Annotated in this window: 43 protein-coding genes, 2 tRNA genes and 2 pseudogenes (1 of these 47 running past the window's edge); 41 read left to right on the forward strand and 6 right to left on the reverse strand. The window is 42.8% G+C overall.

The features are described 5' to 3' along the window. Positions 1-61, forward strand: a pseudogene (locus LIZ66_RS19995) (DUF6783 domain-containing protein); the annotation flags it as partial. A 36-nt stretch (positions 62-97) separates the two neighbouring features. Here the strand turns inward: LIZ66_RS19995 and LIZ66_RS10600 are convergent. Together LIZ66_RS10600 and LIZ66_RS10605 are read right to left on the reverse strand one after the other, a co-directional pair. Further along, positions 98-841, reverse strand: coding sequence for a response regulator transcription factor (locus tag LIZ66_RS10600; protein WP_173769864.1), 744 nt, complete (start codon positions 839-841; stop codon positions 98-100). A 21-nt stretch (positions 842-862) separates the two neighbouring features. After that, positions 863-2,692 (reverse strand): sensor histidine kinase, encoded by a 1,830-nt coding sequence (locus LIZ66_RS10605; RefSeq protein ID WP_173773194.1) that lies wholly within the window; start codon positions 2,690-2,692, stop codon positions 863-865. Between the two features lie 354 nt (positions 2,693-3,046). On the opposite strand from LIZ66_RS10605, the gene LIZ66_RS10610 reads away from it, so the two are divergent. The 11 genes from LIZ66_RS10610 (at position 3,047) to LIZ66_RS10660 (ending at position 16,364) form a co-directional block, all read left to right on the forward strand. After that, positions 3,047-4,363, forward strand: a complete 1,317-nt coding sequence (locus LIZ66_RS10610; protein WP_118577574.1) for an ABC transporter substrate-binding protein — start codon at positions 3,047-3,049, stop codon at positions 4,361-4,363. 120 nt (positions 4,364-4,483) lie between these two features. Further along, positions 4,484-5,365 carry a carbohydrate ABC transporter permease gene (locus tag LIZ66_RS10615; protein ID WP_226815705.1) on the forward strand — a complete coding sequence of 294 codons (882 nt, stop codon included), beginning with the start codon at positions 4,484-4,486 and terminating at the stop codon, positions 5,363-5,365. Then, positions 5,362-6,183, forward strand: coding sequence for a carbohydrate ABC transporter permease (locus LIZ66_RS10620; protein ID WP_173734771.1), 822 nt, complete (start codon positions 5,362-5,364; stop codon positions 6,181-6,183). Before LIZ66_RS10615 ends, LIZ66_RS10620 begins: the two co-directional genes overlap by 4 nt. 181 nt (positions 6,184-6,364) lie before the next feature. Continuing rightward, positions 6,365-6,556, forward strand: a complete 192-nt coding sequence (locus tag LIZ66_RS10625) for a hypothetical protein (RefSeq protein WP_173718073.1) — start codon at positions 6,365-6,367, stop codon at positions 6,554-6,556. Next, positions 6,537-7,838: an alpha/beta hydrolase-fold protein gene (locus LIZ66_RS10630; protein WP_173734770.1), complete on the forward strand. Its 1,302-nt coding sequence runs from the start codon at positions 6,537-6,539 to the stop codon at positions 7,836-7,838. The genes LIZ66_RS10625 and LIZ66_RS10630 overlap by 20 nt, the downstream gene beginning before the upstream one ends. Before the next feature lie 195 nt (positions 7,839-8,033). Next, positions 8,034-10,529: a glycoside hydrolase family 2 TIM barrel-domain containing protein gene (locus LIZ66_RS10635; protein WP_227200821.1), complete on the forward strand. Its 2,496-nt coding sequence runs from the start codon at positions 8,034-8,036 to the stop codon at positions 10,527-10,529. Between the two features lie 182 nt (positions 10,530-10,711). Next, positions 10,712-13,840 carry a glycoside hydrolase family 3 C-terminal domain-containing protein gene (locus tag LIZ66_RS10640; protein WP_195982729.1) on the forward strand — a complete coding sequence of 1,043 codons (3,129 nt, stop codon included), beginning with the start codon at positions 10,712-10,714 and terminating at the stop codon, positions 13,838-13,840. Position 13,841: 1 nt separating this feature from the next. Beyond that, positions 13,842-14,264 carry a hypothetical protein gene (locus tag LIZ66_RS10645; protein WP_173715761.1) on the forward strand — a complete coding sequence of 141 codons (423 nt, stop codon included), beginning with the start codon at positions 13,842-13,844 and terminating at the stop codon, positions 14,262-14,264. A 107-nt stretch (positions 14,265-14,371) separates the two neighbouring features. Next, positions 14,372-15,082 (forward strand): LytR/AlgR family response regulator transcription factor, encoded by a 711-nt coding sequence (locus tag LIZ66_RS10650; RefSeq protein ID WP_118577566.1) that lies wholly within the window; start codon positions 14,372-14,374, stop codon positions 15,080-15,082. A gap of 274 nt (positions 15,083-15,356) precedes the next feature. Beyond that, positions 15,357-15,884, forward strand: a complete 528-nt coding sequence (locus tag LIZ66_RS10655) for a hypothetical protein (protein ID WP_227200820.1) — start codon at positions 15,357-15,359, stop codon at positions 15,882-15,884. Between the two features lie 63 nt (positions 15,885-15,947). Beyond that, positions 15,948-16,364 carry an ATP-binding protein gene (locus LIZ66_RS10660; RefSeq protein WP_195409245.1) on the forward strand — a complete coding sequence of 139 codons (417 nt, stop codon included), beginning with the start codon at positions 15,948-15,950 and terminating at the stop codon, positions 16,362-16,364. Between the two features lie 214 nt (positions 16,365-16,578). On the opposite strand, the gene LIZ66_RS10665 is transcribed toward LIZ66_RS10660, so the two are convergent. Beyond that, entirely contained in the window at positions 16,579-17,604 is a 1,026-nt protein-coding gene (locus LIZ66_RS10665; RefSeq protein WP_118577564.1) for a LacI family DNA-binding transcriptional regulator, read from the reverse strand. A 253-nt stretch (positions 17,605-17,857) separates the two neighbouring features. Between LIZ66_RS10665 and LIZ66_RS10670 the strand changes: the two are divergent. The 8 genes and pseudogenes from LIZ66_RS10670 to LIZ66_RS10705 all read left to right on the forward strand — a co-directional run bounded on the left by LIZ66_RS10670 (position 17,858) and on the right by LIZ66_RS10705 (position 27,650). Continuing rightward, positions 17,858-18,795: pseudogene (locus LIZ66_RS10670) on the forward strand (ABC transporter permease). A 12-nt stretch (positions 18,796-18,807) separates the two neighbouring features. Beyond that, positions 18,808-19,701 (forward strand): carbohydrate ABC transporter permease, encoded by an 894-nt coding sequence (locus LIZ66_RS10675; RefSeq protein ID WP_148461557.1) that lies wholly within the window; start codon positions 18,808-18,810, stop codon positions 19,699-19,701. Positions 19,702-19,722: 21 nt separating this feature from the next. Continuing rightward, positions 19,723-21,402 carry a type 2 periplasmic-binding domain-containing protein gene (locus LIZ66_RS10680; RefSeq protein ID WP_173715763.1) on the forward strand — a complete coding sequence of 560 codons (1,680 nt, stop codon included), beginning with the start codon at positions 19,723-19,725 and terminating at the stop codon, positions 21,400-21,402. Between the two features lie 45 nt (positions 21,403-21,447). Next, positions 21,448-22,932 carry a glycoside hydrolase family 32 protein gene (locus tag LIZ66_RS10685; protein ID WP_195982731.1) on the forward strand — a complete coding sequence of 495 codons (1,485 nt, stop codon included), beginning with the start codon at positions 21,448-21,450 and terminating at the stop codon, positions 22,930-22,932. A 59-nt stretch (positions 22,933-22,991) separates the two neighbouring features. Beyond that, positions 22,992-23,945: a carbohydrate kinase family protein gene (locus LIZ66_RS10690; RefSeq protein ID WP_118577559.1), complete on the forward strand. Its 954-nt coding sequence runs from the start codon at positions 22,992-22,994 to the stop codon at positions 23,943-23,945. A 161-nt stretch (positions 23,946-24,106) separates the two neighbouring features. After that, on the forward strand, positions 24,107-25,096 hold the full coding sequence (locus tag LIZ66_RS10695) for a nucleotidyltransferase family protein (protein WP_227200819.1): 990 nt from the start codon (positions 24,107-24,109) through the stop codon (positions 25,094-25,096). 25 nt (positions 25,097-25,121) lie between these two features. Next, the gene (locus LIZ66_RS10700; protein ID WP_195982732.1) at positions 25,122-26,132 is read left to right on the forward strand and encodes an alpha/beta hydrolase family protein; all 1,011 of its coding nucleotides are present in this window, start codon (positions 25,122-25,124) and stop codon (positions 26,130-26,132) included. Positions 26,133-26,531: 399 nt separating this feature from the next. Next, the gene (locus LIZ66_RS10705; RefSeq protein WP_227200818.1) at positions 26,532-27,650 is read left to right on the forward strand and encodes a hypothetical protein; all 1,119 of its coding nucleotides are present in this window, start codon (positions 26,532-26,534) and stop codon (positions 27,648-27,650) included. 177 nt (positions 27,651-27,827) lie between these two features. Here the strand turns inward: LIZ66_RS10705 and LIZ66_RS10710 are convergent, their stop codons facing one another. Next, positions 27,828-28,295, reverse strand: coding sequence for a DUF2798 domain-containing protein (locus LIZ66_RS10710; RefSeq protein WP_118577555.1), 468 nt, complete (start codon positions 28,293-28,295; stop codon positions 27,828-27,830). 317 nt (positions 28,296-28,612) lie between these two features. Here LIZ66_RS10710 and LIZ66_RS10715 point away from each other — a divergent pair. From LIZ66_RS10715 to LIZ66_RS10745, 7 genes are all read left to right on the forward strand, one after another. Then, positions 28,613-28,697 (forward strand) — tRNA-Tyr (locus LIZ66_RS10715). A gap of 4 nt (positions 28,698-28,701) precedes the next feature. After that, a tRNA-Arg gene (locus LIZ66_RS10720) sits at positions 28,702-28,775 on the forward strand. Positions 28,776-29,012: 237 nt separating this feature from the next. Beyond that, positions 29,013-30,464, forward strand: a complete 1,452-nt coding sequence (locus tag LIZ66_RS10725; RefSeq protein ID WP_227200817.1) for a family 43 glycosylhydrolase — start codon at positions 29,013-29,015, stop codon at positions 30,462-30,464. A gap of 110 nt (positions 30,465-30,574) precedes the next feature. Beyond that, a complete protein-coding gene (locus LIZ66_RS10730) occupies positions 30,575-32,146 on the forward strand; it encodes an MFS transporter (RefSeq protein WP_227200816.1) in 1,572 nt (523 codons plus the stop codon). Positions 32,147-32,336: 190 nt separating this feature from the next. Beyond that, positions 32,337-33,047 carry a LytR/AlgR family response regulator transcription factor gene (locus LIZ66_RS10735; RefSeq protein ID WP_173769723.1) on the forward strand — a complete coding sequence of 237 codons (711 nt, stop codon included), beginning with the start codon at positions 32,337-32,339 and terminating at the stop codon, positions 33,045-33,047. After that, entirely contained in the window at positions 33,044-34,372 is a 1,329-nt protein-coding gene (locus LIZ66_RS10740; RefSeq protein WP_118577553.1) for an ATP-binding protein, read from the forward strand. The genes LIZ66_RS10735 and LIZ66_RS10740 overlap by 4 nt, the downstream gene beginning before the upstream one ends. 22 nt (positions 34,373-34,394) lie before the next feature. Continuing rightward, the gene (locus LIZ66_RS10745) at positions 34,395-35,978 is read left to right on the forward strand and encodes an alpha-L-rhamnosidase-related protein (protein WP_195379913.1); all 1,584 of its coding nucleotides are present in this window, start codon (positions 34,395-34,397) and stop codon (positions 35,976-35,978) included. 158 nt (positions 35,979-36,136) lie between these two features. On the opposite strand, the gene LIZ66_RS10750 is transcribed toward LIZ66_RS10745, so the two are convergent. Further along, positions 36,137-36,640 (reverse strand): hypothetical protein, encoded by a 504-nt coding sequence (locus tag LIZ66_RS10750; RefSeq protein WP_118577551.1) that lies wholly within the window; start codon positions 36,638-36,640, stop codon positions 36,137-36,139. Between the two features lie 167 nt (positions 36,641-36,807). Beyond that, positions 36,808-37,212 carry a hypothetical protein gene (locus LIZ66_RS10755; RefSeq protein WP_173715770.1) on the reverse strand — a complete coding sequence of 135 codons (405 nt, stop codon included), beginning with the start codon at positions 37,210-37,212 and terminating at the stop codon, positions 36,808-36,810. A gap of 273 nt (positions 37,213-37,485) precedes the next feature. Here LIZ66_RS10755 and LIZ66_RS10760 point away from each other — a divergent pair, with 273 nt between their 5' ends. The 14 genes from LIZ66_RS10760 to LIZ66_RS10825 all read left to right on the forward strand — a co-directional run. Then, positions 37,486-39,426 (forward strand): polysaccharide deacetylase family protein, encoded by a 1,941-nt coding sequence (locus LIZ66_RS10760; protein WP_306797088.1) that lies wholly within the window; start codon positions 37,486-37,488, stop codon positions 39,424-39,426. A 135-nt stretch (positions 39,427-39,561) separates the two neighbouring features. Beyond that, a complete protein-coding gene (gene tig, locus LIZ66_RS10765; protein ID WP_195477250.1) occupies positions 39,562-40,917 on the forward strand; it encodes a trigger factor in 1,356 nt (451 codons plus the stop codon). A gap of 56 nt (positions 40,918-40,973) precedes the next feature. Further along, the gene (nagA, locus tag LIZ66_RS10770; RefSeq protein WP_227200815.1) at positions 40,974-42,077 is read left to right on the forward strand and encodes an N-acetylglucosamine-6-phosphate deacetylase; all 1,104 of its coding nucleotides are present in this window, start codon (positions 40,974-40,976) and stop codon (positions 42,075-42,077) included. A gap of 60 nt (positions 42,078-42,137) precedes the next feature. Then, a complete protein-coding gene (locus tag LIZ66_RS10775; protein WP_173719230.1) occupies positions 42,138-43,454 on the forward strand; it encodes a polysaccharide deacetylase family protein in 1,317 nt (438 codons plus the stop codon). Positions 43,455-43,720: 266 nt separating this feature from the next. Next, positions 43,721-45,604 carry a 1,4-alpha-glucan branching protein GlgB gene (gene glgB / locus LIZ66_RS10780; protein ID WP_227200814.1) on the forward strand — a complete coding sequence of 628 codons (1,884 nt, stop codon included), beginning with the start codon at positions 43,721-43,723 and terminating at the stop codon, positions 45,602-45,604. A 232-nt stretch (positions 45,605-45,836) separates the two neighbouring features. Next, positions 45,837-46,070, forward strand: coding sequence for a polya polymerase (locus tag LIZ66_RS10785; RefSeq protein ID WP_118577545.1), 234 nt, complete (start codon positions 45,837-45,839; stop codon positions 46,068-46,070). Positions 46,071-46,163: 93 nt separating this feature from the next. Beyond that, a complete protein-coding gene (locus LIZ66_RS10790) occupies positions 46,164-47,258 on the forward strand; it encodes a CobW family GTP-binding protein (RefSeq protein WP_227200813.1) in 1,095 nt (364 codons plus the stop codon). A gap of 113 nt (positions 47,259-47,371) precedes the next feature. Beyond that, the gene (locus LIZ66_RS10795; protein WP_148461569.1) at positions 47,372-48,322 is read left to right on the forward strand and encodes a TIGR03943 family putative permease subunit; all 951 of its coding nucleotides are present in this window, start codon (positions 47,372-47,374) and stop codon (positions 48,320-48,322) included. Between the two features lie 113 nt (positions 48,323-48,435). Next, positions 48,436-49,014, forward strand: a complete 579-nt coding sequence (gene pth / locus LIZ66_RS10800) for an aminoacyl-tRNA hydrolase (protein ID WP_173734766.1) — start codon at positions 48,436-48,438, stop codon at positions 49,012-49,014. Between the two features lie 152 nt (positions 49,015-49,166). Next, positions 49,167-52,505: a transcription-repair coupling factor gene (gene mfd / locus LIZ66_RS10805; RefSeq protein ID WP_173772129.1), complete on the forward strand. Its 3,339-nt coding sequence runs from the start codon at positions 49,167-49,169 to the stop codon at positions 52,503-52,505. Positions 52,506-52,741: 236 nt separating this feature from the next. Further along, entirely contained in the window at positions 52,742-54,076 is a 1,335-nt protein-coding gene (locus LIZ66_RS10810; protein WP_173734764.1) for an FKBP-type peptidylprolyl isomerase, read from the forward strand. 240 nt (positions 54,077-54,316) lie between these two features. Further along, the gene (locus LIZ66_RS10815; RefSeq protein WP_118583704.1) at positions 54,317-55,318 is read left to right on the forward strand and encodes an asparaginase; all 1,002 of its coding nucleotides are present in this window, start codon (positions 54,317-54,319) and stop codon (positions 55,316-55,318) included. A 179-nt stretch (positions 55,319-55,497) separates the two neighbouring features. Beyond that, positions 55,498-56,655: a DUF4317 domain-containing protein gene (locus LIZ66_RS10820; RefSeq protein ID WP_118583706.1), complete on the forward strand. Its 1,158-nt coding sequence runs from the start codon at positions 55,498-55,500 to the stop codon at positions 56,653-56,655. A 328-nt stretch (positions 56,656-56,983) separates the two neighbouring features. Next, positions 56,984-57,671: the 5' portion of a hypothetical protein gene (locus LIZ66_RS10825; protein WP_173715776.1), read on the forward strand. 68 nt of this gene lie beyond the right edge of the window; 688 of the gene's 756 nt are visible here — the first part of the coding sequence; the start codon lies at positions 56,984-56,986; the stop codon falls past the right edge of the window.

The following is a 57,671-nucleotide window of genomic DNA, read 5'->3' on the forward strand; positions in this document are numbered from 1 at the left end:
AAATTGTGACGCACATCTTGCAGAAAGCCTTTTTCAAACACGCTCTAGAGCGTGTCAGAAGGCCGGCAGGGAACAATCCCTGCCGGTCTTCAAAGCTTTACCCCCGGAATTCCAACGGGCTTTTACCTGTATGTTTCTTAAAAATTCTGCTGAAATATCCCTGATCATGATAGCCGCACATTTCCCCGATCTGTTTCACGGACAGACCAGGCTCATGGACCAGAAGACGCTGGGCGTGGCTCATGCGCAGGGTGATCAGATATTTGGACGGGGTACAACCGTAGACCTGGCAGAAAATTTTGGTCAGGTAGCTGGGACTGTAGTTCATGTTATCTGCGATCAGGTTCAGATTAATGTCCTCGCTGTAGTTTTTTACAATGAAATCTTTCAGTAATGTGGCGATCTGAGTTGGTGTCATGGCAGCAGTCCGGGCATTAAACACCTCTTCGTAATCATTTCCGGCAATCTGAAATTCCTGTTTGATCTTGGAGAGAGCTTCTTTAAGCTCCTCTGAATCAACTGGCTTCAGCAGATAATCAGAAACCTTTAAAGTGATGGCCTTTTTTGCATATTCGAAATCTGAAAATCCACTGGTGATAATAAATTTAGTAAATGGAAACTGCTCCCTTACTTTTGTGAGCAGGGTGATTCCATCCATCACAGGCATACGGATATCCGTAATTACAAGATCAGGGCTGAGCTTTTCTACCAGAGCCAGAGCCTGATCGCCTGTTTGTGCAGTTCCTGCCACCAGAAAATCCGGATCCGCTTTCTGGATTTTCTGGACAAGATTTGTGAGCAGAAGTTCTTCATCCTCCGCAACGATGACAGTGTACGTCATACTGTTTTGATTCCTCCTTGCTTATTCACTTATGCAGTCAGTTTCATCTGCTGATTTAGCTGTCTTGGAAAAATACCGTCCAATAGACACGATTCCGTGCCCATCAGCGGTATTTCCATATCTGAAAATAATGTCTCCTTTACAGAATATTTTCCATCTGAGATACACATTTATAGTTCCCAGCCCATTTATTTTTAGTTCCGGAAGTCCCGGATTCTGAATGGCTTTCATAATGTTGGCAGTGATCCTCTCTTTGGCTTCCTCTGTAAAGCCAGGACCGGAATCCGTTACTTCAATCTGCCAGCTTCCTTCCGTGACCACGCTGGTGATCGAAATGTTCCATGGCGGTGCACAGTTCGAACCATAGCGAATGGCATTTTCCACAATAGGCTGGATGATCAGCTTGGGGACTGGTTGGGAAAGAAGGCTTTCATCTACATGGATGCTGTAATTCAGGCTGGACTGATAACGGACCTTCATACAATACAGATATTTCTGTACATAATCCAGTTCATCCTTTAAAGTGACCGTTGTCTCTGTGGTATTGGTAATATAACGCATGATCCGGGAAAGATTCCGGCACATTTTTACCACGGTCTCAGAATCTCCGTTCTCTGCCAGAACTATAATGCTGGACAAGGTATTGTAGTAAAAATGAGGATTGATCTGTGTCTGCAAAGCCATGCTTCTGGCTTTCATTTCCTGCTCCTTAGCTTGATTCAGCTGCTCCATGGAATCCTTCAGATTGTCGCTCATCAGCTGAAAGGCCTGGTAGAGCTCTTCCAGTTCATTAACGGAAACCGGATATGCAGTTACCTTTTCCTGTCCAAGTGTATCAAGCTCCATGCGCTGAATAATATGCTTCAGATGCTTTACCGGTTTTACGACTGAACGGGAAAGCCGGTAGGAAATAAAGATGGAGATTGTCAGAAACAGCGCAACAATTGCCGCAAGAATACGAAGCAGATTGTAAACCGGAGCCAGAACTACAGATTCCGGCTGAATTGTAAGATAGGTATAGCCGGTATAAGAGGATACGGCCTCTGCTGCATACTCTGTTTTTCCTGTAAGAGGACTGATAAAAGTGAGGGCTGAATCATCTCCCTTGGTAAGTTCATAGTAGGGCTGAAGTGCTGCTTTGTATTCCTGGGAAATATCGTAGGGATAGATCAGATCGCCATTGCTGTCAAAAACATAGATGCTGGCAGCATCTTCATGGTTCTTTTTTTTATAAGTGATGATACTTTTAAAAACAGATTTGCACTGCTTGGCTGTTTCAATCACACCCACGCCACGTTTATATTGATTATTAAAGGATCGGTACAGGGAAATAAACCACTGGTCATAGGTGGCTGTTTTTGTATATTCTCTGGTACAGTAGGGTGGAGTAAGGACTTTTTTTCCCTCCAGTTCACGGGCGACCTCAATCCACTCATCCTTTGAGCCATCCGTCTTTTTGACTATAGTTGAGATGCCGGCTTCCAGAACATATCCGGAAAAATCATAGAGATTTACCTGATCTGCCTTCAGCTCGGTTCCGGAAAGGGAAATAAACAAATCAGACATGGCAGAAAGCATGTTGCTGGAAATATTTAAGTTGAAGGAATTGTCCAGAATGGTTTTTGACTGATTGCTGTAGTTAATGTTTACAGATACTGCATCCAGATTGCGGATCGCGGAATCTACCTGAGTCTGAAAGCTGGAATTGAGAGTGTTCATGGCACTGATCTGACTTTGCTTGAGCTGTCTGGAAACAAAAGCATAGAAAAAAACAGCAAAAGAAAAAAGAATCAGGCAGGCCAGACTGATATAGGCAAAAAAAAGCTTGGATTGTAAACTGCGTGATTTCATCTGGCGATACCTCCTGTAATTGTTTTGCCCGCGCTGCTGACTATATTATGAAAGCAGATGCAGAAATCCATGTGTGAAACATTAAAAATCAGTATATCATATTTGTTTAAAAAGTACAAATAAATGCTCGAAAACAGAGAAAATATATATAAGAATTTCGGGTGACTTTTCGAAGAAACATAAGCTTATGTGAAAAAAGTATAATATGTGGTGAAAAAAGTACAAATTGAAAGTAAGAATATCCATGGATTAAAAAGCATCTGGCTGATAAAATAATATCATCAAAAGAACAGAGGAATCAGCGGAGATTCCTGAATGAGGTAAATGCCATTTTATTAAAAGGAGGATATGTAAATGAAAAGAAAGAGTTTTGTGGCAGTGGCTTGTGCAGCAGCAATGATCGCGTCCATGACAAGCGGACTTACCGTATTTGCAGAGGAGACTGCAGATTTTTCCGGTGAGGAACTGAGTATTCTGGTATCAGCAGGCTGGATGGATAACAGATATGATGCAACAATCGAGCGTTTTGAAGATACTTATGGTGTAACAGTTGACCTTCAGACTATTCCGGCTGACCAGTATTCTGACCTGCTTCAGTCCAAACTGGCTACTGATTCCTGCGCAGATATTTTCTGGATTCAGTCTAACCCATTTGCAATCGAGTCTACAATCGTTGATCCAGAGAAATACTGTATTGATTTCACAGGAGCTTCCTGGGAAGATCTTATGCCGGAAGCAAGAAAAACATCCTGTGTATACAATGATAAATTATACGGACTTCAGATCTGGCACAATTCACCAGAATATGTAATGGTTTATAACAAAACATTGTTCGAAGAGAATGGTTGGGAGATACCATCTACTTATGCAGAGCTGAAAGACCTTTGCGCTAAGATCGCAGAACAGGGAATTACTCCATGGTTTATGCCAGGTGCAGATGGATGGCAGCATCAGCTGGCATTCTTCCAGATCGGTGGTGTTTACGAAGAAGCTACACCAGGACTTTACGATGCTTTGAATACAAATCAGGCTACATTTGCTGACAATGAGAAAATGCTTGAGGTTCTGAACGAGTTCAAAGAGCTTTCCGATGCAGGATATTTCGGAGAGGACTGGATTGGAACTGACAGCACCAACCTGACAAATGAATTTGGCGACAGAAACATTGCAATGGCTATGGCAAACTCCAGTTACATTCAGCAGATCAAAGATGACACAGGCACAGAGGATGAGTTTGGTATGTTCCTGATCCCACTTGGCGATAACACCTGGTATCCGACCAACCCGGCTGGACCTACCATGTTTGGTTACAAGGGAACAGAGCATGAGGATCTTGTAAAAGAATTCTTCAATTTTGTTACAACCACAGAGAGTCTTCAGGAAATCCTTGACAACTCTCCTGCATACACAAACGTTGATATGAACGATGATGCAATTGAGCAACACTGGCTGCCAGAGGAAGAAGAGTTCCTTGCAACAGTAGATGACAGTAAGAAGAGCGTATCTGTTCTGCAGACCGGCACAAAATATACAAACGATTACTGGATGCAGTTTGGTCAGGATATGGTTGCATTCTGCCAGGGCGAAATGGAAGCAAATGACGTTCTTGCAAATATGGACACCAACCGTGCAGAGGCTGCCAAGACAGTTGGCGATGCAAACTGGAACTAAATAAAGTTTTCCGGTAAGAAATTGACATAATTATTTAAGCATAAGATATTTAATAAGGGTATATCTTCAGTGCGAAGGAGTGATTCCTTCGCACTGTTTGATAGAGGGGAGGTATCGCCTTTGAATAAGAAGAAAATTTATCCACAGTGGTTTCTGATACTGCCGCTGGCTTTGTACATTATCTTTTTCCTGCTTCCCAGTATAATGGGTGTTGCATATTCATTCACAGACTGGAATTCAAGAAGTGTATTAAATGGTGTCCATTTTGTGGAACTGGACAATTTTAAAGAGATTTTTACATCAAATAAGGATTACTTAAGCGGTATTGGAAATACATTAAAATTTACCATTATTTCCAATATTGTGAAGCTGATCCCGGCACTTCTGATTGCCATCATGCTTCAGGAAGGACTGAAGGGAAAAGGACTTTACAGAACCTTACTGTATCTGCCGTCCATTCTTCCATTTGTTATTATCGGTCTTGTTTTTAAGTCTATCTTAAACTATAACAACGGTCTTCTTAATGCAATCCTGGATGCACTGCATCTTGGTATCCTGAAACAGAAATGGCTTTCGGATCTTGGGGTTGTGTGGAAATCCATTTATGGTGTGGATGCATGGAGAGGTATTGGTTATGTAATGACGATTTTCCTCGCCGGATTGAATACCATTCCGAGATCCTACTATGAAGCAGCGGAGATCGACGGAGCAAACTTCTGGCAGAGACTTCGCTATGTGACACTTCCAATGCTCAGCGGCGCCATCATGATCAACCTGGTATTTGGTATTACCTATGGCCTGAAGGTATTTGATATCGTTTACGTTCTGACAAATGGTGGCCCTGGACATGCAACAGAGGTTCTTACCACTTACGCATTCCAGCTTTATTCCAGAGGCCAGTACGGTATGTCTTCTGCTTTGAACAGTATTCTGCTTCTGATCACGGCAATTGCTGGTGTTGTAATTGTTAAAACTTTAGGAAAACAGGAGGTACAGCAATGACAAAGAAAAAAGTTCAGAATCTGCTGAAACATCTGGTCTGCATCCTGCTGTGCCTGACCGTTATCCTGCCTTTTTATATGGTAGTTATAAACTCTTTCAAGAGTAAAGGCGAGGCTTCCCGAATGAGTCTTGCCCTTCCGAAAGAATGGTTGTTTTCCAATTACACCGAGGTTATCGACAAAGGAAATCTGCTCCAGGGATTTTCAAACAGTTTACTTTACGCACTGGTTGCAACCACTCTTGGTGTTGTGCTCTGTGCAATGGCTGCCTTTGTAATGTGCCGTAAGCGTACCAGATTAAATGTATTTTTATATTATTTCGTACTTTGCGGACTGTTTTTCCCGGTTAACTATGTAACATTGGTGAGAGTATTAAGCACTCTTCATCTGAACGATACACGACAGGGAATTATTATGGTGTTTACCAGCGCCATGATTCCGTTCTGTGTATTCACCATCCGCAACTTTGTGGTTTCTGTTCCTGTGGAACTGGACGAGGCAGCAGTTATTGATGGCGCAGGTCCTATCAGCCTGTTTTTCAAGATCATCATGCCGCTTCTGAAGCCTACTATGGTAACCTGTTTTATCCTGCAGTTTATGGGTGTGTGGAGCGATTTCCTGACTCCGTTGTATCTGTCAAGCAAGAGCAAAATGTTCCCGATGACCATGGCAGTTTATCAGTTCTTTGGAAAGAATAAAAGCTATTGGAATTATATTTTTGCGGATATTGTGCTTACCTGTATTCCAGTTGTGATCGTGTATATGATTGGCCAGAAATATATTGTGGGCGGTATGACTTCCGGTGCGGTGAAAGAGTGATCTGGGGTGCGCAGTGCGACCGCGGCAATCTATAATTGAAATTCCTTCTAAAAACGGGAATGGTTCTTTAAATTTTAGAATTTATAGAGCTGTTCCCGGTATTTTTTTGCCCAAAAGATGTCTGTATTTGCCAGAATGCTGAAAAATAAGAAGAAATCTGTTATCTTCATTTGAGGGGAAAATGATTGTGCACGGCGTGGTTGCTGTTCACAGGGAAGATTCGGCGAAGCGTGTTTCTGTGAACGGAGTGAACAGTAACGCAGTTGGCGGTTTCTGGGCTGCAAATTGCGGATTTTGCAGGAAATGTTTTGCGAAATGTGATAATGTATTTGAAGAAAATGTAGGAGTGAGAAATGATGAAACAGAAAATTGAGAAGACAGCAGATGAAAAAATGTGGAACCGGATCAGCCGGATTCCCGCAGTTATTCTGGTGTTACTTTCCGGAATTGATATTGTCCGGTTTGCAATTCTGGGAGATAAGACAGCATTTATTACATTCAGTATGATTGCGGTGACTTTTATGCTGGTGGCGTATATGGCATGGAAAAGCAAAATGCCTTTTCTGTATCTGGTGATTGCAGCGGCAGCTTTTGTTTTGTATTTTAATACTAATTTTTCTACCAGCACTTATTACTTTAACTGGTTGTTTCTGGTAGAGAGTATTATTGCGGCGCTGGGAGGAATCCTGGGAATCGCAGTAATGATCGGGAAAAAAATCCCTGTGGGGCGTGTGGCAGTTTTGCCGCTTTTGGCAGCTGTTTTAATTCTGGCAGGTTTCCTAGGATTTTGGAAAGTAAGGTATGAGGCAGGGCATGAGGCGCAGGGACAGGCCCGGGATGAGCTGTGGGCAGTTCCGGCGAAATATGATGCGGAAGAATCAGAACAGGCGGGAACTGTGGAAGAAGTAGTGTACGATACCAAGGCATATGCTACTGATGAGCGGGACGTGAAAAAGACAGCTTATGTATATCTGCCTTATGGCTACAGCGAGGAGAAAGAGTACAATATTCTGTATCTGATGCATGGAACAGGTGATGATGAAAAATACTGGCTGAAAACAAATCCGTATAACAAAACTATGCTGGATAATATGATTGCAGATGGAGATATTGAGCCTTTGATTGTGGTGACACCGACTTTTTATGTGGAAGATGACTGTGCAGATGATCTGGATCAGCTGACCTATTCTTTTGCAAAGGAGCTGCGAAATGATCTGATGCCTGAGATTGAATCCGTTTATTCTACATATGCAAAATCGGCAGATGATGAGGGATTCGCAGAGAGCCGGGATCACAGAGCATTTGCCGGTTTGTCAAGAGGGGCGGTAACGATGTATCATTCTGCGTTGTGTCAGAGTCTGGATTATTTTTCATGGTTCGGGGCATTCAGCGGAAGCAGGACAGACAGGACTGCATTTGAAGATACCATTCAGACAGGCGATTTTGCAGAACTGCCAATTCATTATTTATATGTGGCAAGCGGCAACTTCGACTTCGCCCTGCCTGGACAGGTTCAGGATTACCAGGCTCTGCTGGATATAGAACCCAGATTGCGGTCTGGTGTAAATACCTGTTTTGATGTATTTCCAATGCGGTATCATTCTATGGGAAACTGGCATCTGGCGTTGTATAATTTTTTACAGAAGATTTTTTAGCGGGAAACACGTTGCTGTGAATTGGGAGAACAGCAATCCGCTTTTTTCACAGTTTACGTGTGTTTTCGGGCAGGTTGCGATTAAAATATGGCAGCCTGCTTTTTATTTGGTAAAATACGGGTAGAAAATAGCGACTGAGATATAGTTGGGAATTTTAAATTAAACGAAAATTATAGAAAATTTCAGGAGGAAATCATGAAGCAGTCATTTAACGAAAACTGGGTATGCTACAGAACCGGAGAGAAAGAAAAGGCATTTGCAGTGACTCTTCCGCATGATGCCATGCAGCTGGATGAGAGAAGCGAGACAAGTGCCGGCGGTGTGAATATAGGATGGTATGAGGCGCAGGATTACACTTACGAGAAAACATTTATCCTTCCAGAGAAAGCGAAGGACGAGAAAGTGATACTGGAATTTGAGGGCGTTTACCGTAAGGCAACTGTATATCTCAACGGCGAAAAAGTGGCTTATCATTCTTATGGATATATCGGATTCTATGTAGATGCCACCAAGTATGTAAAATTCGGGGAAGAGAATGTGATCCGCGTGGAAGTGATCAACCACGATCAGCCAAACAGCCGCTGGTATTCCGGTACCGGAATTTACCGTCCGGTGTGGCTGTATACAGTGCCGAAAAACCATCTGAGATTTGACAGTGTGAAGATCACTACACTGGATTATAAGGAGCCGAAGATCCGCGTGGAGGCATGGCCGAATGCTGCCGGCGAGGTGAAAGTGGAGATTCTGGAGAAACAGATTGTTACCAGAAAAGCTGTGGCTGGCGAAAGTGCAGGCCAGACAGACGAGACCATAGAGCCGTGTATTGACGAAAATGCAGTACAACCAACTGTTCAAAATTCTGACAAAGCATCAGATAAGATCATCGCCTTGGAAATTCTCCAGGCAGATGGTAAATTTTCCAGAGAAATTGCTCTTCCGGGAGCAAACCTTTGGAGCCCGGAAGCACCGAATCTTTACACCTGCCGCGTAACCTTCGGCGAGGATATTCAGGAAGAAACCTTTGGAATCCGTGTAGTAAGCTGTACTCCGGAAGAGGGCTTCTGTATCAACGGAAAACGTGTCCTGTTAAAAGGTGGCTGTATCCATCACGATAGCGGTCTTCTTGGTGCATGTGCGTATGAATTTGCAGAACGCCGTAAAATCCGCATTCTTCTGGACGCTGGCTATAATGCAATCCGTTCTGCACATAACCCATGCTCCAAAGCACTTCTTCGTGCCTGTGACGAAATGGGAATGCTTGTAATGGACGAATATATTGATGGCTGGTATATCCATAAAACAAAGTATGACTATGCAGATGAGATTCTGGAAAACTACAGAAAAGACTTAAAAGATATGGTGGATAAGGACTATAATCATCCATCTGTGATCATGTATTCTACAGGAAATGAAGTGTCTGAGACTGCGCAGAAAAAGGGAATTTCCCTTACAAAATCCCTTACAGACAGACTTCATGAGCTGGATTCCACCCGTCCTGTAAGCTGCGGAATCAATATCTTTTTTAACTTCTTAAGCTCTATGGGATTTGGTGTTTACAGCGATAAAAAAGCAGACGAAGCTGCTGAGAATGCCAAGAAGAAAAAGGCTGTGGGAAGTGAATTTTATAACACGGTAGCCGGAATTTTTGGTGCCGGATTTATGAAAACAGGAGCAACTCTTTATCCATGTGATGTGAAAACAAGAGATGCATATGCCAATATGGATGTTGCAGGATATAACTATGGAATCAAGCGTTACCATCATGATTTAAAGAAGTATCCCAAGCGAATTATTCTTGGAAGTGAAACCTTCTGTGCAGATGCGTACAGATTTATGCAGGAAGCAAAACGTGATAAGCGTATCATTGGTGATTTCGTCTGGGCTGCTCAGGATTATCTGGGTGAGGTTGGAATCGGCGCATGGGAATATAAGGATTATGCACCTCGTTTTGATGGCGGCTGTGGCTGGGTAAGTGCCGGATCAGGCCGGATTGATCTCACAGGAAAGCCTCTTGGCGAGATGGCATATACCAGAGTTGCCTTTGAACTGGAGGATCTGGCAATTGCAGTTATGCCGGTTGATCACACAAAGGATGCCCATTCCCCATCTGCATGGAAAATGACCAATGCCATGGAAAGCTGGTCCTGGGAGGGCTGTGACGGGAATGCTGCAAAAGTAGAAGTTTACACCCGTGCAGATCATGTGAAGCTGTATATAAACGGTAAGTGTGTAGGCACTAAGAAGCCGAAAAATGACTGCAAGGTATTCTTTGATACAACCTATCAGAATGGAGAAATCAAGGCTGTTGCCTATGATGCAAATGACAATATAATTGCAGAAAGGACACTGACAACAGCTGGAAAAGAGACGATTCTTGTAGCAGAACCAGAGCTTACCCGCGTGAATGCAGACACCGATCTTTGCTATGTGAGAATGCGCTATACAGACGAAAATGGTCAGACAAAACCGCTGGTAAGAGGTCGAATCCAGCTTACAGTAGAAGGTGGCGAGCTTCTGGCATTTGGAAGCGCTTGCCCATATTATCCGGAAAGCTACCAGAGCAATGAGACAGATACTTATTATGGAGAAGCGCTGGCGATTATCCGTCCACAGGCTGGAGCTGGTAAAGTAGTTGTGAAAGCTGAATCTGAGCTTGGAAATGCAGAGAAAGAGATTGAAATATTAGATTGATTTAAAGTTCATATGCTTACCAGTTTTGCCAGAAACGGTTCCAAATTTGCCGAATTTTTCACAAATCCCATTCCTTTTGCTATAGTAAATCCAGCGGTTCAAACAGAACTGAAAGGACAGAGTAACTATCTGAAAAGTATGTGTTTATCTGTCAAAGGAAATTTATTAGGAGGAAAGGAAATATGAAAAAGCATACCGGGAAAATCTGGCGTGGTTTGGCAACAACTACAGCCTCACTTCTCACAATCACACTGGGCGGAAGCTCAATTGCAAATGCAAGAGTGGATTTCATTAATGCGACACTTGGAACCTCAAGCTACAAAATCGAGCAGGGAGATTCTGACTCTGATGGCATTTATTATGAATCTGAATTTGATAATGTAGAGGATCTGGTAAAGGCTAAAGAACAGCTGGCTGCTGAAATTTCTTCAGAAGGTTCCGTTTTATTCAAAAATACAGATCAGACCCTTCCACTTGACAAATCCAAAGAAGCTGTTACCCTCTGGGGCTTAAACAGCCATCTTCCGGGAACCGGCGGATTAATTGGTTCCTCTGTTGTGGCTGATTCAGAGAATGGTCAGATCGCTTATGGTATTGAAGAAGCTATGGATGAAAGAGGCTTCACAGTAAATGAAACCATGAAAGGCTTTTATGCAAGTGAAACCTGCGCACCATATTACAGAAAAGCTTCTTTCTTTGGAAATGAAGTTCCGGGCCATAGCCTTGTACCTGCTTTTTCCGCTTCTTATAATGAAGCAGATACATATACAGTAGGTGAGGCACCTGCTGAACTTTACACAGATGATATTCTGGAATCTGCTAAGGATACAACAGCAATTGTTGTTCTTTCCAGAGACAGTTCAGAGGCGTCTGACTACAGCACAAATATGAAGGATCCTAATGGGGACAGCTTCGACACCCCGATGTCTATCTCAGCTTACGAAAAAGAGATGATCCAGCTTGCAAAGGAAAATAGCAATGGCAAGGTGATCGTTTTGATCAACTCTGACGTTCCTATGGAAATCCAGGAACTGAAGGATGATCCGGAGATTGGAGCAATTCTTTGGACTGGACTTCCGGGAATGAATGGATTCCTTGGAGTATGTGATGTACTTTCTGGCGATGTGAATCCATCCGGTCATATTTCTGATACTTATGCCACAAGTTCTGTTTCTGCTCCGGCAATGACCAACTTTGGTCTTTATACTTATACTAATGCTTCCAATGCAGAATCTGGTGCAGAACTTACAGAAGCAGACAAGGGTGACTGGTATGTAGTAGAAACAGAAGGTATCTATATTGGTTATAAATATTATGAAACCCGTTACGAGGATACTGTTCTGGATCAGGGAAATGCAGCCACCACAGAAGGCTCTTCTACTGGCAAAGCATGGAACTATGTAGATGAAGTAACTTATCCGTTTGGATATGGTTTATCTTATACAACCTTTACTCAGGAGCTGGAAAGTGTAGATGTAATATCTGGGGAAAAGGGACTTGCAAAAGTGAAGGTAACCAATACCGGTGACGTTGCCGGAAAAGATGTTGTCCAGCTTTATGTACAGACACCATATATAGAGGGCGGACTGGAGAAAGCTTCTATTCAGCTTCTTGATTTTGGAAAAACAGAGGTTCTTGAGCCTGGCGAATCACAGACTCTGGAAATTGAGTTCGCTCCGGAATATATGGCAAGCTATGATGAAAAAGCTGTAAAAGAAGATGGAACAGAGGGCGCATGGGTGCTGGATTCCGGTGATTATTATTTCACAATCGGAAACGGTGCGCATGAAGCATTAAACAATGTCTTGGCGGTAAAAACAGATTCCACAGACGATCTGATCACAATTACAGACGATGAAACAATTGAGCCGGAAAATGTAGTGACAGTTTCTCTTGGTGAAGATAAAGAGACTTATTCTGAAAACGTAGAGAATGCATTCCAGGATTGCGATATTAACAATCTGATCCCGGATACTGCTGAATACACTACACGTTCTGACTGGAGCAAGGGTTGGAAAGAAGTGGAAAGCATTACTCCAATAGAGGAAATGATGAAAGGTCTTACAAACTCCACTTATGAACTTACTGAGAATAGTGACGAAGAAGTTGTCTGGGGAGCTGACAACGGATTAAGCACCGTTGATTTCCTCCAGTTTAATGAGGATGGAACTTTCGCAGGTGCACTTCCTCTGTCTGATGAAAAATGGGATCAGCTTATGGATCAGCTGACTTTGGAAGAGGCTGCCAACTTTATTGAGAAAGCAGGAGATAAAAACTTTGAGAAGCTGGATTCTATTTTCCTGCCAGAAGCAATCTGGTATGACGGACCGATCGGTTACAGCTACGACCAGATTGCAGGATATGCAACCCGCTGGAATGAATCCAACTCTTCCGAGCCGACTTATGTTTCTTCAGACAACGAATATGCTTCCTACTCTATGAGCTCCATGCCTACAGAACCTGTAGTTGCAGCAACATTCAATAAAGAACTTGTAGAGAGAGAAGGAGAGCTCTTTGGTGAAGATGGATTGTGGTCCAATGCCAACTCCATTGCAGCACCTGGTCTTAACATTCACCGTGCACCTTACTGCTCCAGAAATCATGAATATTATTCAGAAGATGCCATGCTTACCAACCTGTTGGGACAGGCTGTCTGCAAAGGCGGAAAATCCAAAGGTCTTATGATGATGCCGAAACACTATATCATGAATCATCAGGAGTTAAACCGTTCCGGTGTTTCCACATTCTTCACAGAGCAGGCTGCAAGGGAAAATGAACTCCGTGCATTCCAGGGAGCTATGGAAAATAACTATGCGCAGGGAATCATGACAGGCTTCAACCGTCTTGGAACTGTATATTCAGGAGCTTCCGAAGCTTCACAGGTGCAGGTTGCACGTAACGAGTGGGGCTTTGAAGGCTGGATCGTAACAGATATGATCAACGGTGCTGATTACATGAACTGGAGAGATATTGTATTTGGCGGCGGTGGCGGATGTCTTACAACTTCCGCATATGAAAGCGCTAATATTGGTTCCATGACTTCAACCGAGAACCTGAAGCTGATTGCAAAGGACTCTGCTTTCCAGAAAAAGATGAAAGAAACAATTAAATATTTCGTATATAATACAGTTGCAAGTAATGATATGAATACAATTACAACCTCCACTAAATATATTCACGTTCTTACATGGTGGCAGATTGCCTTTATGGCAGCAGAGGTGGTATTTGGACTTCTGACACTTTTGTTTGCAGTTATGTACCTTCGAAATTCACTTCGCAAAAAGACAGTTTACGTGAAGGAGGACAAGTAATATGGGATATCTGAAAAATAAAACATTTGGTTTTTACTTAAGCTTTGTGGCTGCAATCCTTGCGCTGATCGGCTTTGTAATGTACCGCCAGTCAGGACATACAGAATCTTATATTGAGGTTCTGCTGCTTGTAACAGTGGTTCTGCAGATTCTTGCGATGATCGTTTTGAAGGTGGCACCTGATTTTAAGTGGACAAGCCTTCTGCTTACTGCAAATGCAATTCTGACTGCAGCAGCACTTGTTAACAGTTTTTATACACAAGTTGATTTTATTGGATATGTGGTATCAGGACTTTATGAGTTTGCAACCATAAAAAAATTCATAATTTCAGCCGTACTTATGGCACTTTCCATGATTGCATATATTGTTTCCTCTTATTCTGGATTTCAGAAATGCACTTGTAAGGATGAGACAAAAGCTTGATTTATCTGCTGTAAAATATGGCACAAATTAATATTTACATGGTATAATGAAAAAGCCGGAATGCCCAAAAGGACTCCGGCTTTTTCATTATACCATGGAGGATAACTATGATTACCATTGCTATTGTGGAAGATGATAAGAAAAGTGCAAAAATTCTTCAAGACTATATATTACGCTATTCAGAAGAAAAACAGGAACCGTTAGCTGTAGAATGCTTTGAAAACGGATTAAATTTTATCAGCGATTATAAAGCCAGCTGCGACATTGCTCTTATGGATATTGAAATGCCTCATATGAATGGTCTTGACACCGCCAGAAAACTGCGGGAATTTGATAGCCAGATTCCTCTTATTTTTATTACCAATATGGCGCAATATGCCATTAACGGATATGAAGTGCAGGCTCTTGATTTTATGGTAAAGCCTATTGAATATTTCAACTTTTCGCTGAAACTGGACAAAGCGATCCGAATCTGTAAAAAGCTTCATGGTTATCAGATATATGTTCCTTCTGAACAGGGAACTGTTAAAATTGATATTGCAGATCTGATTTATATTGAAAGTGCAAAGCATTATCTTTATCTTCATACTTCGAAAGAGACCTTTCGCCTGCGAAGCACAATGGGAGATTTTATAGCACAGCTTCCGACAGGTCGCTTCTCCTGTTGCAGCAAATCCTTTTGTGTAAATCTGGAATGGATTTCCCGCTATCAGGGAAACAGCGTGTTTGTAAATGGAAAGGAATTATCGATTTCCCGTTCTTATAAAAAAACTTTTATAGATCAAATGACAATGTACATTAACCGGGGAGGAAACTGACGTGGCAATTTATGAAATATTAGCTTCATCTACAAGTGAAATACAGGGAATTACCTGTTTTATCATCCAACTTTTTATAGCGGAAGCTATGTTCTTTTTCCATCTAAAAAAAAGGAAACGCTTCTGGTTACGCCTGCTTGTAGGGGGAACTGCCTGTCTGCTTTTGGGAGTTACCCTTCCAATTATAATTGGTCAATATATAAGCGGAATTCGAACCTTTATTGTGCTTGTTTTTATGCAGCTTTACATGTGGTTTTGCTTCAGGCGTTCTTTTTTGGATATTTTATTTTGTACAATTGGAGCTTTTACTGTACAGAATCTTGGAAGCAATATTCAGGTGCTGATTTGTATCGTGACCAAAACTTCTTTCAAGATGCTTTCCACGGAAATGGTCATTGGATTTACCATTGTATATATTATTTGCTATCTCACTTGTGCAGCAAAAATAAAAAATTTTCCGAATATCAGCCAGAACAGAGTCCGTGTACTTTGGGTAGCCATTATTTCCTTATGTGTCTGCTGGCTCCTTCAAAGCTGGCTGATCAGTGAAAAGTTGGATATGGTTATGGCGTGCCGTGTTCCATTTGTATTCTGCTGTATTTTATCTCTTTTTATGCAGTTTGGGCTTCTGGAGCAGTCCCGGCTCAATGAAGAAAATCTGGCTCTTGAGCAGTTAATAAAGGAAAATGCAAAACAGTATGAGTTGTCAAAGAAAACAGTTGAAATCATTAACATGAAATGTCATGATCTTAAGCACCGGATTCTGGAATTGGAACAAGCCGGAAATGCAGATCATGGCTAGCTGGAAGAAATACGTAAAGCAGTAGATATTTATGACGGGCTTGCGAAAACAGGCTGCCAGCCATTGGATATTATTCTTTCAGAAAAGAATCTTCTTTGTGAAAAATATCAAATTAAGTTTTCATATATGATTGATGGAGAGAAGCTTACTGGTATTAAATCGGGAGATATCGCTGCCATATTTGGAAATGCTTTAGATAACGCTATTGAATGTGCAGCGGAGCTGCCAGTTGAAAAGAGAATTATCAGCCTCATCGGATATGCGAGACAGGATGTGATGGGGATTCATATTGAGAATTATTGCGAGGATGAACTGGAATTTCGTAATGGGCTTCCGGTGAGTACCAAAGGAGATGATAATTATCATGGCTTTGGCATGAAAAGTATTCAATATGTGGTGGAAAAATATGGCGGAAATCTTGTGGCGAATTTGGAAGAAAAGATTTTTAGTGTAGATATTATTTTTCCAGTTCTAGATTAGAGCCTTTTTCAAACTGGGGAGGTGCCTTTTTTTGAACGCAGATATGCATTCCCCCGCTTCAAGTGCGCGGAGCACTAAGCGGCAGGTGAGGGGGAATGCTTCTGTCAGTGGGAGCCTTCAGCTCCCACTGACAGATCGCGAAGCGACTGCGTTCATGAGCAAGTAGCGAAGCGGACCTGAAATGTCCGCTTTAATAATATACGACAGCAATAAGTTAACTGGTAGTATTCCGGCGAATCAGCACCGGAGTGATCTGTTTGTGAATTGGCTTTTCCAGTGGCTTAGGCGCTCGCTTTTTTTGCTCTTCCATCTGCTGCACCAGAAGCTCCATGGCAGTCTGTGCAATAACATCAATTTGCTGACCGACAGTTGTGATCGGAAGGATTGATTCACTGGCAATTGGAGAATTATCAAAACCTATAATTTCGTAAGTAGGTGGTAATTTACCATATTTCTGGAAAATTAAATTGAGAAACATATTGGCATAGGTATCATTCGCAAGAAAGATACCTTTTTTTTGATTCGGATACTTTTCTTCAATTCTTGTAAAGATACGTCTTATCACATTTAAAATCTCTTGATAAGAATTGCCGCTTACGCTTAGATCAATGTCATAAGGAACCTGATATTCTTTACATGTTTCCTCAAATGCACGTATACGATCATAAGCCGGGACTGTTTTTTCAACATTGACATTGATATGAATCAATATATCACATTTATCACGAATTAACAGGGAGGTAGCCTGAAGGGAACCCATATAATTGTCAGTGGTAATGCTGCTGATATATTCTGCCTCTCGCTCAATGGCAATGACAGGAATCTGATAGGAAGCCAGTTTTTGGGATGACAGTGTATGGCTTAAAACAATAAGCCCCTCAATCTGATAGGAAAGAAGCTCTTCAATATACTGTTGTTCCTCTTCGGCACCGTGTTCACTGGAAAAAACAAGAAATTTGTAATGGTAGTTACTATAGCTTGAAAGAAGCTGTGTCAGCATTTCAGAGTAGTAATGCAAGTAGAGATTTGGAACAATAATTCCGATAAACTCACTTTTACCATTTGCCAGAACTTTTGCAAGTTTATTTTTTTTATAGCCAAGGGTATCAAGGGCCTGTGAAATCTTTTCCTGATTTTCAAGCGTAAGAGAATCGGGATGATTGAAATACCGTGATATTGTAGTTTTTGAAAAATGAGTATATTCTGCAATATCTGCAAATGTCACCTGTTTTTTTGCCATAAAAATTTAATCTCCTTATAAATAAATGAGAATAATATTGGGGAATCTTTTAATTACTGGGATTATATTATTTTTTTAGTATAGCAATTATTTAAAAAAAAGGCAATGCTAAAATAACCGATTACGTAACCGGTTATTTTAGCTTGAAAAAGTGTTGACATATGAACTTGGATGTAGTAACATCGAGCTATAAAGTAACCGGTTACTTAACCGGTTCCGAGAACGAAAAGGGAAAGGAATGGAGGAGAAGTGCATGAAAAGAATGCAGAACCAAACAATGCCCGTGAAAAAGCAAACGTGGAGAGATAAGGCTACATATGTGAAGAAAAACTGGCAGTTATATCTTTTTTTCTTAATGCCAGGACTTTTACTGACAATCATTTTTAAGTATCTTCCTATGGGGGACTTCTGATTGCATTTGAGGATTACAACGTAATCAAGGGAGTGCTTGGAAGTCCATGGGTCGGACTTGAATATTTCAGGCGGTTTTTATCTTCACCGGATTTTATGAACTACCTGTTGAATACGTTAAAACTGAGTATTTATGGACTGTTGTGGGGCTTTCCGGTTCCGATCATTCTGGCATTGCTTTTAAATCGTATCCGCAGAACCGGAGTTAAGAAGAAAGTACAGCTTTTGGTCTATATGCCGAACTTTATATCTGTAATTGTACTTTGCGGTATGGTACGAATGCTGCTTTCTCCAGTCGGACCTCTGAATAAACTGTTAGGAATCAGTACAAACTGGATGACAATGCCATCTGCTTTCCGCACCATTTACATAGCAAGTGGAATCTGGCAGACAGCAGGCTGGGCCTCTATTATGTACACGGCTGCTTTATCCAATGCAAGCAAAGAACTGGAAGAAGCAGCTATTATGGATGGCGCAAATCTTCTGCAGCAGATCTGGTATGTGGAGCTTCCTGCAATCAAGAATATTATTGTAATTCAGTTTATTCTGCAGGCTGGAAATATTATGAGTATTGGATTCGAGAAAGCCTATGCATTACAGACAGATATGAACCTGCCGGCATCAGAAATTTTATCAACATATGTATACCGTATTGGTCTTTTGAACGGCGATTATGGTTATTCGACGGCTGTTGGTCTGTTTAATTCAGTAGTAAATGTAATTCTGTTAGTTTTTGTAAACTGGGTGGTAAAGAAGCTGAACGACGGAGAAGGATTATAGGAGGAAGCGAAGATGGAGAAAATAAAGAAAAAATATTCGAAGACAGACTGTCTTATCCTTGGAATTGGATTCCTGATTCTTGGACTGTTTGTACTTTCTATTGCAATTCCAATCGTGTATGTAGTGCTTGCCTCTTTTATGGATCCTACAGTTTTGAATAATCAGGGACTGAGTTTTCATATTAAGGACTGGACTTTGGATGCATATCGCAGAGTACTGGAAAATGAGATGATCTGGCGTGGATTCCTGAATTCTTTTCTGTATTCACTTGCATTTACAGCTATTTCTGTTTTTATAACATTGCTGGCAGCGTATCCATTGTCCAAGAAGGAATTTGTGGGAAGAAAACTTTTTAATCTTATTTTTCTGATCACAATGTTCTTTGGCGGTGGAATGATCCCGACTTTTATTTTAATCAATCAGCTGCATATGGTAAATACAGTCTGGGCAGTTTTAATTCCTGGAGCATTTAATGTCTGGAATATGATCCTTGCAAGAACATACTACCAGTCGATCCCGGCAGAATTAAGAGAAGCCTCTGCAATTGATGGAGCCAATGAGATCCAGCATTTCTTCAAAATCATGATGCCGGTATGTAAGCCGATCATTGCAGTACTTGCACTGTGGTCATTTGTAGGAATGTGGAACAGCTATTTTGATGCAATGATTTATCTGAATGATGCAAATCTTCAGCCTCTGCAGTTAGTACTTCGTTCCATTCTGGTACAGAATACTCCGCAGCCAGGTATGATTGCAGATATTCAGAGTACTGCTGAAATGGCAAAGGTAGCGGAACAGCTGAAATATGCAACCATTGTGGTATCAAGCTTACCGCTTTTAGTAATGTACCCATTCTTCCAGAAGTATTTTGATCAGGGAATTATGGTCGGATCAGTAAAAGGCTGATAAGAAAGGAACGATACAGATATGAAGAAAAACAGAGTAAAAGGTTTACTTGCACTTGGACTTTCTTTGACGATGATGATAAGTACGGCAGGGTGTGGAAAAGAGCAGCAGCTTAATGCGGAGATCAACCCGGACACACCAGTATCTGAGGTACAGTTTCCATTAAAGGAAACAGAGGAGCTTTCTTTTATTACAAGTGCACCGGCTACTTCCACACAGGATCCCAATGAAAGAGTGATTTTCCAGCGACTGGAAGAACAGACAAATGTTCATATTGACTGGACCTGTTTTGTATCCGATCAGTTTTCAGATAAAAAGAATCTGGCTCTGGCTCAGTTTGGAAATCTGCCGGATGGATTGTTTAATGCAGGAATGAGTGATTATGATCTGCTGCGATATGCGAAGCAGGGAATTATCATTCCACTGGAAAATCTGATTGACAAATATATGCCGAATCTTCAGGCTGTGTTTGAAAAATACCCAGAGTACAGGACTATGTGCACAGCACCGGATGGACATATCTATTCTTTCCCGTGGATTGAACAGCTTGGTGCAGGAAAAGAAGCAATTCAGGCGATTGGAGATATTCCATATATTAATAAAAAATGGCTTGACTACCTTGGACTTGAGATTCCTACAACAACAGACGAACTGGAACAGGTACTGATTCAGTTCCGCGATCATGCAGAAGAACTGGAGAAAGAATTTTCCATTGAAGGTGATGTAATTCCAATGTCCTTTATTATCAATAACGGAGATCAGGATCCGGCGATTTTAATAAATGGATTTGGAGAGGGTTACGGAGACACAGGAGATCATTTCGCGGTAACAGATGAAGGAAAAGTAATTTATACAACTGTTCAGGAAGGCTACAAGGAAGGAATTGAATGGCTTCATAAACTGGTGACAGAAGATCTTGTAGATCCGGAAGCCTTTACACAGGAGTGGTCTACTTATGTTGCAAAAGGAAAGAATCACCGTTACGGACTCTGCTTCACATGGGATATTGCGAATATAGATAACAATACAGATTATGTGATGCTTCCGGCACTGACCGGGCCGGATGGCATGAGAAATATTACCAGACAGAACAACAGTGAAACCAGTGGATTTGACCGTGGAAGATGTGTTCTTACATCCAGCTGTCGTAATACAGCACTTGCTGCTGCATGGATTGATCAGATGTATGCACCCCTCCAGTCTCCGCAGAATAACTGGGGTACTTATGGCGAAGAGGATTCCTTTAACATTTTTGAACTGTCTACAAACAAAGACGGCGGCGAAATGTTAAAACATATGGATCTGGGAGAGCAGTCTCCAGTGGAAGTGCGTGAGGCGCAATCTGTAAATGGCCCTCTGGCCGTGCTGAATGAATATTATGATGTATATGTGACACAGCCGGAAGATGCAAAATGGCGTCTGGATAATATGCATGAGACCTATGTACAGGATATGAATAGCAAATATGTTTATCCAAATGTATTTATGAGTATTGATGATACAAACAAAGTATCACAGTATGATACCGATATTAAAAAATATGCAGAACAGAAGAAAGCTGACTGGATCCTGAATGGAGGAATAGAGGAAGAATGGGATTCCTACCTGGAAAAAATGGAGAAATACGGACTTTCAGATTATCTTTCAATCAAACAGAAATATTTTGATCAGTATCAGGAATCCTTAAGCGCGGAAAAGTAACAAAAGATGTAAGAACTGAACAACGACTTTGACAGGAGATTTTTCATGAGCGAAATGTTAGAAAAGGCAAGAAAATATGAATTTACACAGGGACAGCAGATTAAAGCGGAAGACAGACCGGCTTTTCATATAACTCCTTATGTTGGATGGATGAATGATCCCAATGGATTTTCCTGCTATAAGGGAGAATACCATTTGTTTTATCAGTACAATCCATATAACACACATTGGGACAGCATGCACTGGGGGCATGTGGTAAGTAAGGATCTGCTGCATTGGGACTATCTCCCGGCAGCATTGGCACCAGACCAGGATTACGATAAAGTGGGCTGCTTTTCCGGAAGTGCCATAGAGCTGGAGGACGGCAGACAGCTGCTTATGTATACAGCTGTGGACCGGGAAATACTGGAGGACGGAACCGCAAGGGATGTTCAGACACAGGCGGTGGCTGTGGGAGATGGAAAAGATTACGTGAAGTATGACAAAAATCCGGTCCTGACCTTTAAAAATCTGCCGGAAGGTGCAAGCAGAGTAGATTTCCGTGACCCAAAAATCTGGAAAGAAAAAGATGGAAACTTTTATTGTGTCATAGGCAGCCGTCCGGCAGATGGAAGTGGACAGATTCTTCTTTACAGAAGTAAAAATGGTTTTGAATGGGAATTTGTAAGTACTTTGGCAGAGAATAAAAACCGCTATGGAAAGATGTGGGAATGTCCGGATTTCTTTGAACTGGACGGCAAATATGTGCTTCTGACAAGCCCACAGGACATGATTCCGGAAGGAATGGAATATCATAATGGAAATGGAACATTATGTATCATAGGAGATCTGGATTCTGAGACACATACTTTGAAGGAACAGTCTTATCAGAGTGTGGATTATGGAATTGACTGTTATGCAATGCAGACATTGCTTGCTCCAGATGGAAGAAGAATTATGATTGCCTGGATGCAGAACTGGGATACTCTTGCTTATCGCAGAAATGAATCTAAATGGTTTGCACAAATGAGCCTTCCGAGAGAAGTGTCTGTGAAAAACGGAAGATTGTATCAGGTTCCGGTCAGAGAACTGGATTCCATGCGTGCAAATAAAGTCGAGTACAGGGATGTTGTGATTAAAGACACCAGAATTACACTTGACCAGATTGAAGGACGTACCGTAGATCTGGAGCTTGTAATACAACCGGTAGATAAAGATAAGCTTTATAAAAAATTCGAACTCTGTTTTGCAGAGAATGAAAAATATCATTCCACTTTACGATTCCGTCCAGATGAATCAGTTTTGAAAATCGACAGAAGCTTCTCCGGAAGCGAACGTGCAGTGGTTCATCAGAGAGAATGTCTGGTAAATGGTGACTGTAATGAATTGAAATTACGAGTAATTCTGGACAGATTCAGCGCGGAAATATTTATCAATGACGGAGAACAGGTTATGTCTGCTGTGATTCTTACAGAACAGAATGCAAAGGGAATTTCTTTCTTTGTTGACGGTGCGGCTAAGATCGATGTAGTGAAATATGATTTGGTATGAAAGTTCCAGAAGCTTGTCATGAATGAGTAAGGTAAAAATACAAGAATTGGGAGCAACGTATGAAGAAATATGATGTAACGGCACTGGGAGAATTATTGATTGATTTTACTGAAAACGGAAAAAGCAATCAGGGAAATCCACTGTTTGAAGCAAATCCCGGAGGAGCACCTTGTAATGTGCTTGCAATGTTAGCAAAGTTAGGGCATAACACGGCATTTATCGGAAAGGTAGGAAATGATTTCTTCGGAGAACAGTTGAGGGCTGCAATAAAAGAAGTTGGAATTGATGACACTGGATTATGTACAGACGAAAAGATACATACAACCCTTGCTATGGTACATACATATCCCGATGGAGACAGGGATTTCTCTTTTTACCGTAATCCGGGTGCAGACATGATGCTGAATAAAGCTGAAATTTGTGAAGATATTCTCAAAAATACGAAAATTTTTCATTTTGGTACATTGTCTATGACACATGAAGGGGTGCGGGAGGCAACGAAAGAAGCAATTCATATTGCAGAAGAAGCTGGCGCTATTATTTCATTTGATCCCAACTTACGTCCACCGCTCTGGGAGTCTATGGAAGAGGCGAGAAAGCAGGTATTATATGGTCTTGGTCATTGTCAGATACTGAAAATTTCAGATAATGAAATTCAGTGGCTGACAGGAGAAGAAGATTATAGTGATGGCGTAAACTGGATTAGAGAACGTTATCAGATTCCGCTGATTCTTGTGTCTATGGGAAGAGAAGGAAGTCGTGCTTATTATAATGAAATGATGGTGGAAGTAAAGCCGTTTTTACAGGATAATACCATCGAGACAACCGGAGCAGGAGATACATTCTGCGGCTGTGTATTGCACTATGTCTGTGAACATGGAATTAATGGACTAAAAGAGGAAAATCTGGCTGAAATGTTAACGTTTGCCAATGCAGCTGCCTCAATTATCACAACAAGAAAAGGCGCACTGAGAGTAATGCCGGAAGAAAAAGAAATAAAGCTATTAATATAAAATATTCAAAAGAATAGGAATACAACAAAGGGACTTCTTCGGAGGTCCCTTTTAAAATGGGAAAATGTTAATAAAACTTTTTCTTGCTAAATTGTAAAAGTTTGCTAGAATAGTTGTAACAAACACAGTCAGAAAGAACGTTCACAAACGAGGTGACCGCTATGATTACACTGAATGATTATTTATATTCCGGAGATACGGTTTTAAAAATTTTACAGAAATATACAGAGGATCTGCGTAAGGAAGCGAAGAAGAACCATAACGAAGTCGATTTGGTGCACAGCAACTTTCTGCTCCAGATCACGGAACTTCTGGAGCATAATGATTTCCTTACGGCCCAGTCCCAGAAGATCCGGGAATTTTACAAATATATGGCCCATGAATATCCATTTCTTGCTTTTACATTTAAAGGCAGGATTAAGTCATTGATCCGGGCAGAAGAGAAATTTAATGGATATGTAGTGGAATATATTTACGATTATTACCGGGAAAATGGTACCTATCCGTCGGTTGCAGAGCTGAAAAATAAGCTGAGCTGCTTTCGTGATTTTATTGCTTACCGGATTGTGGTCTGTATGCCAAGATGTCACTTGAAGCCAGGGGAAGAACAGGAGCAGGCGTCTATCCGCTATCTTTATGAGATCGCAAATGTGCTGCCAGGATTTCTGGAAGAGAGAGGCTTTACAGCAGAATCGGCTCAGGGAGTGAAATTGAGTACTTCTGATCAACTAAATGATGATGTAAAGCCTTATTACAGAGATTATATTTGTGGTACCAGTGAATATGGGTATCAGTCTTTACATATTACATTTTATGATAACAGCTCCAGATCCTACATGGAGGTACAGCTCCGCACCCAGAAAATGGATGATACTGCGGAAATCGGACCGGCCAATCATCTGGGCTATGAGAAACGCCAGCAGGACGAGCGAGCCAGAAGAGATGTGATCCCGGAAGGGGAATGTGTTTACTTTGATGAGGCTTATGAGCGGGGGATGAAGCTACTTTCCCTGGAATTAGCAGATCTTGACGTGAATATGTTTTCTGCGGTAAATAACAGTCTGATCAACGATGGCTGTGGATTGTTCCGAGGCAGATTGATTCTGCCTTATGAGCATTTGTCCAGATTTCAGAATGATGTGATTGATTGAGAAAAAAGTAAGTGGAGCAATAAAGATGTTAAAGAAAAAGATGTTAATTGCTTTAGGGGTGGCAGCAGTATTGAGTGTGAGCTGTGTAAGTGTGACTGTCTGGGCTGAGGAAAACGCAGAAGAGCAGACAGAGGAAGCAGAGGACAGTTCTAATTCTGAAGGCGAGGAAGATGCTGATTTAGAAGAGTCTGACAATCCGGAGATTGAAGAGGGATACACTACAGAACTAGAAGGCTGCACAAAGGTGGTTTCCTGGTGCAAAAATGAAGACAATAATATTTACGGACAGTTCTATTATCCGGAAGATTTTGACGAAACAAAGACTTATCCAGTAATCATTATGAGCCACGGAATCGGTTCTACTTCCCAGATGGTAGAGCGTGCAAAATGGCCGGAAAAGGCGGCTCAGGATGGATATGTGGTTTATACATTTGACTTCTGCGGCGGTTCCCTTAACGGAAACAGTGACGTAGATTTCATGGATATGACAGTGATGACTGAGAAAGAAGATTTAAGTGCTGTTATGGACTTTGTGAAAACAAAGGATTATGTGGATCAGGATCATCTTTTCCTTCTGGGACAGAGCCAGGGAGGACTTGTAAGTGCTCTGACTGCTGCAGACAGAAAAGATGATGTGGCTGCTATGATCCTGATTTATCCGGCGTTTTGTATTGCGGATAATGCCCGGGAAATGTATGATTCCGCATATGATATTCCGGAAGACAGAGCTGAGATGCCGGTAGGAACTGTGGGTTCTGAGTATGTGAAAACAGTTTATGATCTGGATGTTTATGGCACTATCAGCGCATATGACGGAGACGTGATGATCATTCACGGAATCAATGACAGCCTGGTGCCATACAGCTATTCTGAAAAGGCAATTGAGGAAGCGTATACAGGGGAAGGTTCTGTTCTGATTCCCATTTATGGAAAAAAATCTACCCATGGTTTCGAGATGAACTTTGAAGAGGGAAGAGACTATGCGGAGACAGTTGGATTGGAATTTTTGGATGTGCATTTGAAAGAGGAAGAATAAAGGTTTAGGAAACCAAAAAGTGAAAAAAACATGTAGGGCGTATTTATAGATCGTTATGAATTAAAGGCATTGCAAGGATATTATACCGCGTACTAAAAGTTAGATTTTAATGTCTGACTTTTGGGCGGCATGTTCTACAATGCCTTTTTTTATTTAAGTATATATTTTATAAAAATAATATTGTATAAAATAAATACAAATGGTATAATATTAACGAGGAATGATTCTTAAAAAAATATAAACTCCTTGCAGTACATTATATTTTATGTTACGCTGAATTCACATCTCAGGAACTCTATGTACTATTCGTAGGCGGTTCAGCTCATGAACAGCAGTCTATTCATTGCCATTCGGTGAAGTATTCCTGTGAAATAAGCGTAATAAAGAAGGTGGTGAAACTTGGGTGTAAAAGACCAGGGACTACAGGAGTATCTGAAAGATAACGAACGCTTTGCAGATTTTGTGAATGGTACCTTATTTGCAGGAAAGCAGATTGTGGATCCATGTTATCTTAAGGAAGTACAAAGGAAGAAGAGAGTATCATATAAACAGTCGATTATGGCAAAAAATATACAAAAGAAAAACAATTCTGAAAAATACGGCGAAGAGGAAATTGCCAGGGAAAAAGGTGTTTTTGAAGAGGGAGAATTCGGGGATGACAGCGCGAAGCTCATGTATCTGGAAAGAGAGCGCGATTTCCTTCGTCTCCACGATAAGCCAGGCTGTAGATTTTTGTTGGCATGTGAAGTTGAATCTGGGGCAAATTATGAGATGCCTGTGAGATGTTTTACATATGACAGCATAGAATATACAGATCAGCTAAAAGAGTGGAAAAGAAAATCCCAGCAAATGTTTTGGGGAAGAGGAAAACGTGGGAAAAAACGGCGCCGAATCCGTCGTCCATTGCTTCCGGTATTTCATCAGGTATTATACCTGGGAGAGAAAAGGTGGAAGAGTAAGTTAAAATTACAGGAAATGATGGACATCCCGGAAAATGTGATGAGTTTTTCAGACAGGCTTCCTGATTATGATATTTGTATGATAGATATTCATGAACAGAATCCTGAGTTGTTTCACACGGAATGGAAAGATATTTTCCAGCTTATGAAGCACAGCCGTAAAAAAGACGAATTGAGAAAATACGTAGAAGAGAGTAACGAAGAAATACGAAAGCTAAGTCAAGAAACCAGATGGCTTTTGGCGATATTACTGGAGCAATATGAATTTGTTGATGAAGAGGTTGTGGAGGTGAAGGATATGTGTAAGGCATGGGATGGCGCAATGCAAATGTATGCAGATGAAGCGAGAGCAGCAACGCGGAAAGAAATGAAGAAAGAGATGAAAAAAGAAATGAGAAGACAGGCCAGAGAAAAAGATCGCAGGACCGTTTTTAACATGTTTTCTCGGGGGTATTCACAGAAAGAAATTGCGGCAATTTCCGAGCTGCCGCTTAAAAAAGTACAGAAAATGTGTGAAGGGTTTATCGAGAATACAACAATGGCAGTACATACTTCTTGATTTGGATTAGAAATTACAGAATAGTAGCTGAGAAAGTTTAACGAGAAAAGGCATTGCAAGGAATTATATGGCGTCTGTAAACGATTTGATTTTGGAGTCAAACGTTAGGGAGAGGCTATATCCTGCAATGCCTTTTAAAATCCTTCAAATTTATATGAAAACTGCTAACAGGTACGCTTATGCATCTTGTTTCTCCGGAAACATTTTCCCGAAGAGAAAACGGATCAGCGGTCCACAGTACATAAGCTGCCAGAAGAAGGCTACCGGGAAGTTCATGAAAGTGGTCTGGAGCCATACGGCAACGAACTGGGAACCCGCATTTTTAAACAAGATTGTGGCAATTAAGCTCATGATCGGGCACATAATGCAGATGATCATAACAGAAATTGCAACTGTGATGGCGAAAGGTCTGTCTTTAGGTGTGACAATACGAAAAGCAAGCTTATGGGCAAGGTTATCAACAATAAAGAACTCCAGTACAAATGCAACCGGCCACATAATCTTCATTTCGCCGAAAGCCATGAGAAATACCTGGTTGCTCATTCCACCGATGTTCAGGGAAATGTTGTAGCAGATCATGGCGTAGACCATAAGGAAAGCCATCATCAGAGTGAAAATAACATTTTGAAACTTAGTTTTTGGCATAAAATTGTTCTCCTTTTTCTAAAAATGGGTACAAAAAAGACACATGTGTTGTTCGTTATCAAGTGTACACTTGTGTCGTTTCCAATTTTATACCAGAGCTAATTTGTTATTGAATTGTTTACCGAATGATTATTATACCAGATAAATGGGAAAATGCAATAAAAAAATCGATATATAAGATGGACTAAGAAATGATAATGGGGATTTTTTATAAGTCAGAATGCAGTTTTACTTAAGTTCCTTGGTTATATTAAACTAGTGGTTTATTGCAGAATATATAGTTCTTCTGGTAATATAAAACATGTAAGAAATCATATCGGTCATTATCCCGTTAAGGAGGCGGAGCGGACTGTAAATCCGCTGTTATCATAACACGAGTGGGTTCGATTCCCTCATGGCCGAGTATACTCCTGTAGCTCAGCTGGATAGAGCACGCGTCTACGAAGCGCGGTGTCGAGAGTTCGAATCTCCCTAGGAGTGCTTCCAATGGCAGATGTCTTGGAATAAAGTGAATCAGGTAAGGAAATGGTGCAAAGGAAGAAAGCTGTCTGTGACTAGACGGCTTTTTTTCATTGAGATTCAACTTCTGGATTTTGAAGATGTGCTATTTGCGATGGATTTCTTACACTTTACGTAAAAAACAGGTACAGAAATTGCAGGGTGTTATAATAAATCCATATTATGAATTATGTAAAATAATCGATGGAGGATGAAGGTATGAAAACAAAGCAGGCTGTAAATCCGTATCTGCCAAGCTGGGAATATGTGCCGGATGCGGAGCCGCATATTGTAGATGGACGCGTATACATATATGGTTCTCATGATCTTTTTAACGGCTTGAATTTCTGTCTGGGGGACTATGTATGCTGGTCGGCACCGGTGGATGATCTTGGAAACTGGCGTTATGAGGGAATTATTTTCAAAAGAGAACAGGATCCGGCAGCGCCGAAAATCCGTCTTACAAATGGTCTGGCAGCACCGGATATGATTCAGGGACCGGACGGAAGATTTTATCTTTACTATTTTATGGGTGGCACCAAGATGATCTCTGTGGCTGTCTGTGACAAGCCGGCAGGCAAATATGAATTTTATGGTTATGTAAAATATGCAGACGGTATTCCTATTGGAAAGAAAGAGGAGCCGCTGCAGTTTGACCCGGGCGTTTTTATGGATGACGATGGAAAACTGTATCTTTACACAGGCTTTGCCCTTCAGGGAAATCCTCTTCTGCTTGATGGCTCCAAGCCGACTGAGCACGGTGCAATGTGCTTCGAGCTGGACCCCGCAGATATGCTTACTGTAAAAATGGGACCGAAATACATTGGAATTGCCAGTGAGAAAGAAGCACCAGGAAGTTCTTATGAGGGACATCCCTTCCTGGAAGCAAGCTCCATGCGTAAATTCAATGGAACCTATTACTTCATCTACAGCTCCCTGAACAGCCATGAGCTTTGCTATGCAACAAGCGATAACCCTACAGAGGGCTTTGAGTTTGGCGGTGTTCTGGTCAGCAACGGGGACATCGGCCTTCCTGGAATCACAGATGTAAAAAATGCAAGAAACTGTACCGGAAACACTCACGGAAGCCTGATCGAGATTAATGGAAGCTATTATGTTTTCTATCACAGACACAGTAACCGTAAGCAGTCTTCCCGTCAGGCCTGTGCAGAGCGCATCCGCTTTGAGAATGGCAAATTCTATCAGGCAGAGATGACCTCCTGTGGCCTGAATGACGGACCGCTTAAGGGAAAAGGAAACTATCCTTCCTATATTTCCTGTAACGTATATGGCAAAAAGGGAACCCGTTTCTTAAGTATGATCAAACATCCAAAGTCCGGACATCCATATCTGACTCAGGATGGAAAGGATCGTGAACAGGGGTCAGATCAGTATATTGCCAATATGTGTGACGGAGCAGTTGCAGGCTTCAAATATTTTGACCTGCGTGAGACCTCTAAGGTTCGTATTAATATTAAGGGAAAAGCAACTGGAGTTGTTTATTTATCCACAGAGGAAGGCGGCAAGCCAGTGGCAAAGATTCAGGTGAAACCTTGCAAGGAACAGCACGGTTTTGCAGCTGATGTAAACGGACTCGGTGAGAAAGAGGCACTGTACTTCAGTTACAAGGGAACTGGCGCATTTAATTTTATGTCTTTTGATCTGAAGTAAGATTCCATTAAATGTGCAGGAAATATTCTGCCCGCAAATGGCAGACAGAGCTTAAATAAAGGGAAAAAGAGTTTATATTAAGAGTCAAATAAACCCAGGAGGCGAAATATTTGAACATTACTAATTTTGCAAGAAAACTTGCAGAAAAGCCGGTTTTTAAAACAAGAATCAAATCCGATCAGGTGAAGCTTCCGGAGATTGCCATTGGATATTTTCTGGCGCCCTTTTGCGCCATGTTTGCCAATGCCATTTTCGGTGCCTATCTGAACCGTTATTATGTAGATGTACTTGGCTGGACGAAATTCGGAGCATTTGCCACACTTCTGCCAATTGTATCTGTGATTTTCGTAGTTCTCGGAAATCTGATGATCGGGCAGTGGATCGACAACACCAGAAGTACCCAGGGAAAAGCAAGACCTTATATGATCATTGCGGCCCCCATGCTGATCATAGCCATTATTCTTATGTTTATGACACCAGCTAAGGGCAATAATGCGGTGCAGATGATCTGGATCGCAGTGTCCTATAACCTGTACTATGCACTTGCATATCCATGTTTTTACTGTGCACACAGCTCCATGGTCTCTCTTTCTACCAGAAATTCTGAGAGCCGCGGACTTCTTGCAACACTGTCAAATGCAGCAATGGTTGCTTCTGCCGGAGTTGGAGCCAGCATTGTAGTGCCGATCCTTCTTCAGAGCTTTCTGTTTGTGACAAAGGAAGGCGGAATTGATGTGGATGCAAGCTATTCACACTGGAGGATTATTTCCATAGTTCTTTGTCTGGTAAGTGCATTTGGCTGTATGCTGGAATATTATTTTACCAGAGAGCGTATTACAGAGGAAACCATCAATCTGAATGTAAAGGAAGAGAAGATGCCGCTGAAAAAACAGCTGGAAGGCTGTATCCACAACAAATACTGGTGGATCATCATTCTCTATTTCCTGATTTTCCAGTTTGGCCAGCTGATCAAAAACAGTTCCATGAGCTTCTATGTAAGATGGATGTTTGACAGTGTAATTAATTCTGCAAATCCGGAGCAGACTTCCGGTGCATTAATGTCAACACTTGGTTTGGTTGGTGGAATTCCTACTGCCGTTGGTATGGTAGTGGCATGGCCAATTGCCCGTAAGCTGGGCAAAAAGAGAGCTGTTGTTACAGGACTTTGCTTCTCCGTTGTAGGCGGCCTTGTCTGTTTCCTGAATGTACACAGCTTCGGAATGGTTGCTGCAAGTATGGTACTGAAAGGAATCGGAAGTATTCCGGCAATGTATGTGACGATGGCGCTTCTTTCTGATGTGCTGGATCACCTGGAAGCGAAAAATGGTTTCCGAAGCGATGGATTTACAATGTCTGTTTATAGCTCCATTATGGTAGGTCTTAGCGGACTCTGTATCGGTGTGCTGAACAGTCTTCTTACCTTTGCAGGCTACAGCAATACCGGCATTGCCTGCAATCCGCAGACTCTGGAAATCGTTGAAAATGTGGCAAACTATACAGGGCAGATCGTTTACCGTCAGATGGGCGGCGTGGAGCAGGTACTTGCATTCGCATTCCTGGCGGCAGATGTGATCACATATGCAGTTGTTATCATTCTTATGAGCCGTCTGGATGTAGAAAAACACATTGAAGAGGACCAGAAAAAGATCAAAGAAAATCAGAAGAAAGCAGCTAATATCTAATTGTTTCAGAACCTGTTTCCTGTTATACTATTCTTAGTTAACACAAGTGATTCCGGCTCCCTGGTGCAGTGTCACTGTGCCAGGGAGCCGTTTTAGCCGAATAAGCTGCGAAGAAGCTATTCGATTATGAGAAGGCAGCAAAGCGGATTGGAGTATCCGTTTGATTGAATAGGATAGGTGAGAAATAATTATGATAAGAATTGCAATTGTAGAGGATGACAGGCATGACCGGGAGGCGTTGAAGAAATGCCTGAATCGTTATGAAAAAGAGAACCAGATGAAATTTTCCGTAACAGAATTTCAGGACGGAGAGGATATTGTGACCGATTACACTGCCAGCTATGACCTTATTATTCTGGATATTGAGATGGCTTTTCTCAATGGAATGAAAGCAGCAGAAAAAATCCGCGAGCTTGATACAAATGTAATTATTATTTTTATTACAAATATGCCTCAGTATGCCATTCAGGGATATAAGGTAAATGCGCTGGATTATATTTTGAAGCCAATTTCCTATTTTTCATTTTCAGAGAGTATGGTAAGGGCTCTGGCAAAGGTGAAGACACCGGAGAAGGAGTACATTACCATTGTTCTGAAGGGAGGTAAAAAGAAGCTGGATGTGGCGCGGATTTGTTACGTGGAGGTTCAGGACCATGTGCTGATCTACCACACTCTGGATGGGGATTTTGAGACAAAGGGCACTATGAGGGATACAGATAATCAGTTTGATCCGAAGAAATATTTTCGGTGTAACCGCTGTTATCTGGTAAATCTGGAATTTGTAGAGACTTATCAGGGCAGTGATATTATGGTAAACGGCGACACGATCCAGGTGAGCAGAAGCAGGCGGAAGCCCTTCCTGGATGCCCTGAATGAATATATGAATGAGGTGGAAAAATGAGAGGCACAGTAGTCAACACTCCCGGATATTATTATGCCATTTCCTACTGGCTTTCTGCACTGGTAATGATTCTTGTGCATGGATGCGGGAAAAAAGATGTGTGGAAATATGTGTATGGGGTGTTGAGCTTTATCAGTATTTTTACCGTTATGTTTTTTACAGATGGAATAAAGCAGATGTTTTTCATGCCTCTTATGGTTTGTGTGTTTTTGCTGATGCTTTTGTACATCAGGATGGCAGGAGAGCTTCCATGGCGTGAAACCGGATTTTTCTGTGCGAAGGCATTTATCAACGCAGAATTTGCAGCCTCTTTGTGCTGGCAGATTCATTATTTTTATACAGGTGATTTCAGCGGTCAGGAGAAGGGGACACCAGAGCAGATGCTATGGAGAGTGCTGCATATGGTAGTTATTTATGCAGTACTATACATTCTGATTTATTTGATCGAACGTTATCTGAAAAAGGATATTGAAGAATTGCAGATCACCCGCAGAGAATTACTGGTTGTATATTTTGTGCTGATTATGGTGTATTGTATCAGCAATGTAAGCTATGTGGATGTAAAAAGTATTTTCAGTGCAGGAACAGCTATGGATGTGTTTATTATCCGCACACTGGCGGATCTTAGCGGTATGGCGGTGCTTTATGCTTATCACATTCAGGTAAAAGAGATCCAGATGCGTTTTGAGAAGGATACGCTTCGGAATATTATGGATATGCAGTACAAAAATTACAAGCTTTCCAAGGAGAGTATCGACATTGTAAATCAGAAATACCATGATCTGAAGCATCAGATCAATCTTTTAAAAAGCGGCGCAGATTCTGAAAAAGCAGGGGAATACCTGGAACAGATGGAGCGTGAGATCAAGATTTATGAGACACAGAATAAAACGGGAAATAAGGTCCTTGATACCATTCTTACCAGTAAAAGCATGCATTGTCAGAGACATGGTATTGAGCTGAAATTTATGGGTGAGGGGCAGCTTCTGAATTTTATGGAGGATATGGATATCAGTGCTCTTTTCGGAAATATGCTGGATAACGCTATTGAAAGTGTGGTGAAGATCAAAGACCGTCAGAAACGTTTGATTTCCCTGCACGTGATTCAGGATAAACAGTTTATCCGTATTCGCACAGAGAATTACTGTGAGGAGAATGTTCAGTTCCAGGATGGAATCCCGATCACCACCAAGAAAGATAAACGGTTCCATGGATATGGAATGAAGAGTATGAAAAAAATTGTAGAGAAGTATGGCGGTTCAGTTATGGCGGGCAAGGCGAATAACTGGTTTGAGCTGAAGATACTGATTCCGATGAAACATTAGACGATTTTTAGGAGGAAAGATAATGCCATCATATAGTATAATTGAGAACTTCGAAGTACATAAAAATAACCGTTTTCTGGAAATTGCAGAATCCTTAAAGCCAGAGCTCCGGCATAAAGAAATCAAGGCTGCAAAGGAAATTATGGTGGGAAAAGACCGCCAGATGAGAACAGTTATTACAGAAGAGTACCCGATTGAAAATCTGTATGCAAAATCTTTAAAAAGAGATGATACAGTATTTGTGGATTTCGGGGATCATGCGGTAGGTTATGTGACTCTGGAGCTTAGTAAAACTGGAAGCCATCAGGATGCACCGGTTTATTTTTACCTGAAATTCGGTGAGCGTCTGGAGGAAATGACGGACAAAACTGCCGATTATGACGGCTGGCTCAGCCGTGGCTGGATTCAGGAGGAGTATATTCATGTGGATGTACTTCCGGCGAAGGTGAAGCTGCCAAGAAGATATTCTTTTCGTTATATGGAGCTTCGTGTAATTGATACTTCTGCCAAGTTCCAGCTGAAAATCAATGGTATTTCCTGTGATACGGTTTCTGCTGTAGACATGGAGTCTGTAAAGCCGGTGGATTTCGGAGATCCGCTTCTGAATCAGATTGATCTGGTAAGCCGAAAAACCCTGAAAGAATGCATGCAGGATGTTTTTGAGGATGGACCGAAGCGTGACCGCAGAATGTGGCTGGGAGATCTGAGACTTCAGGCGAGAGCCAATTATTACACCTTTAAGAATTATGATCTTGCCAAACGCTGTATGTATATTTTTGCAGGACTGCTTTTTAATGAGGGAAAACTAAGCGCCTGTGTATTCACAGAACCGGAGATGGAGCCAGATGATACTTACCTTCTGGACTATGCATTGTTTTTCTCATCTGTGCTTCTGGATTATTATGAGGCAACCGATGATCTGGAAACCTTAAGGGATCTCTATGATGTGGCAATTGATCAGATCCGCATTGCCATGACACAGTTAAATGAGAAAAATGTTGTGGAGGATTTAGGTGATGCATTCTGGTGCTTCCTGGACTGGGGAGATGGTCTGAATAAGCAGGCCGGAGCTACAGCAGTTCTTATTTACTGTATCCGTTACGGAATCCGCCTTGCAAAGATTCTGGATAAACAGGAGGATATCAGCTGGCTGGAAGAGAAGCAGGCCATGCTGAAAGAGGCAGCGGTGAAAGAGTTCTGGGATGAAGAGCTTGGAATGTTCGTAAGCGGTCCGGACCGTCAGGCTTCCTGGGCAACCCAGATCTGGATGATTCTGGCCCGTGTCTTTGACAAAGAGACAAACTGTAAATTGATCCATCATGTAATGGAAGTGAATCCGAGAATCCGCATGGTAACTCCATATATGTATCATCACTATATTGATGCGCTTATCCGCTGTGATGAGAAAGAGCTTGCACTGGAAGAGATGAAACGCTATTGGGGCGAAATGATCCACGACGGTGCGGATACCTTCTGGGAACTTTATAATCCTTATAACAGGGAAGAATCTCCATATGGTTCCAGTATGGTTAACAGCTACTGTCATGCATGGAGCTGTACGCCGACGTATTTCCTTAGGAAATTTTATATGGATAATGAGAAATAAGATTGAGAATGAGGATCTTGCAGAAATGCAGGATCCTTTTTGAAATGAGAGAAAGATTCCTGATAAAATACAACACATAGGAAATAATGACTGGCATTACAATATGGGGAAAGGAGCATTTAAATAGCCCTGCCATCATAATGGCAGGGCTAAAATAATCATTTCTTTTTATTCTTTTTGGATTTCTTAGTCTCATTCTGGGCTGCCTGAGCTTCTTCCGCAGATTTCTTAAAGCGTGCGAAAAATCCTTTTTTCTTCTTAACCGGAGCGTCCAGGTTACCGCGGATACCTTTTACACCTACTATGTAAAGTCCACTTACTTCAGCTTTGATCTCTTTCTTCACAGGGATAAGGTCGAATACCTTCTCATCTGCGATAAGAATGGAAATCTTCGGTCCAACTTTAGCCTTAACGATCGGCATCTTGGAGCGGCGGAGAAGCTTCGGTGTCTGGTCGATGACCATCTGTGGGAGACCTGATTCCTTAAGTGGCATTCTCTTCTTATCAATAACGAGCATGGAAACGGTCTGTTTACTTGCCTCGATCTGTGCCTGCTGTTCTTCCTGCTTCTTCTGGGTCTTCTTACCAAAGAAATATAAACCAACCAGTAATCCGATGAGGATTACGAGAATCACCAGAAGGACGATTGTTACTGGATGCATACTTATCCTCCTACTATATTATAAAGTTTCTTAATAACTATTCAGCCTGCACGGTTCCGCAAAGCGTGTGACCGTGAAGGTTACTGTTCGTTCCGTTACCAGTGAACAGTAACCTGTGAAGAAACTGAACAGTTACATTCTTGTTTCACATAAACTACATTTTAACATCATTTTTTGGAAAAGGCAATTGTTTTGTTATCTCCTTTAAAAAGCTTATAAGCTGTGAAAGCATATAAAACCGGTACCGCAAATGCTGCAAGATTCATAAGAACCAGTATAATACTTCCCTTAATATGAAAGAAGTGGGCAATCTGGGGAATAAAGGCCAAAATTCCAAAGATAACGGTGCTCATTCTTCCTTTTTCTGCATTCATCACGCCTATAATTCCAATTGCAATCTGAAGAAGTGTAAATGCATAAGTAAGTGCAAAAGCCTCTGTAGTATCACCATGGCTTACATGTCTGCCCACAATATTAGTGGTTCCGATCCAGAAGCGGGCTGCGATCAAAGAAGCAGAACCCAGGGCTATTTCAAATAGTGCGCTGATGCGCATAATATCTGATCTGTTCATATTTTTCTCTCCTCTGAGTGACGGATAATTTCCGTTATTTCTATTAAATTAGATTTTATCATGTATCTTTTATTTTAACAATAAATGGCAACGGAAAGCAAGGATAATTACAGTGAAAAGGTGGTAATTATTTAAAATATCATGTATAATAGAAATCTACTGGTTACAGAATGGATAGACCTGTCTGATATGGTTATACTATAAGTGCCTGCGGTAACTGGTACTATTTTTACGAGGCATTTGAAGGGGGAGCTAAATAAGGAGTTATACATTATGAAGAAATCAGATACAGAACAGGAACAGCCTGGTCTGGAAGAGAATAAAGTTCCCGACAGCCAGTCCAAGCGGGAGCTTGACAGAGAACTACAGGAACTGGCAGAGAATGAGCGCCAGGAAGAGATATATTACGAAGAACGACGGCGCGAGCGACATGAGCGCAATCTGAAGAGAAAGAAGAGGCAGATACGGAATCGTAATCTGGCTCTTATTATTACTGCTCTGGCAGTGTTGGGCGGTGTTGGATACTTTTATAGAGAGCAGACGGGGTTAAAAGACGGCATGGAAACGCTGGTAGCCAAGGTAAGGGATTTGGTTCCTGATAAGAATTCCGGTAAAGAGAGCAAGGCAGCAGAAGAACTGGCAAAGGCTGACCAAAGCACCGAAAACCCCGAAAGTACCGAACCCCCCGAAAGCACCGAAAAACCAGATATTAATACAGAGGAAGCTGCTGACAGCTCAGACAGTACAGATATACAACCGGAATCTGGTGAAGGTACGGCAGATGACAGTGATGAGACAACTGGAAATACAGATGACAATTCAGAGGATATTGCACAGGATGAATCCGGGAATATGTCTGATGAAGAGAAAACAGAAGATAATTCTTCAGACTCTGTAAATCAGCCAGAGCAGGAAGCAGAGCAGGAAGCAGCCCAGGCGGCGGCCATAGATTTAAATGGGGTTATGCCACAAGCAGCAGCAGCCGGTGCAGGTATCATCAGGAGGCAGATCCGTCACGAGAAGAAAGTACTGACCACAGCCAAGGAGAAAGCTGCCCAGTATGATTATGACGGTGCAATCAGCCTTTTGCAGAAGGACAATGCATATGTAAGAAATGTCCATTTTCAGAATGCTGCAGAGAAATTCCAGAAGAAAAAGGATAAATGTGTAGCCTGGTCTCCGGAACAGGTAACTCACATTTTTTACCATTCCCTGATCGTGGATACTTCCAAGGCCTTTGATGGAGATTACAAGACGGATGGTTATAATCAGGTTATGACCACTATGGATGAGTTTAATAAGATAACTCAGATCATGTATGACGAGGGATATGTAATGGTAAACCTTTATGATCTGGCAGACGTTGATGAAAATGGAAAAATGCAGGCAAAGCAGGTTTATCTTCCTAAGGGAAAAACACCATTTGTCCTTTCGCAGGACGATGTATGTTATTACCACTCCCAGGATGGAGATGGAATTGCCACCAAGCTTGTTATAGACGAAGAGGGGAAGGTTCGCAACGAATATGTACAGGATGATGGAAGCACAGTTGTAGGTGACTATGATGTTGTACCGCTGATCGACCGGTTTGTGGAGGAACATCCTGATTTTGCCTATCATGGACATAAGGGAATTGTAGCGCTTACAGGCTATAATGGAATCCTGGGTTACCGCACAGATATCAGCTATCAGACACGACCAGATGATCTGAATGATGATAAAAAGGCGTGGCTTGACGCGCATCTTGATTTTGATCTGGATACAGAGCGGGCAGAAGCGAAAAAGGTCGCAGATGTCATGAAGGCGGAGGGCTGGACTTTTGCCAGCCATACATGGGGACATAAAAACATGTCCACAGTTTCCATGGAACGCCTTGAAACAGATACACAGAATTTCAAAGAGAACATTGACCCGCTTATTGGCGGAACAGATATTATTATCTTTGCTTTTGGAGCAGATATTAATAACGGCGGAGAGTATACTGGCAATGAGAAATTTGAATATCTGAAATCCCAGGGATATGATTATTATTGCAATGTGGACTCTAACAAATATTTTGTACAGATGACGGATGAATATTTCCGGATGGGAAGAAGAAATGTGGATGGATACCGAATGTATTACAATCCGGACATGCTGGCAGATCTGTTTGATGTAAGCCAGGTATTTGACCCATCCAGACCTACTCCTGTACCGCCTATGAATGGTGGCTGATAAGACCAGCTGCAAAGAAGGCATGGATTCGCATGATTTTGCGCTGAGACAAAATAAAAATGATTGCCTCAGTGGGCTTTCTTTTTAATAGAAAATGTGATAATTTTATAAAAGAGTAACTGAAGGGAGTATGAAATGAAAAGAAAAGTATATTTGGCAGCGTTAGTAATGTGTATGGCACTTACTGTAAACGGCTGCGGAAGTGATAAAGAAACTACCAATACAGAGAGTGAGAGCACTGCCACAGAGCAGCAGGCAGAGGATTCGGCAGATGAAGAAGAGGTACAGGAGCCTTATACAGATTCTACCGGTGCGACACGCCTGGTTTCAGTGGATAATGTGGAGAAATACGTTACGATTGCAGACTATAAGGGGATAACTCTTGATAATTCTGTACCAGAAGTGACAGATGAGGATATTGAGAATCGTATCGCAGAGAATCTGAAAGATAATTCAGCGGAAGTGACAGATGAGAACGCTGTCATCCAGAATGGTGATACCGCTACTATTAATTTCGTAGGTACAAAAGACGGGGAAGCTTTTGAAGGTGGAACCGGTAATAATTATGACCTTGTGATCGGAAGCGGCACAATGATTCCCGGATTTGAAGAAGGAATCGTGGGAATGAAGAAGGGTGAGACAAAAGACGTACCGGTAACTTTCCCGGAGAGCTACCGCAACAGTGAACTGGCTGGACAGGATGCGGTATTCCAGATTACCGTGCAGAGCTTTAAGAGACCACCGGAACTGACCGATGACTGGGTTGCGGCGAATACCGATTACAAGACAATTGATGAATATAAGGCTTCTGTTCGCGCACAGCTGGAGCAGGAAGCACAGGACCAGGCTGACAGCAGTCTGCGCAGCACTGCTTGGAATACTGTTTACACCAATTCTGAGGTCGTGGAATATCCGGAGAAAGACGTAGAAGAGGCTGTGAAGACATTTAAGAAACAGGCAGAAGCATACGCGAAGCAGGGAAATATGGAGCTTGAAGACTTCGTAGAGTCTCAAGGCGTTTCCATGGATGATTTCGAAGCCCAGTGCCAGCAGTATGCCCAGGCCAAGGTAAAACAGAATCTGCTTATTCAGGGAATCATGGACGCAGAGGGAATGACTCTGGAGGATGAGGAAAGCCTTGCAATCCAGAATCAGCTGGTAGAGCAGTATGCTTCTGGCGATCTTGCAGTTCTTATCGATACTTACGGCCAAGTTGCAGTGGATGAGAGCATCGGACTTATGAGAGTTCAGGATTTCATTATTGCAAATGCAAATTATGATCAGACAGCAGCGGATACATCTGCTGAAGGTGAGGACGCACAGGCTGCTGAGGGAACAGAAGCAGCAGATCATGCAGATGGCAGTACAACTGACGGACAGAGCACTGATGGCGGGGATACAGAAGAAGAGCAGGAAGCTGGTGCAACCGCAGATACAGGCACAGCAGCGGATGCTTCAACAGATACACAGGATGACGGTACAGAGAATTGACGGTTGCTGTTTATAACAGAAACAGCAGCCAATGAATCTCAGGAGGGAATGGAGTTATGATTATTAAAAACGGAGAAGTTTTTCAGGAGGATGGAAGCTTCAGATTACAGGATCTGTATGTGGAGAATCATAGAATCGTGGCTTCTGAGGATGAGGTTACGGACAAGACGATTGTAGACGCGGCTGGGCTCAGGGTAATCCCGGGCCTGGTGGATATTCACAGTCACGGTGCATTTGGACATGATTTTTCTGATGCTGATCCGGAAGGACTTAAGATTATTCTGAAATACGAAAAGAGTCACGGAATTACTTCCTATTGTCCTACTTCCATGACATTGCCGGCAGAAGAACTGAAGGAAATTTTTGCTACTATTAAGACTGTGGGAGAAATGAAAGACGGAGCTGCTGTCCGGGGAATCAATATGGAAGGCCCATTTCTGGATGCGAAGAAAAAAGGCGCCCATGTGGAGGGCTATATCCGCAAACCAGATGCCGGATTTTTCCGTGAACTGAATGAATATTCCGGAAATATGGTGAAGCTGGTAACTCTGGCACCGAATGTGGATGGTGCTATGGAATTCATTGATGAGGTACATAATGAGGTGTGCATTTCCCTTGGTCATACAGCAGCTGATTACGATACAGCAGCGGAGGCCATGAGAAGAGGTGCACACCATGTGACACATCTTTATAATGCCATGCAGCCACTGGCGCACAGAGAACCAGGACTGATCGGAGCTGCCTGTGATGATGGGCAGTGTATGGCAGAGATGATCTGTGATGGCATTCACATTCATCCCGCTGTGATCCGCGCTACATTTAAGATGTTTGGACCAGAGAGGATTGTACTGATCAGTGACTCTATGATGGCTACTGGAATGGAGAACGGAACCTACCAGCTGGGTGGACAGGAAGTAACGATGAAGGACTGTAAGGCAACTTTGAAGGACGGTACGATTGCCGGTTCTGCTACGAACCTGTATGATTGTATGCGCAAGGCTGTTTCTTTTGGTGTTCCCCTTGAAGAAGCGATTTTTGCAGCAACACGAAATCCGGCAAAGAGTATTGGTATTTATGATGAAGTTGGTTCCCTTTCTGTTGGAAAGAAAGCGGATATTCTTCTTGTAACAGATGATCTGGAGCTGAGAGAAGTGCTATGACAGAACTTTTTTGCGGAAAATTTTTTCCACTATGTAACGAGAGATAAAGAGGGAATATGAATGGATAGAAGGGTTTTGCGCGAAAGAATGCGCAGGAAACAGCGCCAGATAAGACGAAGGAAGATCATTAAGCTGGTTACCTATGTTGTGGCAATGGTGCTGGCTGTGATTTTTGTAATAAGAGGAGTGATTTTTCCAATCGTAAGTCGTGTGGGAGGAAAGAGTACTGGAAAATCACAGAGCGTGCAGGCGGATGCAGGTGACGGAGCTGCTTCGAATGCGGATTCCAATTCTACAGATGCTCTGAGACAGCCTCTGAAAGGACAGAGCGATGTGACCAAGGTTTCTTCACTGACTCCAGGCTGGCATGAGGATTCCAGCGGACGCTGGTATCAGAATGCAGATGGTACATATTATACCAATGGTTTTGCAGAGATTGACGGAGTGAAATATGCATTTGATTCCAATGGATACATGCAGACCGGCTGGGTGACCAAGGGGGTAAACGATTATTATTTTAATGAGGATGGTTCTTACAATGCTGAGAAGAAACGCCCTTTGATCGCACTTACCTTTGATGATGGTCCGGGACAGTATACAGACAAGCTTCTGGACTGTCTGGAGGAGAACAATGCACATGCTACCTTCTTTATGTTGGGACAGCTGGTTGGACAGTATCCGGACGAAGTGAAGAGAATGGTGGAACTTGGCTGTGAGATCGGAAACCATTCCTGGGATCATCTGGATATGCTGAATCTGAGTATTGATGATGTTATAAAGGAATTCGGCGATACCGATCAGGCATTGATTGATGCCTGTGGACAGGAGTCCACGGTAATTCGTCCGCCTTATGGAGACTGCAATGATGAAATTATTTCGGCAGTTGGGAAACCTTTTATTTTGTGGTCTATTGACAGTCTGGACTGGAAATATCTGGATGCAGATCTGGATTACAATGGCATTATGAATGACAGCAATCTGGGAGACGGAGCCGTTATTCTGATGCATGATATTCATGGTCCTTCAGTTGATGCGGCACTCAGACTGATTCCAGATCTTATTGCACAGGGATATAAACTGGTAACGGTAAGTGAGATGGCAGCGGCGAAGAATGTTACCCTTCAGCCAGCAAAATATGCAGAGTTCTGGCAGAGCGCCCTTGATGCAGGTTATGTGCCTGGATATAATGGAAATGGCTCTTCTGAGGACTCTTCCACAGATGGAACTTCTGATGGCAGTTCAGATGACAGCAGTAATGGAGATGAGAGCGACTTCAGTGATGGTTCCGGTGATGGAAGCGACGGCAGTGAAAGTGACGGATACACAGATGGCAGTGAGAATAGCGAAGGGGATTTTAGCAGCGACTCAGGCGAATAACGGAGAAAATAAGAGGCTCTAGAGCCTGTCTGGCATATGTGTTAAGCTTCGGGACTTCCGGAAATCGCAGATGCTGTATAGTGTGAATGATAGTATACGCTTGTACTTATGAGAAAAATGTCAAAGTACAGGCGTATTTTTTTACAGTAAAAATGAATTTTGATGTAGATTTTTTATGAATAATAGACAAGTTTTTGGTGGCATGGAGGAAAAGAGTATGCTATAATGTGCATAAGAATTTGAAAGTTTAGGGAGGTAACTTTCTGATGGGAGAGAAATTACAGTTTACAGAGCTTGACCAGTATCTCTTTGGTCAGGGAACCCATTATGATGTTTACAGAAAGCTTGGCGCACATCCTGAGAAACAAGGGAAAAAAGAAGGTGTTTATTTTGCTGTATGGGCACCTAATGCGCAGGCTGTTTCTGTAATTGGAGAGTTTAATGACTGGAATGAACAGGCTGCTCCAATGAAAAAGGCAGGTCCGATCGGTGTATTTGAGACATTTGTCCCTGGAGCAAAAATTGGACAGCTGTATAAGTTTTTTATTGTAGGAATGAACGGGGAGCATATTTATAAAGCTGACCCTTATGCAAATGAGGCAGAATTAAGACCGGGAACGGCATCCAGAATCACGGATATCGGGGATTACAAATGGAAAGATACCACCTGGATGAAGAATCGTCAGAAATTTGACGAGACTAAGGATGCCATGGCGATCTATGAGGTACATCCTGGCTCCTGGATGAAGCATCCGGCTACAGAGGAGAATGAGAAAGGCTTTTTCAATTACAGGGAACTGGCGGTGAAGCTTGCCCAGTATGTGAAGGATATGGGCTATACACATGTGGAGCTGATGGGGATTGCAGAGCATCCCTTTGACGGTTCCTGGGGATATCAGGTCACCGGTTATTATGCGCCTACTTCCCGCTATGGAACACCCCAGGATTTCAAATATCTGGTAGATTATCTTCACAGACAGAAAATCGGGGTTATTCTGGACTGGGTGCCGGCACATTTTCCCAAGGATGCCCATGGACTGGCGAATTTTGACGGAACTGCAGTTTATGAGCATGCAGATCCCAGACAGGGAGAGCATCCGGACTGGGGAACCAAGATCTACAATTATGGCAGACCGGAGGTAAAGAACTTCCTGATCGCAAATGCTCTGTTCTGGATCGAGGAGTGTCATGTGGACGGTCTTCGTGTGGATGCCGTTGCATCCATGCTGTATCTGGATTATGGAAAGAATGATGGTCAGTGGGTAGCCAATAAATATGGCGGAAATCAGAATCTGGAAGCAATTGAGTTTTTTAAGCATCTGAATACAGTGGTTCTTGGAAGAAACCATGGTACTGTGATGATTGCAGAGGAGTCTACTGCATGGCCGAAGGTTACAGGTAAGGCAGAGGATGACGGTCTTGGATTTTCCCTGAAATGGAACATGGGCTGGATGAATGATTTCCTGGAATACATGAAGCTGGACCCCTATTTCCGTAAGTTTAACCATAATAAGATGACTTTCTCCATGACATATGCTTACAGTGAGAAATATGTGCTGGTAATTTCCCATGATGAGGTGGTTCATCTGAAGAAGTCTATGCTGGAGAAAATGCCGGGTGAGCCAGATGATAAGTTTAAGAATCTGAAGGCTGCTTATACATTTATGTTCTGCCATCCGGGCAAGAAGCTTTTGTTCATGGGACAGGAGTTCGGACAGCTTCGGGAGTGGAGCGAGGAGAGAGAGCTTGACTGGTTCCTTCTTGGGGAAGAGAAGCATCGGAATCTGAAGGATTTTGTGCAGACATTGCTGAAGATGTATCGCAAATATCCTGCACTCTACGGAACGGATACGGATCCGTCTGGTTTTGAGTGGATCAATGCGGATGACGGGGACAGAAGTATTTACAGCTTCGTAAGGAAATCCCCTACAAAAAGAAACAACCTTCTGGTAGTATGCAATTTCACTCCTGTAGAACGTCCGGATTACCGTGTTGGTGTGCCGAAGAAGAAACAATACACACTGGTTCTGGATGAAAACGGACAGACTGCGAAGAAGGTATTTAAGGCAGAAAAGCAGGATTGTGACAATCGTCCGTTCTCCTTTGCTTATCCGCTGCCAGCTTACGGGGTTGCTGTGTTCCAGTATTAGAAGCTGCCAAATTCCGCAAGGAACAATTCTCACAGACAATTTTCAGATTGCTGTGATAATTTAGTATTAAAAATACCCAAAGAATGGGGCAAATTCGGGTTTTGTTTGTGACTGTTGGGGATTTTTTCCCAGAAGGTGAAAAACCTGTTGCTATTTGGAAAAAGTTGAGATATAATGAGCCCGAACAAAAAGAAATGGAAAAAGTTGTACATGTTGAAAGGAGAATATTGACATGAAGGTATCTAATATTAAAGACATTCAGAAATTTTTTGATGTAGTAGACAGCTGCGCTGGTAAAGTAGAGCTTGTAACTGGCGAAGGTGACAGACTGAACCTGAAATCTAAATTATCACAGTATGTATCTCTTGCGAACATCTTCTCTAACGGTGAGATTCCGGAGCTTGAGATCGTTGCATATGAGAAAGAAGACATTGATAAGCTTATGCACTTCATGATCAACGGCTGATTTGCATAAAACTGTGAAATTGGGATAAATATATTAGGGGATGTGACTTGGTCATGTCCCCTTTTTCTGGCATAATAGAAAGGGGAATACAAAATGGTAAAGATTGACATTATCTCCGGTTTCCTTGGAGCTGGTAAGACAACTCTTATTAAGAAACTGCTGAAAGAAGCATTTGAAGGTGAGCAGGTAGTTTTGATCGAGAATGAGTTCGGTGAGATTGGTATTGACGGGGGATTCCTGAAAGATGCCGGAATCGAGATCCGTGAGATGAACTCCGGATGTATCTGCTGTTCTCTGGTTGGAGATTTTGGTGCTTCCCTGAAGGAAGTTGTAGAGAAGTATCATCCGGACCGTATCCTGATCGAGCCATCAGGTGTTGGTAAGCTTTCCGACGTTATCAAGGCTGTACAGGGTGTGGAAGAGGATGTTGATATTCAGCTGAACAGCTACACTACAGTTGTTGATGCCAAGAAATGCAAAATGTATATGAGAAACTTCGGCGAGTTCTTTGACAATCAGGTTCAGTATGCAGGCGCGATTATCATGAGCCGTACCGATATTGTAGACGAGAAGAAAGCAATGGAGTCTATGGAGCTTCTTCGTTCTATCAATGAGAAGGCAGCTATTATTACCACTCCGATTGAGAAGCTGGATGGAAAGAAAATCCTGGAGGTTATGGAGCATCCGGTATCTCTGGCGGATGAGCTGCTGAAAGAGGAGCATGAACATCATCACCATCACGACCATGATGACGAGTGTGGCTGCGGACATGACCACGATCACGAGCATCATCATCACGACCATGATGACGAGTGCGGCTGCGGACATGACCACGATCATGAGCATCATCACGACCATGATGAAGAATGTGGCTGCGGACATCATCATGATCATCACCATCATCACGCAGACGAAGTATTTACCAGCTGGGGACGTGAGACTATTAAGAAGTTTACAAGAGAAGGGCTTGAGAAAATGCTGGAGAGCCTTTCCGCTTCTGAAGAGTATGGCGTGATCCTTCGTGCTAAGGGAATGCTTCCGGCAGAGGACGGAACCTGGATCTACTTCGACATGGTTCCGGAAGAAACTGAGATCCGTGAAGGTTCACCAGAGTACACCGGACGTCTTTGCGTAATTGGTTCCAAGTTAAATGAAGAGAAACTGGCCAAGCTGTTCGGCGTAGCTTAATGATTGACATATAAACGGGATAAAAGGCTTTTTGTAAGCTTATTTGTTGCTGTTTATAAGCGGTATTACGTGAATGCACTGCTTTTAAGAAAAATACAGGGAGGTTTCTGTAAATGGATGAAATTACAGTACCGATTTATCTCATAACCGGCTTTCTGGAAAGCGGCAAGACCTCTTTCCTCAGCTTTACCCTCCAGCAGGATTACTTCCGTACAGAGGGAAAGACACTTCTCATTCTCTGCGAGGAGGGAGAGGAAGAGTACGATGAAGAGGCTCTTGCAAAAGATAATGTTGTAGTCGAGGTTATTGAGAAAGAAGAAGATTTTACACCAGAGCGCCTTCAGGCACTGGATATTATCCACCAGCCGGAGCGTGTGGTTATGGAATATAATGGAATGTGGCTGGTAAGCAAATTCGAGGAGATGAAGCTCCCGGCAGGCTGGGGAATTGAACAGCACATTACCTGTGTAGATGCAAGCACATTCCAGGTATATATGCAGAATATGAAATCCATTTTTATGGATATGGTTCGTAATGCGGATATGGTTGTGTTTAACCGCAGCAAGAAAGAATATCCTCTTGCAAACTTCCGCAGAAGCATTAAGGTTGTAAACCCAAGTGCAGAGGTTATTTTTGAGGACGAAGAAGGCGAGATGACGGATATTTTCGCAGATCAGATGCCATTTGACCTGGATGCAGAGATTGTAGATATTCCGCCTGAAGATTACGGAATCTGGTTTGTAGATGCTATGGATCATCCGGATCGTTATGTGGGAAAAACTCTTCGCTTTAAGGCTCGTGCAAGACGTCCGAGAGGTATGGGCAGCAAGTTCTTCATTCCGGGACGTACTGCCATGACCTGCTGTGCAGATGATACTTCATTCCTGGGATATATCTGTAAGAGTGCATATGCACCGAAGCTGAAGCCCGGCGAGTGGGTTGAGGTGACTGCCAAGGTTGCCTTTGAAAACCGTTCTGAGTACCAGGGCGAGGGAATTGTTCTTTATGCAGAGAATGTGACCCCGTGCGAACCTCTGGCTGATGAGATGGTTTATTTCAACTAATTTGATAATAAATGAAAGTCATCTGCTTTATGCTATTGGTTAAGCAGGCTGCGGCTCTAGAGCTTTGGAATTGCTGTGGAGGACTTTCGTAGTAGAATAAGGAAAATAAGATTATGTATTTAGTTGTTGGACTGGGAAACCCCGGGAAGCAGTATGAGGCGACCCGCCACAATATGGGTTTTGATACGATCGATGTGCTTGTGGAACGTCATAAGATTCCGCAGGGCGGCGTAAAATTTAATGCTATGTACGGTTCCGGATTCATCGGAGGAGAGAAGGTAATCTTTATGAAACCTTTGTCCTTTATGAATTTAAGCGGTGGTCCGGTACAGGAGATGGCTGCTTATTTCAAAATCGATCCGGAGAGTGAGCTGATCATTATTCAGGACGATATTGATCTGGAGCCGGGACAGCTTCGTATCCGGAAGCAGGGCAGTGCAGGCGGCCATAATGGTCTGAAGGACATTATTGGCAGACTTGGCACACAGAAATTTATGCGTGTAAAAATTGGTGTAGGAGCCAAACCAAAAGGATGGAATCTGGCAGACCATGTGCTTGGCCGTTTTTCATCCGGGGACCGCAAGCTCGTGGATGAAGCAATTGAGTTTGCAGCAGACGCTGTAGAAAAAATCATAACAGATGGTCCGGATGCGGCGATGAATGAATACAACCGAAAGAGGGTTACTGAGTAACAAAGGAAGTCCAGCAACAAGCTGGGCTTCTTTTGCCCCTGGAGCGTCCCCCAAAAGCTTTGTGAAAATTATGACGTGCAGATAACTTGCAGGAATGGTTTCATGTTTTGGGTGGGCTCTGAGGTGAGGCTTTTGAGAAAAGGAGGAAAGCCATGCTTTCATTTACCCAGCCCCTGAAGGGGATGGCAGAATTTGAAGAAATAGAGAAAAGCCTTGAGAAAAATCAGGGCATTGTGCAGATCACAGGCTGCCTGGAATCCCAGAAGGCACATCTGATCCATGGGCTTTCCGGCAAAACACCTATGCGCCTTGTGATCGCAGGAGATGAGCGCCAGGCTAAGGAAATCTTCGAGGACTTGCGCTTTTATGACAAAAATACCATGTTTTACCCGGCGAAGGATCTTCTCTTTTTCCAGGCAGATATTCAGGGAAATCTGTTGATCCGCCAGAGAATGTGTGTGGTAAAGGCACTTCTGGAGCAGAAGGAACTGACTGTGGTTACCAGCATTGACGGCTGTATGGACTATCTGATGCCCCTGGAAGAAATCGGGAAAAAGGTGCTTCATTTCTATTCTGACAGCGTGATCAACATGGATGTACTGAAAAATACCCTTGTACAGCTTGGATATGAACGCGTAGGACAGGTGGAAATGCCGGGACAGTTTTCTGTGCGCGGTGGTATTGTAGATATTTATTCCCTTACAGAAGAGAATCCATGGAGAATTGAGCTGTGGGGAGATGAAGTGGATTCTATCCGAAGCTTTGACGCAGAGAGCCAGCGCTCTCTTGAAAATCTGGATGAGATTGCCATTTATCCGGCTGTGGAGTGGAATAACGGCAAAAAGATGGTATCTTTTGTGGATTATTTTCCCAGGGAAAAAATGCTTCTGTTTCTGGATGAACCCAACCGTATTTTGGAAAACGGACTGGGCGTGGAGGAAGAGTATGCCGCCAGCCGCACACATCGTGAAGAAAAAGGAGAAAAGAACCTTCCGGTTCAGTGGCTTTGTGAATTTTCCAAGGTTCAGAAAGAGCTGAATAAACTTCGTGCAGTGTCGTTGTCGGCATTGGAGCCAAGAGGCGTGGAGTGGAATTTTGCCCCGGAGAAATATAATCTGACGGTGCAGAGCGTAACTTCTTATAACAGCAGCTTTGAGCTTCTGGTGGAGGATCTGAGAAAGTATAAGAAAAAAGGCTACCAGATTGCCTTGCTTTCCGGTTCCAGGACAAGGGCGGAGCGTCTGGCAAAGGATTTGCAGGAGCATGAGCTGAATGCTTTTTACGGTTCAGATTATGACCGCGTGATCAATCCAGGGGAAATTATGGTTCTCTATGGACACGCCCGGAAAGGCTTTGAGTATCCGCTGATCAAATTTGCGGTGATCACAGAGTCCGATATTTTCGGCCAGGAGCAGAAAAAAAAGAAAAAGAAAAAAGTCTACAACGGCAAGCGGATCCAGGATTTTGCAGAGCTGTCTATCGGGGATTATGTGGTCCATGAAAAGCATGGACTGGGAATTTACCGTGGAATTGAGAAAGTTGAAGTAGATAAGGTCTTAAAAGACTATATCAAGATTGAATATCGTGATGGAAGTAATCTGTATATTCTGGCAACGCAGCTGGATGCGCTGCAGAAATATTCCGGCGCAGATACAGCCAAGGCACCGAAGTTGAACAAGCTGGGAACCCAGGAGTGGAACCGCACGAAGTCCAAGGTAAAGGGCGCTGTCAAAAATATCGCCAAAGAGCTGGTGGAGCTTTACGCTGTGCGCCAGGAAAAAGAAGGTTATGTGTGCGGTCCGGATACAGTGTGGCAAAAGGAATTTGAGGAAATGTTCCCATATGAGGAGACAGAGGATCAGCTGAACGCCATCGAGGATACCAAGCGGGATATGGAGAGCACCAAGATCATGGATCGTCTGGTGTGCGGAGATGTTGGATATGGTAAGACGGAGGTTGCTCTTCGCGCAGCGTTTAAAGAGGTGCAGGAGAGCCGGCAGGTTGTTTACCTTGCACCAACTACCATTTTGGCGCAGCAGGTGTACAACACCTTTGTCCAGAGAATGAAGGAGTTTCCGGTGCGCGTGGATCTGCTTTGCCGATTCCGTACACCTGCCCAGCAGAAAAAGACTTTGCAGGATCTGAAAAAAGGACAGGTAGACGTTGTGATCGGTACCCACAGAGTTCTTTCCAAGGATGTGGAGTATAAGAATCTGGGGCTTCTGATCGTTGACGAGGAACAGCGTTTCGGCGTTACTCACAAGGAGAAAATCAAGCAGCTGAAAAAGGATATTGATGTTCTGACTCTGACTGCGACACCCATTCCACGAACCCTTCATATGAGTATGATCGGAATCCGTGACATGAGTGTGCTGGAGGAGCCGCCTATGGATCGTATGCCGATCCAGACTTATGTGATGGAGTATGATGAGGAGACTGTCAGGGAAGCTATCGGAAGAGAACTGCGAAGAGGCGGCCAGGTTTATTATGTTTATAACCGGGTTACAGATATTGATGAGGTTGCCCTGCGGATTTCCAAGCTGGTGCCGGACGCAAGGGTGGATTTTGCCCATGGACAGATGAGCGAGAGAGAACTGGAACGGGTTATGTATGACTTTATCAATGGGGACATTGATGTGCTGGTTTCCACTACTATTATCGAGACAGGACTGGATATTTCCAATGTAAATACCATGATCATCCATGATTCTGACAAGTATGGGCTTTCCCAGCTTTATCAGCTGCGAGGCAGGATCGGACGTTCCAACAGGACAGCGTATGCGTTTCTGATGTACCGAAGGAACACCATGCTTCGGGAAGTGGCGGAAAAACGACTTTCTGCTATCCGTGAGTTTACAGATCTGGGAAGCGGATTTAAGATCGCCATGCGTGATCTGGAGCTTCGAGGGGCTGGAAATCTGCTGGGAGCACAGCAGCATGGGCATATGAACGCAGTGGGCTATGATCTTTACTGTAAAATGCTTAGCGAGGCGGTCAAGGAGGCAAAGGGTATTCATACCATGGAAGACTTCGAGACTACCATTGACCTGAATATGGATGCTTTTATCCCGGACACCTACATCAGCAATGAATTCCAGAAACTGGATATTTATAAGCGCATTGCAGGGATTGAGTCCCAGCAGGAGTATGATGATATGCTGGAAGAGCTGATCGACCGGTTTGGGGAGCCGCCGAAAGCAGTGCTGAATCTGCTGGCTATTGCAAGACTGAAAGCACTGGCACATCAGGGCTACATTACGGAAATCAAGCAGATGCAGCGTGAGATCAGGATCACCCTTTACGAAAATGCACATCTGAACCCGGAAGGAATTCCGCCGCTGGTTGCCAAGTACCGCAGACAGCTGCAGTTTAAACCGGATAAAGAACCGAAGTTCCTGTTTGCACCGGTGGGGGATATTGTGCAGGCGCTGACGGTGTTTGCAAAGGAACTGATGGAATTGGTGGAAGAGGAAGGAAAGAGCGAAAAGTAGTAGACGGCTGGGCTGTTGAATGCTTTCGGATATTTTGATTTAAAGTAGGTTTTGGGTGGGGAAGATCCGATGGAAATTCGCGAAAATTGTGTGAATTCTATCAGATTTTCCCCTTTCTACTTGCCCTCATGGGAAAAAAGTTTTATACTCTTATTAGCGTGTCCGCATTGGGAAATCATGTCGGCTGTGCGTGGTGACTAAGCGGCACATCAGTGAAAGGGTAATTGGTGATCAATATGAAGAAAATCGTGAAGAACACAACCGTAGTGGCATTAAGTGGCGTAATGGCAATTGGAATGCTTTCCGGATGTGGAAGTAAGTCTATAGATGGAGAGAAAACCGTTGCGACTGTAGATGGCACAGACATTCCTATGGGTGTTGTAAGTCTGTATGCACGTGAGTCACAGGCACAGACCGTTGCCATGTATAAGAGCTTTATGGGAAGTGCAGGAAATATCTGGAGCCAGGTAGTAGATGAGGATGCTGGTACTACGTACGGTGAGCAGGCTGTAGGACAGTTCCTGGAGCAGGTTGAGCTGATGTACATCATGAAGGAGAAGGCAGCAGACTATGGCGTTGAGGTTACTTCTGATGATGAGACTGCTATTGCAGATGCAGCAGCACAGTTTATGCAGGACAATGACGAGGACACTCTGAAGGAGCTTGCTGTTTCCGAAGATCAGGTTAAGACTCTTCTGGAGCTTGAGACTTATCGTCAGAGAATTTACGATCCGATCCGCAACGAGGCTGAGGTTAACATAACGGATGAGGAGGCACAGCAGTCTTCTTTCAGCTATGTAAGTATTTCCATCAGTGGAGATGACCTTACCGATGATGATATTGCTACCCGCAAGGAGCAGGCACAGGAGATCCTGGATAAGATGAAAGAGGATCCGACAGCAGACATGGGCGAGACAGCCAAGGCTGTTGATGATACTTACAGCGGACTGACCGGAACTATTTTCACAAATGACAGTGATGATGAGGATATTTCCAATTCTTATGATGACGCTGTTGTAGAAGCGCTGAGAACTCTGAAGGATGGAGAGGTTTACGACGAGCTGGTTGAGACTGATAGCAGCGTATATGTACTTCGGATGGACAAAGTAAAAGACGAGGATGCAACCGCTTCCAAGAAAGAGTCCCTTGAGAACACCAAGCGCAGCGAATACTATTCCGAGACAACTCAGAAATGGCTGGATGATGCTGATATTACTGTAAATGATAAGGTGCTTTCTACTTTGACAATTACAGATGAGCACAGCTTTACAATTAAGGAGACTACAGCGGATACAAGTGAAGATGCAGCAGCTGATACAACAGATGCTACCGAGGATACTACTTCTGAGGATGCCGAGGCAGCAGATGAGGACGAGGATGCTGATACTGCTGAGACAGATGCTGCAAAGAGCGACAGCGCAGAGGAAGCTGATACCACAGACAGCGCTGACAGTACAGACGAGACTGCAGAAGAGGACAGTGCAGACAGCAAGGCCGAGGACAGCAGCGAGAGCGCTGATTCTGAGGAGAACGCAGAGGATACTGCAGAAGAGACAACTGAGGAGAACTAAAAGTGAGATAAAGATCGAAACTTGTTGTATCGTATGTATTGCAAAATGTTTTCTGAAAGAATTGAGATTATATAAAGTGGAGAAAATGATAAAAGAGCCTGCCTGGGGTGATTCGGGCGGGCCCTTTGTCTATACAAAGTAAAATACTTATGAAAAAAGCTTTTCGCTACAAAGTAAGGTTTCAGAAAATGCAGGTACAGCAGATTGAACATGTGGATAACAATTACACAGGGGGACAACATGAAAAAGATACTTCTTATTGCAACCGGGGGAACCATTGCTTCCAAATATACAGCAGAGGGGCTGGCACCGCAGATTTCCGCAGATGAGCTGTTGGAATATATTCCTGAAGCCCGGGAATTCTGCACCATTGATACCGTTCAGCCTTTTGCCCTGGACAGTACCAATGTGTGTGCAGACCATTGGCTGAAGCTGGCCAGACTGATCGAATCCAAATATGAATTTTATGATGGCTTTGTGCTTTGCCATGGAACGGACACTATGGCATATACAGCTGCTGCTTTGTCTTATCTGATCCAGAATAACCGCAGACCTATCGTGATTACCGGTGCCCAGAAACCTATTGACCTGGCAATTACAGATGCACGTTCCAATCTTCTGGACAGTCTCCGCTTTGCCTCTCACGACCGCGCTCATGGAATTTCCATTGTGTTTGGGGGAAAAGTGATCGCAGGAACCAGAGCAAAGAAGGAATTTTCCAAAAGTTACAATGCCTTTTCCAGTATTAATTATCCGGATATTGCATCCATTCACGATCAGAAGATTATTTTTTATATTGATGACAAAGACCAGTCCACCAAGCCACTGGTGTTTTATCATGAGATGAATCAGAAGATTTTTCTGCTCAAATTGATTCCGGGGATTGACGGGAAAGTATTGGATGCTCTTTTTCCCTCTTATTCCGGACTGATCATTGAATCCTTCGGCGTAGGCGGTCTGCCTCATTACGAAAATGATAATTTTATAGATGCGATCGCGCATTGGATTGAAGCTGGCAAGCCTGTGTGCATGGCGACCCAGGTTACCCATGAGGGAAGCGACATGGAAGTTTATCAGGTTGGAAAGGTCATCAAGGAACGGTTCCCGGTGCTGGAGTCGTATGATATGACGCTGGAGGCGTCTGTGACGAAAATGATGTGGGCGCTGGGACAGACACGGGATATGGAGAAGTTTAAGGAGTTATTTTATACGACCATTAATCATGATTTATTGTTCCTGTAAGTAAGTCTTGAAATTTTCTGGAGTGTTAAGCTAAAATAAAAAAGCTGAAATCATAGAGCTGATAATACTTTCAGAGAATCTTTATGAATGGAGAGCAAGGCAACAGACTCAAATTCATATCAGAGATGGGATATCGGTTTTGAAAACATATTTTCTGGAATACTGGAGGACATATATAAATGAACAAAAAAGAAATTTCTGAAATCAAGAAACAGCTGACACCAGCCAACTGCAACATTACCAGAATTTGTGGATGCTATGTGGATGCTGAAAAGAATAAAAAAACAGAACTGAAAGAAGCATTCCTTTCCCTTTCGGAGGAAGAAATGTTCAAATATTTTGAAATATTCAAGAAAACCCTTTCTGGTACTCTTGGAAAGAACCTGATGAATATGGAATTCCCACTGGCAGAGGAAAAAGAGGGCGGCAAACACGAATTTCTCATGAAGCTCCGCGCCAGTAAACTGAAGGATGACGCTTTAATCGAGAGCTTTTATGACAAAATTATTGAAAATTACGATTATCCGGAAAATTACTACATAATCCTGGTACACGCTGTGTACGATATCCCGGGAAGAACTTCAGATGGAATCGATATGGATGATGCTTCTGAAGAGATTTATGAGCACCTTCTTTGCAGTATCTGTCCAGTGAAGCTGTCTAAGGCAGGTCTTTGCTACAATGCGGAGGCAAATTTGATCCAGGACCGTATCCGTGACTGGATCGTGGAAATGCCAGAGAACGGCTTCCTTTTCCCGTTATTTAATGACAGAAGCACAGACATCCACGGCATGCTCTACTATTCTAAGAATGCAGAGCAGCTTCACGATATTTTTGTGGATGAAGTGTTTGGCTGTACTGCTCCGCTTTCTGCAGGCGGACAGCGTGATTCTTTCAACATGCTGGTGGAGGAAACCCTTGGTGACGACTGCCAGTATGACACCGTTATTGGAATCCATGAGAAATTGAACGAGATCATTGAAGCACAGAAAGATTCCCCAGACCCGGTTGTGCTCACTCAGTCTGAGGTGAAACGTCTCTTTGAGGACTGCGGTGTAGAAGACGAGAAACTGGAAACTTTTGATAACCAGTATGAGGCTGTAGCCGGTGAAAAAGCCACCATGGTAGCCTCTAATATTACCAATACCCGTAAATTCGAGATCAAAACTCCGGATGTAGTGATCCATGTTGAACCAGATAAAGTGGAACTGGTGGAGACCAGGATCATTGACGGCCGCAAGTGTCTGGTGATTCCTATGGAAGACGTAGAGATCAACGGAATCCGTGTGCGGATGGGCGGGGAGAGCAGTGAGGAATCCGAGGAAGAGTTTGAGTAATATTCTTGGTTGTGATAAAATTTTTTTGCCGAATATGAAATATAAAAGGCTTGTTGTAAAAGAAATAGTTGTAAAACAAATAGTTTTAAAACAGGAAGGATGCAATTCTTGGCGAGTTGCATCCTTCCTGTTTTTGCCTGGATGAGGGTTTCATAATGGGGGCATGCAAATTGTGGGAATGATTTTGGGGCGTAATCTGGAATTAAGAATATCAGAAGTAAAACCTAAATAATTCTACGATTGTAGAAAAAGTGATTGACATTTAATTTCTACAGATGTAGTATATAACCGACTTCTACAAAAGTAGAAAATGAAAGGGGATTTTACTATGAAAATGAAACTGGTTAAAATGATAGCACTTATGGCGGCGGTGACATTAAGTGGTTGTTCAGCTGGAACTTTAGAAAATACCGGAAATTCTGCCTCTGATTCTGCTGCAAATATAGTATCTTCAAATAAAAAGGCTTCTTCATCCACGAAGAGATCAAATACTGTAAGTTCCATTGGTACGGCAGGTAATACTGCAAGTGGTGCAGCAGGTAATACCGCAAATAGCACAGCAGGTAATACTACAGGTGGCGCGGCAGGGAATACCACAGCCAGTACAGCAGGTAATACCACAGGTGGTGCGGCAGGGAATACCACAGCCAGTATAGCAGGTAATGCCACAGCTGGTACGACAAGTAATACCACAACTGCCACAACAGATGCTACATCCGATATTCTTTCCACCACAACAATCACCCTGTATGATAGTGATGGAAATACAGTTTCTGTAGAAAGAACAATTTATAAAAATTATGACTGCGAATATGTAGATGCTGACGGTATGGAATACAGCACCGATGACGATGTTTATTTTACAGATGAAAATGGAAAGACCTACCAGTCCTTAAATGACAGTACCCATTATTTTGGTGCCGAGTTAGAGCAGCATGTATTACAGGATGCCAATGGAAACGGTGTGACAGTTACAGAAACAACTAATGGAGATTATTACTATATGGATGATAATG

Origin of the sequence: Blautia faecis (assembly GCF_020554845.1) — a bacterium.
In the GTDB taxonomy this organism is placed as follows: Bacteria; Bacillota; Clostridia; order Lachnospirales; family Lachnospiraceae; genus Blautia_A; species Blautia_A faecis.

Coding starts and splice junctions, on each gene's coding strand:
- LIZ66_RS10600 (WP_173769864.1), bottom strand. CDS start 841: ATGACGTACACTGTCATCGTTGCGGAGGATGAAGAACTTCTGCTCACA.
- LIZ66_RS10605 (WP_173773194.1), bottom strand. CDS start 2,692: ATGAAATCACGCAGTTTACAATCCAAGCTTTTTTTTGCCTATATCAGT.
- LIZ66_RS10610 (WP_118577574.1), top strand. CDS start 3,047: ATGAAAAGAAAGAGTTTTGTGGCAGTGGCTTGTGCAGCAGCAATGATC.
- LIZ66_RS10620 (WP_173734771.1), top strand. CDS start 5,362: ATGACAAAGAAAAAAGTTCAGAATCTGCTGAAACATCTGGTCTGCATC.
- LIZ66_RS10625 (WP_173718073.1), top strand. CDS start 6,365: ATGATTGTGCACGGCGTGGTTGCTGTTCACAGGGAAGATTCGGCGAAG.
- LIZ66_RS10630 (WP_173734770.1), top strand. CDS start 6,537: ATGATGAAACAGAAAATTGAGAAGACAGCAGATGAAAAAATGTGGAAC.
- LIZ66_RS10635 (WP_227200821.1), top strand. CDS start 8,034: ATGAAGCAGTCATTTAACGAAAACTGGGTATGCTACAGAACCGGAGAG.
- LIZ66_RS10640 (WP_195982729.1), top strand. CDS start 10,712: ATGAAAAAGCATACCGGGAAAATCTGGCGTGGTTTGGCAACAACTACA.
- LIZ66_RS10645 (WP_173715761.1), top strand. CDS start 13,842: ATGGGATATCTGAAAAATAAAACATTTGGTTTTTACTTAAGCTTTGTG.
- LIZ66_RS10650 (WP_118577566.1), top strand. CDS start 14,372: ATGATTACCATTGCTATTGTGGAAGATGATAAGAAAAGTGCAAAAATT.
- LIZ66_RS10665 (WP_118577564.1), bottom strand. CDS start 17,604: ATGGCAAAAAAACAGGTGACATTTGCAGATATTGCAGAATATACTCAT.
- LIZ66_RS10675 (WP_148461557.1), top strand. CDS start 18,808: ATGGAGAAAATAAAGAAAAAATATTCGAAGACAGACTGTCTTATCCTT.
- LIZ66_RS10680 (WP_173715763.1), top strand. CDS start 19,723: ATGAAGAAAAACAGAGTAAAAGGTTTACTTGCACTTGGACTTTCTTTG.
- LIZ66_RS10685 (WP_195982731.1), top strand. CDS start 21,448: ATGAGCGAAATGTTAGAAAAGGCAAGAAAATATGAATTTACACAGGGA.
- LIZ66_RS10690 (WP_118577559.1), top strand. CDS start 22,992: ATGAAGAAATATGATGTAACGGCACTGGGAGAATTATTGATTGATTTT.
- LIZ66_RS10695 (WP_227200819.1), top strand. CDS start 24,107: ATGATTACACTGAATGATTATTTATATTCCGGAGATACGGTTTTAAAA.
- LIZ66_RS10700 (WP_195982732.1), top strand. CDS start 25,122: ATGTTAAAGAAAAAGATGTTAATTGCTTTAGGGGTGGCAGCAGTATTG.
- LIZ66_RS10710 (WP_118577555.1), bottom strand. CDS start 28,295: ATGCCAAAAACTAAGTTTCAAAATGTTATTTTCACTCTGATGATGGCT.
- LIZ66_RS10725 (WP_227200817.1), top strand. CDS start 29,013: ATGAAAACAAAGCAGGCTGTAAATCCGTATCTGCCAAGCTGGGAATAT.
- LIZ66_RS10735 (WP_173769723.1), top strand. CDS start 32,337: ATGATAAGAATTGCAATTGTAGAGGATGACAGGCATGACCGGGAGGCG.
- LIZ66_RS10740 (WP_118577553.1), top strand. CDS start 33,044: ATGAGAGGCACAGTAGTCAACACTCCCGGATATTATTATGCCATTTCC.
- LIZ66_RS10745 (WP_195379913.1), top strand. CDS start 34,395: ATGCCATCATATAGTATAATTGAGAACTTCGAAGTACATAAAAATAAC.
- LIZ66_RS10750 (WP_118577551.1), bottom strand. CDS start 36,640: ATGCATCCAGTAACAATCGTCCTTCTGGTGATTCTCGTAATCCTCATC.
- LIZ66_RS10755 (WP_173715770.1), bottom strand. CDS start 37,212: ATGAACAGATCAGATATTATGCGCATCAGCGCACTATTTGAAATAGCC.
- LIZ66_RS10760 (WP_306797088.1), top strand. CDS start 37,486: ATGAAGAAATCAGATACAGAACAGGAACAGCCTGGTCTGGAAGAGAAT.
- tig (WP_195477250.1), top strand. CDS start 39,562: ATGAAAAGAAAAGTATATTTGGCAGCGTTAGTAATGTGTATGGCACTT.
- nagA (WP_227200815.1), top strand. CDS start 40,974: ATGATTATTAAAAACGGAGAAGTTTTTCAGGAGGATGGAAGCTTCAGA.
- LIZ66_RS10775 (WP_173719230.1), top strand. CDS start 42,138: ATGGATAGAAGGGTTTTGCGCGAAAGAATGCGCAGGAAACAGCGCCAG.
- glgB (WP_227200814.1), top strand. CDS start 43,721: ATGGGAGAGAAATTACAGTTTACAGAGCTTGACCAGTATCTCTTTGGT.
- LIZ66_RS10785 (WP_118577545.1), top strand. CDS start 45,837: ATGAAGGTATCTAATATTAAAGACATTCAGAAATTTTTTGATGTAGTA.
- LIZ66_RS10790 (WP_227200813.1), top strand. CDS start 46,164: ATGGTAAAGATTGACATTATCTCCGGTTTCCTTGGAGCTGGTAAGACA.
- LIZ66_RS10795 (WP_148461569.1), top strand. CDS start 47,372: ATGGATGAAATTACAGTACCGATTTATCTCATAACCGGCTTTCTGGAA.
- pth (WP_173734766.1), top strand. CDS start 48,436: ATGTATTTAGTTGTTGGACTGGGAAACCCCGGGAAGCAGTATGAGGCG.
- mfd (WP_173772129.1), top strand. CDS start 49,167: ATGCTTTCATTTACCCAGCCCCTGAAGGGGATGGCAGAATTTGAAGAA.
- LIZ66_RS10810 (WP_173734764.1), top strand. CDS start 52,742: ATGAAGAAAATCGTGAAGAACACAACCGTAGTGGCATTAAGTGGCGTA.
- LIZ66_RS10815 (WP_118583704.1), top strand. CDS start 54,317: ATGAAAAAGATACTTCTTATTGCAACCGGGGGAACCATTGCTTCCAAA.
- LIZ66_RS10820 (WP_118583706.1), top strand. CDS start 55,498: ATGAACAAAAAAGAAATTTCTGAAATCAAGAAACAGCTGACACCAGCC.